Source organism: Agrobacterium sp. NPDC090283 (assembly GCF_044769685.1).
Lineage (GTDB): Bacteria > Pseudomonadota > Alphaproteobacteria > Rhizobiales > Rhizobiaceae > Agrobacterium.
Genome location: NZ_JBIVYG010000012.1, coordinates 113,722 through 171,392, shown reverse-complemented (window position 1 = coordinate 171,392; position 57,671 = coordinate 113,722). Strand labels below are relative to the sequence as shown.

Genomic DNA, 57,671 nt, shown 5'->3' with positions numbered 1-57,671 from the left:
TGGGCGACATAAAGCCAGCCGAGCGCCATGACCCGCGGAATCGTTACTTCGCCCACCGTCATCGTCGGCAACTGGCGATAGAATTTGCGCGGAAAATCGCGCCGCACTTCCTGGATCGCTTCTTCGATGACGTAATGATTGTCGAGCAGCCATTCCGCCGCCGGCGTAATCGTTGCACCGTTTTCCGCATCGACGGCCGTCGTGCGGTAAACCCTGAGGATTTCCTTCTCATTCTCGCGGTGACGCTCGAAGAAATCGAATTCCATGAAGCCGGGCAGGCTGTCGGCACCATCGCGGGATAGCGCGGCACCGGCATCATGCAGTTCCTCGATCGTCATATAGGACGCGCGGATCGAATCGTTGTGATCGATCTGCTTCGTCTCGGAATCACGGGCGGCGGCGGTCGGGGTGATATGAAATGACATCGGGCTCGTATTCTGAACTTTATGGAGACTTGTTCGACTTGACCGGCATTTCGTCCATGGCGGGAACACACACGAAAATCAGGCCACGCTATATTTATGACCTATCCTGAACCTTCGGTGAACCGGACGCGCTGTGCGGAACGGATCGTCAAGCGCAGGATATCTGCAGGAACGGCATCCTGCGGCGTAATGATTCCAGGATATGTGCGGCGCTCGGGATCGGTATGGACAGAGTATTTTCGATAAGGGGAAGAAAATGGCGTCCTGCGGCCCGGCAATGCCGTTCCGACCGGATTTCGCACCCTCCCCGACGGCGAAAATTGTTCGCGCAACGTCCGATAATCCCCCGTTGACAACCTGAAAGGCAACACGAACCGAGAGGGCCCGCGCTACATCCGAAAGAAGCTAATGCCCCAGGACGTCAATAGTTCCATGCCACCTGTCGCGGCACGATGCAAGCGCTGAATTTCGGGGCATTTCCAGGCAGGCTACGCCCCTTACGCATGGCTGCATATGCTGCTATGTCATTTACAAAAGGCGCCGGAAAAAACGGCCGAAACCGGGACTTTGAAAATGACCAGACAGACCGCAAATCTCGCATCCTTTGCCAACCATATGCCTGACGTGGTGGCCATTCGTCGCCACTTGCACCGCAATCCCGAAATCGGCCTTTCGGAGTTCAAGACTTCGGATTTTATTGCCGAACAGTTAGTAGCAATGGGTTACGAAGTCACGCGGGGGCTGGCCGGAACCGGTATCGTCGCCACGCTCAGCAATGGTGACAGCACCCGCACGCTCGGCATCCGCGCCGACATAGACGCCCTGCCGATCCATGAAGAAACCGGGGCGGATTATGCGAGCGCCAATCAGGGTGTCATGCATGCCTGCGGCCATGACGGCCACACCGCCATGCTGCTCGGCGCAGCGAAGATTATCGCTGAGCGCAAAAATTTCGACGGAACCCTGCATCTGATCTTCCAGCCGGCGGAAGAAAATTTCGGCGGCGCCCGCATCATGATCGAGGACGGGCTGTTCGAGCGCTTCGCCTGCGATGCGGTCTTTGCCCTGCATAATGATCCCGGCCTGCCCTTCGGGCAATTCGTACTGCGCGACGGGCCGATCCTTGCCGCTGTCGACGAATGCAAGATCACCGTCAACGGTTATGGCGGCCACGGCGCCGAACCGCAGGACGCAGCCGATCCCATCGTTGCCGGCGCAAGCATCATCATGGCGCTGCAAACGGTTGTCTCCCGCAACATCCATCCGCAATTGTCGGCGGTCGTCACCGTTGGCGCGTTCCATGCCGGCGCTGCCAGCAACGTCATTCCCGAGACGGCGGAAATGCTGCTGACCATCCGCTCCTTCGATCCGGGCGTGCGCGACGAACTGGAAAGGCGCATCAGGGCGATAGCCGAAGGCCAGGCCGCCAGCTACGGCATGAGCGTCACCATCGATTACGAGCGCGGTTATAACGCAACCGTCAACCACAAGACGGAAACGGATTATGTCGCCAATCTCGCCCGGCGTTTTGCCGGACCTGAAAAAGTGGCCGAGATGCAGCGCCCGTCGATGGGTGCGGAAGACTTCGCCTATATGCTGGAGAAACGGCCCGGCTGTTATTTCTTCCTCGGCACCGCGCGCACCGAAAACGACCCGCCGCTGCACCATCCGAAATTCGATTTCAACGACGATATCCTGCCGATCGGAACCGCTTTCTGGGTCGATCTGGCAGAAGATTACCTGAAGGCGTGAATGGGCATGAAAAAGGCCGGTCGGAGGAGCGACCGGCCTTTTGTTCTCAAATTACCTGATGAGAAAATCGGGAGGATCAGGGAACGAGACCGAATATGACGGCAGCGACAAAAGCCACACAGACGCCGACAAGAGCCGCATGAACCGAATCTTTCCAGTTACGCGGCGACTGGGGCTGCGAGACAAAGTCTTTTACTTTTCCTGCCTTGGAATAAGACATTGTACACTCCCTTCCTGCTCGGCCCTTCAAAACGGGCATTGCTTATTTCACTTGTAGAATAGCTTTATTCCCCACTGCTTCAGTAGAGATAAAATTCCATAAGATCGGCGCATCGGGAAAAATACGGATTGCGACTTGCCCGTCGGCAAGCATCAATCTACCCATGGCTCGGTATCAACGCGGCGGCGGGCATTTCCGTTCAAAAGCAATGGCAGGCACGGAAAAGACCATGACGGATATCGACGCCATCATCATCGGAGCCGGGGTGATCGGGCTGGCAACAGCGCGCGAACTGGCGATGCGTGGCCTCTCCGTCATCATCCTCGAAAGCGAAAAGGAATTCGGCTCGGCCACCTCCTCCCGCAACAGCGAGGTCATCCATGCCGGGCTCTATTATCCTCTGGGAAGCCTCAAGGCCCGACTTTGCGTGGAGGGCAAGGAGCGGCTCTATGCTTTCTGCCAAAGTCACGGCGTTTTACATCGCCGCTGCGGCAAACTCATCGTCGCCACGAGCGATGAAGAGGTGGCCACGCTCGCCACGCTGCGCGAAAAAGGCAAAGCAAACGGCTGCAACGACCTTGAGCTGATCGACGGACGACAGGCCCTCCTGCTCGAACCCGCGCTCACCTGCGTCGCAGCCCTGATATCGCCCTCGACCGGTATTATCGACAGCCACGCTTATATGCTGGCGCTGCTTGGAGACGCGCAGGATCATGGCGCAGCCCTTGCCCTCAACGCACCCTTCGAAAAGGCAGAAGCAACGGGCAATGGTTTTCTGGTTCATGTCGGCGGGGCCGAGCCTACCAGCCTGACATGCCGGCTGCTCGTCAACTGCGCCGGGCTTGTTGCACCGTTGCTGGCAGGAAAGATCGAAGGATTGCCAGAGGATGGTATCCCGCAGGCGCGTTTCGCCAAGGGCAGCTATTTTTCGCTGGCTGGCAGGTCGCCCTTTTCACGGCTGATCTACCCGGCGCCGCACACCCATGGCCTCGGCGTGCATCTCACGCTCGATCTTGCCGGCCAAGCCCGTTTCGGGCCGGATGTGGAGTGGGTGGACACCATCGATTACGCTGTCGATCCGCGCCGCATGGAGGGTTTTGGTGATGCGATACGGCGTTATTGGCCGGGCCTTCCCGATGATGCGCTGATCCCGGCCTATTCCGGCATCCGGCCGAAGATTTCCGGTCCCGACGAACCGGCCATGGATTTCCGCATCGACGGGCCGGAAACGCACCGCGTCGCAGGCCTCGTTAATCTCTTCGGTATAGAAAGCCCCGGCCTGACAGCCTCGCTGGCGATCGCCAACGAGGTCGCAGCACGGCTCGAGGCCTGATCTCAACCTCACTCAGCCGAAACGGGACAGCGCGCCCGCCATGATCTCCGGATCGACATTGCCGCCGGAGGCGACAGCAATCACCGTTTCACTCTCCAGTTCAGCACCGTGGAAGAGGGCGGCCGCCAGAGCCACCGCGCCACCGGGTTCGACGACGATCTTCAGCCGGTTGAAGGCGAGAACCATCGCCCGCAGCGCCTCCTCCTCGGTCACGGCAACACCTTTCCCGCAAAGCCGAGCCATGATCGGAAAGGTGATGTTGCCGGGCTGTGGCGTGACGATCGCGTCGCAGATCGAACCCAAGGTGGTGGCGTTACGCTCGATCTTACCCGAGGCAAGGGAGCGGGCCACATCGTCGAACCGTTCCGGTTCTGAAGTCCTGACCTTATAGTTCGTCGCTTTCGCTGCAAGCGCAAGGGAGATGCCGGATGTAAGGCCACCACCACCACAGGGCACAAGAACCTCGGCTGCATCGATACCCAGTGCCGCGCCCTGTTCAGCAATCTCCAACCCCACCGTGCCCTGCCCGGCAATGACCAGCGGTTCGTCGTAGGGCCTGATCAGCGTCAGCCCCCGCTCGCGCGAAATGCGATCTCCGATGGCATCGCGATCTTCGTTCGCCCGGTTATAAAGCACCACCTCGGCCCCGTAGGACCGGGTATTGTCGATTTTAATTTTCGGCGCATCGGACGGCATGATGATGACGGCGGGAACGTCGTGCAGGCGGGCGGCGAGCGCCACGCCCTGGGCATGGTTGCCGGAGGAAAACGCGATCACGCCCTTGGCGCGCACCTCCGCCGGCAAGCCGGAGACGGCCGACCAGCCGCCGCGAAACTTGAAGGAACCCGTTCTTTGCAGGCACTCGGCCTTTACGAACAGCTTTCGCCCGGCAATGTCGTCCAGAAAAGGTGACGACAGCAAGGGTGTCCGCACCGCATGGTTGCCGATGCGCTCACGCGCGGCCTCTATCATCGAAATATCTGTCATGCCCTGCCCTCGATAATGCGGATGTAACGCGGATTCGCGGGTACATTAGGAGGTCGCAATCAATTGCGAAACCGTCCGGAAAATAAAAATCCCCGGACGTGGCCGGGGATTTTTGTCACCTGTGATCAATGATTGTGCCGGGGCATCTTCTCGGCGATCCGGCGGAAATCTGCGGCCCCTTCGAGAACCGCGCCGTCGGAAAGCTGGGTCACGGATTGGCGATAGATGCGCTGCCATGGCGTCGCATCGGCGGGAACGGCGGGAATGCCGTCCGCCTTGCGGGCGGCAAGCTGCTCATCCGGCACCAGCGCATTGCATTCACCCCTATTGAAATCGATGCGGATCACATCACCCGTGCGAAGCCATGCCAGTCCGCCGCCTGCGGCACTTTCCGGCGAGGCGTTGAGGATCGACGGGCTGTCCGCCGTTCCCGATTGCCGGCCGTCGCCGATCGTCGGCAGGCTGGTGATGCCTTTTTTCAACAGCGCATCCGGCGGCTGCATGTTGACGACCTCAGCCGATCCCGGCCAGCCGAGCGGCCCCGCCCCGCGAATGACGAGAATGGTGCGCTCATCGATATCGAGGGACGGATCGTTGATGCGGGCGTGATAGTCTTCCGAACCATCAAAGACGACGCATTTGCCCTCGAAAATGCCCTCGCGGCCCGGCTCGCTCAGATAACGCTGGCGGAATTCCACCGAGATCACGCTCGTCTTCATGATGGCGAAATCGAACAGATTGCCCTTGAGAACAAGGAAACCGGCGCGTTCCTTGAGCGGCTTGTCATAGGACAGGATCACGTCGCGGTCGGTCGATTCCCGCCCTTCCAGATTTTCCGCCATGGTCTTGCCGGTTACGGTCGGACAGTTTCCATCGAGCTTGCCGGCCTGCAGAAGCTCCCACATGATGGCGGGCGTGCCGCCAGCGCGGTGATATTTCTCCCCCAGCCATTTGCCGGCCGGCTGAACGTTGGCCAGCAGCGGAATGTCGTAACCGTGGACCTGCCAGTCCTCCTCGCGAAGTTCAACGCCCGCATGTTTGGCCATCGCGGCCAGATGCGGTTGGGCGTTGGTCGAACCGCCGATTGCAGAATTGACGCGGATAGCGTTCAGGAACGCCGCGCGCGTCATGATGTCGGAAGGCTTGATGTTCTCGACAACCAGTTCGACGGCGCGGCGGCCGGTACGATAGGCCATCTGGCCACGTTCACGGTAAGCGGCCGGTATCGCACCACAACCTGTCAGCGACATGCCGAGCGCCTCCGCCATGGCGTTCATGGTCGAAGCCGTACCCATGGTGTTGCAATGCCCGACGGAAGGAGCGGATTCAAGCGCCGCCTGCAAAAACTCCTCGCGGGTGATTTCGCCGGCGCCGTATTTGCGGCGCATCCGCCAGATCACCGTGCCGGAGCCGACCAGATCGCCGTCATGATAGCCGTCGAGCATCGGTCCGCCGGAAAGGACAATGGCCGGAATATCGACCGTGCTTGCCGCCATCAGCGCCGAAGGCGTGGTCTTGTCGCAGCCGGTAGTCAGAACGACACCGTCGAGCGGATAACCGTAAAGCACTTCCACGAGGCTGAGATAGGCAAGATTACGGTCGAGCGCCGCCGTCGGGCGCTTGCAGTTTTCGAACATCGGATGGGTCGGAAACTCGATGGGAATGCCACCTGCGTCGCGGATGCCGTCACGCACCCGCTTGACCAATTCCACATGGACGCGGTTGCAGGGCGTCAGGTCGCTGCCGCTCTGGGCGATGCCGATGACCGGCTTGCCGGAACGCAGTTCTTCCGGCGTGACGCCGTAATTCATGAAGCGCTCCAGATAGAGCGCCGTCATGTCGAGATGATCAGGATTGTCGAACCAGTCCTGCGACCGCAGGCGGCGCATGGGTGTCTTCTCGTCGCTCATGAGCCCGTCTCAGCCCTGTTCCCGGTTGTTGAGTTTTTCGAGGTAAAGCAGGATGCCGCTATGGTCGATATCGGCACCACCGTCACCAACGAAGTCGTCGAACTCCCGCGTCACCTGCTGGGTCAGCGGTAGTGTCAGAGCCATATCTTTCGCCATTGCCAGCACGCCGTTCAGATCCTTGAGCTGAAACTTGGATGGGCCGCCCGGCGCAAAATTGCGTTTCACCATGCGTTCGCCATGCAGTTCCAGAATCCGGCTTTCGGCAAAACCGCCACGGATGGCGTTGCGGAAACCTTCACGGGACGCACCGCCCGCTTCCACCAGCATCATCGCCTCGGCAACCGCGCCGATCGTAATGGCGACGATCTGCTGGTTGGCGAGCTTGCAGAGCTGACCCGCACCCGAAGGGCCGACATAGGTGAGGCGGCCCATCGGCGCAAAGACATCCGCAAGACCCGAAATCAGCGCCTCGTCACCACCGGCCATGATGGCGAGCGTACCGGCCGTCGCGCCGGGCACACCGCCGGACACCGGCGCATCGACGTGATGAATGCCGAGCGCCTGAAGCCGCGAAGAATGTTCACGCGCAATCGGCGGCGCAATCGAGCTGCTGTCGATGACGACCGCACCCTTTGCCAGCACTTCGGCCACGCCGGCCTCGAACAGCACCTCGCCCACGGCCTTGCCGTCGCTCAGCATGGTGATGACGATATCGGCGCCCTTGGCGGCCTCCGCCGGCGATGCCGCGACAACCGCGCCATCGGCGACAAGCGCTTCGGCCTTGTCGGCGCTGCGGTTCCAGACTGTGACCGAAAAGCCGGCACCCAGCAGGCGCCGGGCCATCGGTCCACCCATCAGGCCCGTGCCGATAAATGCGACAGACCGCTTCTTCTCCTCCCCACTGATGCTCATTTCAGTGAACCTCCCAGTTCGTCCTCGATATGAACCTGAATGATGTCTTCAAACGAGCTTTCAGCCGTAAAGCCCAGTTCGCGCGCACGCTTGGCTTCGAAACCGGGGGCCCAACCTTCGCACATACGCATGATCATCTCGTTCGGCTCGCGGCGGATGAGGGCAACGGCCTTTTCACCAGCGACCTTGCGCAGCGCCTCGATCTGCTCTCCGACGGTGGCGCTGAGGCCCGGCATAGACAGGTTGCGGCGCGGGCCGACCTTTTCAACATCGATCGTCGCGCCATGGATGAGGAAGCCGACGGCGGAACGCGGCGAGGCATGCCAGTGGCGAATGCTTTCCGGCACTGGCAGAACCGCTTCCTGACCGACCAGCGGCTCGCGCAGAATATTGGAGAAGAAGCCCGAGGCGGCCGCATTCGGCTTGCCGGGACGAATGCAGATGGTGGGCAGCCGAATGCCGATGCCGTCAAAGAAACCGCGACGGCTGTAGTCGGATAGCAGCAATTCGCAGATCGCCTTCTGAGTGCCATAGCTGGTCAGCGGCGTGGTATGGAACTCGTCCGGGATCGGATAGGGGAGCGGCGCACCGAAGACGGCGATCGACGAGGTGAAGACCACGCGCGGCTTGTAACCGTCCTTGCCGTTGGCAATGCGGATGGCGTCGAAGAGATAACGCGTGCCATCGAGATTGATGCGGTAACCTTTGTCGAAATCGAGTTCGGCTTCGCCGGAAACGATGGCGGCAAGGTGGAAGATGACATCCGGACGGGCTTCGACCAGCTTTTCAGCCTCGCCCAGCGCGGAGAGATCGGCCGCGCGCGCATCGACAGCGCCGGAAAAACCGGCAGGCGCTTCAGGCTGGAACACGTCGATAAGCGTGAATTTCTCGACCGGCTTGCCGCCGAGCGATCCATCCTTGACGAGACGCTGCGTCAGCTTGCGGCCAACCATGCCTGCGGCGCCGATGATTGCGATATGCATGTCTTCCTCCTCTTTGTCCCGGTCATTCTCCCGAGACCGAAAAAACGTCATCGGCCAACCGACCGATAAATTAGCTTGTAAGGTTGTCTGATAACCTTATATGATCGAGTTGAAAATAGTATTTTTTCACAAATCGGCAAAAGCAAGGGCGATGAACCCTTGCGCGGGCACTTTAGGGCGGATTGGACGGAGAGGGTGAAATGACGATCGTGAGCGAACACGATATCGAGGAATTGCGGTTCTCGCTGAAGAACAAGCTGGGCGAGGCTTTGCTGCTGATTTCGCAGGAAGACATGCTGCGCTATTGCCGTGACTGGCATGGCGACGTCACCAGTTCTGCCGTGGCCGTCATCCGTCCCCGCTCGACCAAGGAAGTGTCCGACGCCGTCCGGGCCTGCGCCGAACTCGGCCTCGCCATCATCCCCCAGGGCGGCAATACCGGTCTGGTGCTTGGTGGCATTCCGGATGCGCCCAAGCACCAGGTCGTATTAAGCCTCGAGCGCATGAATGCCATCCGCACCATAGATGGCGACGATTTTTCCGCCGTCGTGGAAGCCGGCTGCATTCTCTCGGAATTCAAGGATGCGGTTGAGGACAAGGGCATGTTCTTCCCGCTGTCGCTCGGCGCGCAGGGCAGCTGCCGCATCGGCGGCAACGTCTCCACCAATGCCGGCGGCATCAACGTCCTGCGTTATGGCATGACCCGCGAACTGGTGCTGGGTCTCGAAGTGGTGCTGCCGGATGGCACCATCTGGAACGGGCTGTCGACGCTGCGCAAGGACAATCGCGGCATCGATCTGAAGCAGCTCTTCATCGGCGCGGAAGGAACGCTCGGCATCATCACCGCCGTTGCCGTCAAGCTTTACCCTAACCCCGAACATGTCGAGACGGCCCTGCTTGGCCTCAATTCGCTCGATGACGCCATCAAGCTTTACCGCCGCGCCCGCCGCGAATGCTGCGATCTCATGTCCGCCTTCGAATTCATGCCGCCGATCGCCTTCACGCTGGCGATCGAGGCTATTCCCGATCTGAAGATGCCGATTGCCGGCGATTATCCGGCCTATGTGCTGATGGAAATCTCAGGCTCCGGCCTGGTGGACACGGCTGACCTGATGGGACGCTTCCTCGAGGGCGTGATGGAAGACGGGCTGGTGCTGGATGGCGTCATCGCTTCCTCGCGCGCGCAGGCGCAATCGCTGTGGCTGTTCCGTGAAGGTATGAATGAAGGCCAGGCACTGCGCGGTGCGCATATGCGTACCGATATTTCCGTACCTTTGTCGAAACTCGCGGCCTTCGTGGCCGAAGCCGAGGCGGAACTGGCGGAAAAACTGCCGGAGTGCCTCGCGGTTTCCTACGGCCATGTCGGAGACGGCAACGTCCACCTCAACGTGCTGCCGCCAAACGGTTCGACACCGCAGGAGCGCGAAGCCTTCATCTATAAGTCCAAGACATTCGTCAACGAGGTCCTCGACCGCTATGTCGGCAGCATCAGCGCCGAGCACGGCATCGGCCGCCTGAAACGCTCCGATTTCGAAAGCCGGCTATCTGATGTGCAGCGCCGGATGATCACGGGTCTGAAAAACGCCTTCGATCCTGATTTGCGGATGAATCCCGGTTGCCAGATAAGCCTGCAACCGGATAGCTAATCGAGGAACGGCAAAGGCGGCTAAAAACGCCGCCTTTGAAAGCCCCGCTGACGGCGAAGGAGGAAGTCGCCTGTCGCGGGAAAACGAACCAATCGTTTCTGTGGAACGGGAGCAATCATGACGCTGGAGTTCAATCAGATACATCGCAACGACCATCTGCCGGGCCGTATCGCCGCGGAGATTGCGCGCGAAATCAATGATTCGAAGCTCGGACCGGGCGACAGGCTTCCGACCGAACATGTTCTGGCAAAAACCTTCGGCGTTAGCCGCTCGGTCATCCGCGAAGCGATCGCGCAATTGCGCAACGAAGGCTTTGTCGAAACCCGGCAGGGCGTCGGCGCATTCGTCACCGATCCCCGGCAAAGACTGTCCATTCGCATCGAGCGGTCCCGGCTGAACGACCCGGAAAATTTCCGCGACCTTTTCCAGCTGCGCATGCCGCTGGAAATAGAGGCGGCGGGTCTGGCCGCGCTGCATCGCAGCCCGCAGCAGCTGACGCGGCTGGCGGCAGCTTTGGAAAAGATGAAAACCGCCGACGACTGGTCGACGGAAGGCGTTGCGGCCGATCTCGACTTTCACCGCATTCTGGCGGAAGCGACGCAGAACGAATATTTTCTGATGTTCCTCGGCTTCATCGCTGAACGCATCAGCTCCGCCATCAATATTGCTTTTTCGCGTGCGGTTTTTGGTGAAATTCTCGAGGTGACGATCGCCGAACATGTGGCAATCTACGAGGCTGTCGAGAAGGCCGATGCCAGTGCCGCCAAGAACGCCATGCGCAAGCACCTGATCGGCGCCGCAAGCCGGGTCAATCTCGAACTGGATATCTTCTGAGCGGCAAATGAGCACGCGGGTAAAGCTATAGGACAGGTTTACGGCTTTCCGGGAATTGAGACGCGAAAGACGATAATTTTGTCGGCGAAGCCGCTAGACTCGTAGCAAAAGTCATACTAAGAAGAACGGGATTAGGTTGTCAGACATCCAGACAATAAGACCGCAGGAGGCGGCCTGTCGGGTGCTGAAGGGGAGGATTACATGACCGGGACAAGGTCCATCGACGCTACCGCAATTTTGCCTGAAGATTTCGAAAACGCGCTGCTCGTCGGTCGCGTCTGGTCGAAAAGCGAAGGCGGTCCCTGCCCTGTCCTGCTGAAGGACGGTGTGCTCTATGACCTCACTTCGCTTTCCCCAACCATGTCCGAACTTCTGGAAAAGACGGATCTGGTGGAACAGCTTGCCGAGACCGGCACATTCGTCGCACTCGGCACGCTGGAAGCGTTTCTGGACGGTTCAGCCGGCGAACTTCTTGCCCCCAACGACATCCAGGCCGTGAAGGCCGCCGGTGTCACCTTCGCCGACAGCATGCTGGAACGCGTGATCGAAGAGCAGGCCAAGGGCGATCCGCTTCGCGCGCAGGAAATCCGCGGGCGACTGGCCCCGGTTCTCGGTGACAACCTCAAGGGACTTGAGGCCGGCTCCGAAAAAGCCGCTGAAGTCAAGAAACTGCTCCAGGAAATGGGTCTCTGGTCGCAATATCTGGAAGTGGGCATCGGCCCGGATGCGGAGATATTCTCCAAGGCGCAGGCCATGGCCTCCATCGGCTGCGGCGCCTTGATCGGCGTTCACCCGAAATCGCAGTGGAACAACCCGGAGCCGGAAGTGGTGCTGGCCATCGCCTCCGATGGCCGCATTGTCGGCGCAACGCTCGGCAACGACGTCAACCTGCGCGATTTCGAAGGCCGTTCCGCCCTGCTGCTCAGCAAGGCGAAGGACAATAACGCATCCTGCGCGATCGGTCCCTTCATCCGCCTGTTCGACGGCAACTTCACCATTGAAGATGTGAAGAAGTCGCAGATTTCGCTTCTGGTCGAGGGCGAAGACGGTTTCACCATGACGGGCGTCAGCCCCATGGAGGCGATCAGCCGCACGCCGGAAAACCTCGCTTCGCAGCTTTTGAATCGTAACCATCAATATCCTGACGGCGCGGTCTTTTTCCTTGGCACGATGTTCGCGCCGGTGAAGGATCGCCATGGGCCAGGTCTCGGTTTCACCCATTCAAAGGGTGACCGTGTCGAAATCTCCACGCCCAAGCTCGGTAAGCTGATCAACTGGGTCACCACGACCGACGAATGCCCGGAATGGACATTCGGCACCGCGGCCCTGATGCGCAACCTGGCGAAACGAGGGCTGCTCTAGATATTTCTTCGGGAGGGGAAAATGCAAAAGACCATCAATCTCTTTTACCGGATTCTCGAAATCATTCTCGTCCTGCTGCTCGCCGGCATGTCGATCATGGTCTTCGTCAACGTCGTCATGCGTTATACGATGAATTCCGGCATCAACGTCTCGGAAGAACTGTCGCGTTATTTCTTCGTATGGCTGACCTTCATCGGCGCCGTGCTGACCTTCCGCGAGAACAGCCACATGGGCATCGAAACGCTCGTGATGTTCCTGTCCCGTCGCGCCCGCATCGTCTGCATGATCGTGTCTAACATCATCATCCTGGCCTGTTCCGCCATCTTCTTCTGGGGAACCTGGAAGCAGTCCGGCATCAATGCCAGCATGCATGCGCCCGTCACCAAGCTTTCGATGATCTGGGTCTATGGCGTCGGCATGTTCACCGGCGGTCTGATGTTCATCATCGCACTGGAGCGCCTGTACCGTTACTTGACGGGTCGCGTGACAGAGGACGAAATCGCCCAGTTCGCGGGCGAAAACCTGACGATCGAACAGCTTTCGGAGCGCTGATACCATGACACTTCTCGTTTTTGTCGGCTCTCTCCTGGGAGCCATGGCGATTGGCGTTCCCGTCGCGTTCTCGCTGATGTTCTGCGGCGTCGTGCTCATGTGGTACATGGGCATGTTCAACACGGCGATCATCGCCCAGAACATGATTTCGGGTGCGGACACCTTCACGCTGCTCGCCATCCCCTTCTTCATTCTGGCCGGCGAACTGATGAATTCCGGCGGCCTTTCCCGCCGCATCATCGACTTTGCAATCGCACTCGTCGGTCATATCCGTGGCGGCCTCGGCGTCGTGGCGATTGTCGCGGCCATCATCATGGCCAGCATTTCCGGTTCCGCCGCTGCCGATACCGCAGCCCTTGCCGCAATCCTCATCCCGATGATGGCCAAGGCCGGTTACAACATTCCGCGCTCCGGTGGCCTCATCGCCGCAGGCGGCATCATTGCCCCGGTCATCCCGCCTTCGATGGCCTTCATCGTTTTCGGTGTCGCCGCCAACGTCTCGATCACCCAGCTTTTCCTCGCCGGCATCGTTCCCGGTATTCTAATGGGCGCGTCGCTTATCATCGCCTGGCTGATCGTCGTGCGTAAGGACAACGTACAGCCCTTGCCCAAAACGTCGGGCAAGGAACGTCTGCTTGTGACTGCCCGCGCCGGCTGGGCGCTCGGCATGCCCGTCATCATTCTCGGCGGTATCAAGGCCGGCATCATGACGCCGACGGAAGCCGCCGTCGTTGCTGCCGCCTATGCCCTCTTCGTCGGCATGGTTATCTATCGCGAGCTGAAGCCCGCGGACCTGTTCCACGTTCTGCTGCGCGCCGCCAAGAGCACCTCGATCATCATGTTCCTGGTGTGTGCAGCGCTCGTCTCGGCATGGCTTATCACGGCTGCAAACATTCCAAACGAAGTGGCTGGCTACATCGAGCCGCTCATCGATCGCCCGATGCTGCTGATGGCCGCCATGATGGTTCTGGTTTTCATCGTCGGCACCGCGCTCGACCTGACGCCGACCATCTTGATCCTGACGCCTGTTCTGATGCCGATCGTCAAGCAGGCGGGCATCGATCCGGTCTATTTCGGCGTTCTCTTCATCATCAACAACGCCATCGGCCTGATTACCCCTCCGGTCGGCGTGGTTCTCAACGTCGTCAGCGGCGTCGGCCGCATCCCGCTCGGCAAGGTCACGATCGGCGTCTGGCCGTTCCTCGTTGCCGAAACCATCGTTCTGGCGCTGCTGGTGATTTTCCCGGACATCGTTCTGGTTCCGCTGCAGTACCTTCGTTAATCCGCAACCGCTTCTCGAACACAATCCAAGGGAGGATATTATGAGAAAGCTTCTTCTGACCACCACGGCAATCGCATTCGCCGTTGGCGCCGCAGCGCCGGCAATGGCCGAATTCAACAGCCGCAATATCCGCGTTTCGAACGGCATCAACCAGGACCACCCGGTCGGCAACGGCATCAAGGCCATGCAGGCCTGCCTCGACGACAAGTCGGGCGGCAAGCTGAAGCTGACGGCATTCTGGGGCGGCGCGCTTGGCGGCGACCTTCAGGCGACCCAGGCCCTGCGCTCCGGCGTTCAGGAAGCCGTCGTGACGTCCTCTTCGCCGCTCGTCGGCCTCATCCCGTCGCTCGGCGTCTTCGACCTGCCGTTCCTCTTTGCGAACGACAAGGAAGCTGACGCGGTCATGGACGGCGCTTTCGGCGACATGATGAACAAGAAGCTGGAAGAACAGGGCCTGGTAAACCTGGCTTACTGGGAAAACGGCTTCCGCAACCTGTCCAACTCCAAGCACGCCGTGAACAAGTGGGAAGATTTCTCGGGCCTCAAGGTCCGCGTGATGCAGAACAACATCTTCCTCGACACCTTCCAGAACCTCGGCGCCAATGCAACGCCGATGGCTTTCGGTGAAGTCTTCTCGGCGCTGGAAACCAACGCGATCGACGCTCAGGAAAACCCCTATGTGACGATCGACACCTCGAAGTTCTACGAGGTGCAGAAGTACATCACCGAGACGAACCACGCCTACACGCCGTTCCTCTTCCTCTTCTCCAAGCCGATCTTTGACAGCTACACGCCCGAAGAGCAGGCAGCGCTGCGTGAATGCGCAGTTGTCGGCCGCGACGAAGAGCGCAAGGTCATCCGCGAACTGAACCAGAAGTCTCTGGAGAAGATCAAGGCCGCCGGCCTCGAAGTGAACAGCCTGTCTCCTGAAGAGCAGGCCCGTATCCGTGAAAAGTCGATGGTCGTTTACGAAAAGCACAAGGCTGAAATCGGCGCTGATGTCGTTGACGCCGTTCTGGCGGACCTGAAGAAGATCCGCGGCCATTAAGCCCATCTGGTTGAAATGAAAAACACCCGGAGGTTTCCGCCTCCGGGTGTTTTTGTTTGCAGAAAACTCAAGATCGAAAAAAGGCTGCCGAAGCAGCCTTTTCCGGAAATCAGGATGCCGTGCGATTCTGCCGGTTGGCGATGAGATCTTCGACGACGGCCGGATCGGCGAGCGTCGATGTGTCCCCCAGCGCACCAAAATCATCCTCGGCGATCTTGCGCAGGATACGTCGCATGATCTTGCCGGAACGGGTCTTTGGCAGGCCCGGGGCGAACTGGATCTTGTCGGGCGTCGCAACCGGCCCGATCTCGTTACGCACGTGCTTTACCAGCTCCTCACGCAGCGCATAGTCGCCGTTCTGGCCCGCCATCAGCGTGACATAACAATAGATGCCCTGCCCCTTGATGGCGTGCGGATAACCGACGACGGCCGCTTCCGAAACGAGATGATGCGACACGAGCGCCGATTCCACTTCAGCCGTGCCGAGGCGGTGGCCGGAGACGTTCAGCACGTCATCGACGCGGCCGGTGATCCAGTAATAACCGTCCTCATCACGCCGGCAACCGTCGCCGGTGAAGTACTTGCCCTTGTAGGTGGAGAAATATGTATCGACGAAACGCTGATGATCTCCATAGACGGAGCGCGACTGGCCCGGCCAGCTGTCGATGATGCAGAGATTGCCGTCAGCGGGGCCTTCCAAAACATTGCCCTCCGCATCGACAAGCTGCGGTTGCACGCCGAAGAACGGCCTCGTTGCCGAACCCGGTTTCAGATCGGTCGCGCCGGGCAGCGGCGAGATGAGAATACCGCCGGTTTCCGTCTGCCACCAGGTGTCGACGATTGGGCTCCTGTCCTCGCCGACCACATGGTAATACCACTCCCAGGCTTCCGGATTGATCGGTTCGCCAACCGTGCCGAGAAGCCGCAGGCTTTCGCGCGAGGAGCGCTGGACGAACTGGTCGCCCGCACCCATCAGCGATCTGAGCGCCGTCGGTGCAGTGTAAAAAATATTGACCTTGTGCTTGTCGATGACTTCCCAGAAACGCCCCTGATCCGGGAAATTGGGAACGCCTTCGAACATCAGCGTCGTCGCGCAGTTCGCCAGCGGCCCATAAACGATGTAGGAATGGCCGGTGACCCAGCCGACATCGGCCGTACACCAGAAGACCTCGCCATCCTTGTAATCGAAGACATATTCATGCGTCATCGACGTATAGACGAGATAGCCGCCCGTCGTGTGCAACACGCCCTTCGGCTTGCCGGTAGAGCCCGACGTATAGAGGATGAACAGCGGGTCTTCCGCACGCATCTTCACTGGCGGGCAATCAGGCTTCACCGTGGCGATTTCCTGATGGTACCAGACGTCACGACCGGGCGCCCAGCCGGTCTTGCCGCCGGTGCGGCGCACGACGAGAACCTTGTTGACGATGACATATTGCTTGGCGGCGATATCGATCGCCTTGTCGGTATTTTCCTTGAGCGGGATCGGCTTGCCGCCGCGCACGCCCTCGTCGCAGGTAATGACGAAGGTGGACTGGCAGTCAACGATGCGGCCAGCCAGGGCTTCCGGCGAGAAGCCGCCGAAGACCACCGAATGGATGGCGCCGATCCGGGCGCAGGCGAGCATGGCATAAGCCGCCTCCGGTATCATCGGCATATAGATCGTTACACGGTCGCCCTTCTTGACGCCGTGCTTTTTCAGCACGTTCGCCAGACGGCAGACATACTCATAGAGCTGGTTATAGGTGATCTTTTTGTCGATATAGGGATTGTCACCTTCCCAGATGATCGCCGTCCGCTCGCCATGCGTCTTCAGATGCCGGTCGATACAGTTATAGGAGACGTTGGTCAGGCCGTCTTCGAACCACTTGATCGGCACCCTGCCCTTGAAGGACGTGTTCTTGACCTTGGTATAGGGCTTGAACCAGTCGATCCGCCGGCCGTGCTTGTCCCAGAACTTTTCCGGATCCTCGACGCTCTCCTGATACCATTTCTGGTAACGCTCATTGTCGATGAGCGTGCGGGCCTTCGCCGATTTGAGCACCGGGTAGATTTTGGCAGACATGAACTCCTCCTGGAACCGATATGGCTTTTGACGTGGCCCGAGACTCCCACCTCAGGCATGTGGTGAATTCATAGCAGTTCAAATCCGCACGGCAATTAGACAAAGGTCATTTGTTTCGCAAAGAATTGCAATTATGATGCAATCCGGTTATAGAGCGCCAATATCCCGGAAATCAGTGGTTGATACCACGCCCGCGACACCGGCGCGGACGGACAGAAGGACTGTATCTATGGCTCAACAATTGCTCATGCCAAAGGCTACGGCTGTATGGCTGGTTGACAACACCGCGCTGTCGTTCGATCAGATCGCCACGTTCTGCAAACTGCATCCGCTCGAAGTCAAGGCGATTGCCGATGGTGAAGCCGCGCAGGGCATCAAGGGCCTCGACCCGATCGCGACCGGACAGCTTTCCCGCGACGAGATCGCCCGCGCCGAAGGCAATCCGAACCACAAGCTGAAGCTCTCCGAGCCGAAGGTGCGCGTGCCGGAATCCAAGCGCCGTGGCCCGCGCTATACCCCGGTTTCCAAGCGTCAGGATCGTCCGAACGCCATTCTCTGGCTTGTTCGCAACCATCCGGAACTGAAGGATGCGCAGATCTCGCGCCTCGTCGGCACCACGAAATCGACGATCGAACAGATTCGCGACCGCACCCACTGGAACTCGGCCAACCTGACGCCGATGGACCCCGTAACGCTCGGCCTCTGCAGCCAGATCGACCTCGACCTCGAAGTCGAACGCGCCTCGCGCGGTCGTCCGCTGCCGACTGCCGAAGAACTCGACAACACGCTGCAGCCGGCAACCGCGACGGAAGGCCTGGACTACAACTTCCAGCGTGAGGAAGACGACCAGATCGACGCCGATGCGGTCTTCAAGAAGCTTTCGTCGCTGAAGTCCACCCAGAAGGATGAAGACGAAGACGATCAATATTGATCGTAGCCGCTCGAACCATCAAACCCGGCCATCGCGCCGGGTTTTTTGTTGAATGGCTTATCGTGCGCCAAAAATCGCCGAACCGACGCGCACGCTGGTCGCACCGAATTCGACGGCGGTTTCGAAATCGCCAGACATGCCCATGGAGAGCTTCTCAAGGCCGCATTCCTTGGCGAGCTTGGCCAGAAGGGCAAAATGCGGACCGGGATTTTCCTCCGCCGGCGGAATGCACATCAGTCCTTCGACCTGCAATTTCAGCTCATCGCGACAAAAGGCGACGAAAGCCACGGTCTCACGCGGATCGATGCCCGCCTTTTGCGGCTCAAGTCCTGTATTGACCTGCACATAAAAACGAAGGCTGCGACCCTGTTTGCCGCATTCCTCGGCAAGCGCGCGGGCGATCTTCTCCCGGTCGACACTCTGCACCACATCGAACAGCGCCACGGCATCCGCCGCCTTGTTGGACTGTAGCGGACCGATCAGATGCAGCTCGATATCGGGCGTCTTCTTTTTCAGTACCGGCCACTTGCCCTGCGCTTCCTGTACGCGATTTTCGCCGAACACGCGCTGGCCGGCATCGATCACGGGCTGGATCGCCTCCGCGTCGAAAGTCTTCGAGACGGCGACGAGGGCGATATCCGTCGCCTTGCGGCCGGATTTTTCCGCAACATCCGCAATGCGCTGCCTGACATCCTCAAGACGTGCTTCGATTTCCATCACAAGACCTTCATTTGAACCATTCGCAACGCTAACTAGACGCCGATTGCCTTGATGCCAAGCAGGTTTAGCACCATTTGAGGCACGCTGGCCAAGATTGAACGCCCGAATGCCCCGCCAAACTTGACGCCCCGGTCGTTTCATGGTGAAGGTCAGCGCAAATTTTTCCCCTCGATACCCGGAATTCTACACAATGGCCATCGAACGTTACAATCCTCGCGACGCCGAGCCGCGCTGGCAGCAGAAATGGAACGAAGACAAGGTTTTCGTCACCGACAACAGCGATCCGCGTGAGAAATATTACGTTCTGGAGATGTTTCCTTATCCCTCGGGACGCATCCATATGGGCCATGTCCGCAACTACGCCATGGGCGACGTCGTCGCGCGCTACAAGCGCGCCTGCGGTTTCAACGTCCTGCACCCGATGGGCTGGGACGCCTTCGGCATGCCTGCGGAAAACGCCGCCATGCAGAACAAGGTCCATCCCAAGGACTGGACCTACCAGAACATCGCCACCATGCGCGGCCAGCTGAAATCCATGGGCCTATCACTGGACTGGACCCGTGAATTCGCAACCTGCGATGTGGAATATTACCATCGCCAGCAGGCGCTGTTTGTCGATTTCATGGAAAAGGGCCTGGTCTACCGCAAGCAGTCCAAGGTCAACTGGGATCCGGTCGACCACACGGTTCTGGCCAATGAGCAGGTGATCGACGGCCGCGGCTGGCGCTCCGGCGCGCTGGTCGAACAGCGTGAACTGACGCAATGGTTCTTCCGCATCACCGATTTCAGCCAGGACCTGCTGGACGAGCTGGACGAACTGGATCAATGGCCGGAAAAAGTGCGCCTGATGCAGAAGAACTGGATCGGCCGCTCCGAAGGCCTGTCACTGCGCTGGCAGACGGTTGCTGAGACGGCGCCGGAAGGTTTCTCCGACATCACCGTCTATACAACGCGCCCGGACACCCTGTTCGGTGCCTCCTTCCTGGCAATCGCCGCCGACCACCCGCTGGCAAAGGAACTGTCGGCGAAGAACCCTGATATTGCCGAGTTCTGCGATGAATGCCGCCGCCATGGCACCTCGCTGGCAGCGCTCGAAACCGCGGAAAAGAAGGGCATTGATACCGGCGTCAAGGTCGTGCATCCGCTGGATTCCAGCTGGGAACTGCCGGTCTACGTCGCCAACTTCGTGCTGATGGATTACGGCACCGGCGCGATTTTCGGCTGCCCCTCCGGCGACCAGCGCGACCTGGATTTTGCCCGCAAATATGGCCTGCCGGTCGTGGCCGTTGTCGCCCCTGAAGGCCCCGATGCCGCAAACTTCACCATCGACGATACCGCCTTCACCGATGACGGCGTGATGATCAATTCCGGCTTCCTGAACGGCATGAAGACGGCTGACGCCTTTGAGGCGATGGCGCAAAAGCTTTCTGCGCAGACGCTGGGCAACACGCCGCAGGCCGAACGCAAGGTCAATTTCCGCCTGCGCGACTGGGGCATTTCCCGCCAGCGTTACTGGGGCTGCCCGATCCCGGTCATCCATTGCGAAGTCTGCGGCGTGGTGCCGGTTCCGAAAAAGGACCTGCCGGTCAAGCTGCCCGACGATGTGACTTTCGACGTGCCCGGCAACCCGCTGGACCGGCACCCGACCTGGCGCCATGTCTCCTGCCCGCAATGCGGCCATGATGCGCGCCGCGAAACCGACACGATGGATACCTTCGTCGATTCCAGCTGGTATTACACACGCTTCACCGCGCCGTGGGAAGACCAGCCGACCGACCCGAAGGTCGCCAACCACTGGCTGCCGGTCGACCAATATATCGGCGGCATCGAGCACGCGATCCTGCACCTGCTCTATTCGCGCTTCTTCACCCGCGCCATGCGCGAAACCGGCCATGTCGGCGTCAAGGAACCCTTCAAGGGCCTGTTCACGCAGGGCATGGTCGTGCACGAGACCTATAGCCATGGCGAGGGCATGAGCCGCGAATGGATTTCGCCCGCCGACCTGCGCATCGAGGAAACGGAAGGCGCCCGCAAGGCATTCCTGCTGTCATCAGGCGCGGAAGTGAAAATCGGCTCGATCGAGAAGATGTCGAAGTCGAAGAAGAACGTCGTCGACCCGGATGATATCATCGCATCCTATGGGGCCGATACCGCACGCTTCTTCGTCCTGTCGGATTCTCCGCCCGATCGCGACGTCATCTGGTCCGAAGCCGGGGTGGAAGGCGCAAACCGGTTCGTCCAGCGCGTCTGGCGCATCATCGGCGAAGCGGCGGAAGAGCTGAGAACGGTCCAGCCGAAGCCGGCAACCGAAGGCGAAGGTCTGGCAGCCTCCAAGGCGGCCCATAAGACGCTGAAGGCCGTTCAGGAAGATCTGGACAAGCTCGCCTTCAACAAAGCCATCGCCCGCATCTACGAACTGGTCAACGCGCTCGCTGCTCCGCTCGCCGATGTTGCCGCCGGCGGCAAGGCGAACGACGTGAAAGCGGCCGCACGCGACGCCGTTGAAATTCTCATCCGCATCATCGCCCCCATGACGCCGCATCTTGCGGAAGAATGCTGGTCGGCATTGGGCAATGAAGGACTCGTCGCCCAGACGCCATGGCCGACCTTTGTGACTTCGCTGGTCGAGGAAAACGATGTGGTCATGCCCGTGCAGGTCAATGGCAAGAAGCGCGGTGAATTGACAATCGCGCGCGATGCGGATCAAGATGCGGTCCGCACGGCTGCCCTTGCGCTTGATGCCGTCAAATCGATTCTTGCCGGTGGCGAGCCCAAGAAAGTCATCGTGGTTCCGCAGAGGATTGTGAACATTGTTGTCTGACGTTTTTTCAAGATGGAGCCGCATCGCGGCAGCGATTTCCGTCGTGACGATGGCTGGTCTTCTGGCAGGCTGCCAGGTGCGCCCGCTTTACGGCGAGGCTTCCGGAACCAAAGAGAGGCTGGCAGCCGTCAGCGTCTCCGAGACCGGCGGCAGAGTCGGGCAGGAAGTCCGCAATCAGCTGATCTTCCTGATGTCCGGCGGCGCTGGCGAACCGGCCACGGCGCAATATAACGTCAAGGTTTCCGTAAGCTCGAGCGCCACGTCAACGGAAGTGCAGAATTACGACCTGACGACCCGCGCCAACAACAATTACGATGGCCCTTACCCAGGTCGTGTCGTGATGAGCGGTCAATATGTGCTGACACGCGTTTCCGACGGTCAAATCCTGCGTTCCGCACGCCGCAGCGTGACGGCGCAGGTGGACCTGCCGCAGCAGGAATTCGCCAAGATCAGGGCAACCCGCGACGCCGAGAACCGGGCGGCCCGGGAACTGGCTGAAATCATCCGCACCGATATCGCCGCCACCCTCGGCCGCTGAGAGCGGCGGCCGTGACGGAGATAAAGTCCCATGAATTTGAGCGCTTCGCCGAAAATCCGGCGGAGCGCTTTCGCGTTTTCGTACTTTATGGCCCGGATCGCGGCCTCGTGTCGGAACGCGCAGGCGTCATCGCCAAAAAGACCGGCATCGATCCCGATGACGCTTTCGCATCGCTGAAACTGACCGCATCCGATCTGCAGGGCGATCCGGGCCGTCTGCTCGATGAGGTGAATGCCATCGGCCTCTTCGGTGGCGAAAAACTTGTCTGGGTTAAAGGTGCCGCGGCGGAAAAGGCGCTGGTGGATGCGCTCCAGATTCTTGCCGAGACACCGCCGGAGGCGAGCTTTCTCATCATCGAAGCGGGCGACATCAAGAAGGGTACGGGACTGCGCAAGATCGCAGAACCGGCACGCTCCATCGCCGCAATTCCCTGTTATGCCGACGATGCGCGCTCCCTGAACGCATTGATCGATCAGGAGCTCTCCGCCGATAATCTGCGCATTGCACCGGCCGCGCGGCAGAGACTGATTGAATCTCTCGGCGGCGACCGTATCGCCTCACGCAACGAAATCCGCAAGCTGGCGCTCTATTGCCGCGGGGCCGAGGTGATCGAAGAAGACGACGTAGTGGCGATCATCGGCGATGCCAGCACGGTTTCCGCGGACGACGCCGTTGATGCCATTCTGAAAGGCGACAGAAACGCCTTTTTCCATGCGACGCAGAAGATCGTCTCTTCGAAGACCCCGATCTTCCTTGTGCTCCAGGGATGCCTCAAGCAATTCCAGCTGCTCGACCAGATGCGCGCCGAAATGGATGAGAAAAAGCTGCAGGCCGGTCAGGTCATGCAGACACTTGGACGCCACATCCATTTCCGCCGAAAACCCATCATCGAAAGAGCGCTGCGAACATGGCAGCCAGCGGCGATCGCCCGCGAGATGAACCGTCTGCAGGCCGCCATCCTGCAAAGCCGTCAGCGGCAAAGCCTGGAGGAAAGCGTGGCCCTTCTGACATTGCTGTCCACCACGCTGCAATCCGGCCGTGGCGGATGAGACTTAGCAAAAAGCCCTCGCGCTGCTGCTGCGAGGGCTTTTTAATCAAGGTTTCGCCATCAGACTTTAAAAATCAGTCGCCCTGTCCGGGCTCGGCAGAAAAATAGAGCTCGAGCTTGCCTTCGACGCCGTCCATTTCCTTGGCTTCCGGCATCGGGTCGCGCTTGATCGTGATATTCGGCCAGATTGCCGCATATTCGGCATTAAGCTTCAGCCATTTGTCGAGACCCGGCTCCGTATCGGGCTTGATGGCTTCGGCGGGACATTCCGGTTCGCACACACCGCAATCGATGCATTCATCGGGATTGATCGCGAGGAAATTTTCACCCTCGTAAAAGCAGTCGACGGGGCAGACCTCAACGCAATCGGTATATTTGCAGCGGATGCAATTGTCGGTCACGACATATGTCATGATGAACTCCAGAATATGCAGGCCGGGTCTGTGGGCTTCGGAACACAAGCCGTCGCCCGGAATTCAGACAGGGCAATTTCGCAAGTGACGTAATGCCTTTGCCTGCAGATAGCAAGGATAAACAATTCTGAAAAACGGGTGTGACCTGGAGGTTTATTCTAATCTTTGCTTCCGTCGCTATCAGACAGAAACCTGTCGAGCGCCCTGCGCTCTTTTTTGGTCGGTCGCCCGCTGCCCGGCTCGCGCAACGCCTGCTCCAGAGGCGTCAGCCTGTCGGAAGGTTCCCGTGGCGGTGTCTCATCGTCATAGAGAAGTCTGGCTTCCTCATAGGGTCCACGCCGTGTTCCCCCTGACTTGACAACAAGCACCTTGTCCATCCGCTCGAAGCCGATCTCCAGCCTGTCGCCCGCCTTTACCACATGGCTGGACTGGCGAATGGCAATGCCGTTGACCTTGACGTGGCCCGACTGAATGTAGCTTTGGGCAAGTGAACGGGATTTGGCCATACGGGCAAAGAACAGCCACTTGTCCAAACGCTGACGCGTGCTTTCCAGTGGCTGTTCGCTGCTTCCCATAGGCTTACTTCTTCAGCTGCTCCTTGAGAGCAGCGAGCTTTGCGAAAGGTGAATCCGGATCGAGCGGCTTTTCCTTACGCGGCGGCTTGGCTTCGAAGCGCTGCTGACCCTGCGGCTTTCCGCCACGGTCATTGCGTTCCGGCCGGTCCTTGCGCTCCCCGCGATCATGACGATCATTGTTGCGGTTGTTGCCACGGTCGGGACGGCCGCCATCGCGCTTGCGCTCGCCGTCGCCACTGCGATTGGCAGCTTCGCGGTTTGCACCGTCACGATTGTCGCGACGACCTTCACCACGACGCTCGCCCTGTTCGCGCGCGCCTTCACCGCGGCCCTGGCCGCGATTGCCGGGACGACGGTTTTCGCCACGCTGATTTTCGTTGCGACCACCCGGACGCCACAGAAGAACGGGCTTGGGCTCGGCGGCCTCCGCGCTTTCCGGCGCAGCCTCGGCAACGATAGCCTCTTCGCTGGCAGCTTCGGCAACGGGTGCCTCGACAGCTTCGCCTTCCGCAACAGCCGCCGTTTCGGACACCTGCTCTTCGGAAACCGGCTCGTGCTCCTCGGTCTCGATGTTTTCCTCTTCAGCCGTCGCCGCTTCTGCGGCAGCCGGAGCAGAGGCACCGGCATGGCTGGCGAGGAAGGCCTGCGCCTCTTCCGCCGTCACCTGATCGGCGCGATAACCAAGGCCCTTCAGAATTTCTTCCATGTCGTCGAGCGTTGCGCCGAGAATGGAAAGCATGGCGGTCGTGGTCGTGAAACGGCGACCGTCATAAGCACCTTCCGGGCGCGGCTGTTGACCGGGTTTCCACTGCAGCAGCGGGCGGATGAGATCGGCCAGACGCTCCAGAATATCGATACGCACGGCACGCTTCCCAAGGAAGCGGAAACCGGCGAGCTTGTAGAACATGCGCTCGAAGCTGGCATCGGTGACGACCGACGTACGGCCGGCGGCCAGCACCGGGATGAGATCGCCATAACCCGGCTTGCCAAGGCCATCATTCTTCAAGGCCCAGAGCAGCGTGACAAGCTCCGCCGGGGCGGGCTTGAGAAGCGCGGGCAGGAAAACATGATAGGCGCCGAAACGCACGCCATAACGGCGCATGGAGGCACGCGCGTCCTGATCGAGCGACTTCACGTCTTCGGCGACGTCGCGGCGGAACAATACACCAAGATTTTCGACGAGCTGGAACGCCAGGCCCTTCGCCAGACCCTGAAGGTCCTCGGCGCGGGAAATATCGTCCAGCGGCTTCAGCACGGTCGCAATCTGGTGATTGACGAAACGCTCGACGCGCGCCAGCGCATGATCGCGGGCATTGCCGCTCAGCTGCTCATCGGCGAGCAGGATCACCCGCGGCTTCATGATGTTGTCGCCGGCCGAAAGGCGAGCCACCGGCTCGCCCAACCAGCGAACCAGACCATCGGAGCTCAAAGCGAGATCGCCATTTCCACTGGCGTGCAGACGCGCGGCGCGCGCCTCGTATTCGAGCGCAAGCGCCTTCTGCGCCGCAGCCTGCACGGCCTTCTGATCCGGCCCTTCCATTCCCGGCACCGGTGTGAACCGGAACCCGGCCAACTGGCCGACGTGATGACCTTCTACGAAGACATCACCATTTACACTGATTTCAGCTTCAAGCATCGCATTCTCTCTCAGGCGCCTCATGAGCACAGATGTCCTGCGATCAACAAAGCGTTTCGTCAACCTTTCATGTAGCGCATCGGACAATCGATCCTCGATTTCCCGCGTCTTTTCTTGCCAGTGTGTCGGATCGGCAAGCCATCCTGGGCGGTTCGATACATAAGTCCATGTTCTGATCTGCGCAATCCTCGCAGACAAGGTATCGATCTCTCCATCCGTACGGTCGGCGCGGCGCACCTGCTCGGCCATGAAATCCTCGTTCACCGCCCCGCGCTTGACGAGATCGAAATAGAGCGTGGAAATCAGATCGGCGTGCTGTGCGGGGGCGATGCGGCGATAATCGGGCAGCGCGCAGGCCTCCCAGAGTTTTTCCACCCGCGCATCCGTCGTCGTCACATCGATGATCTCGGGGTAGCGCGACAGATATTCAAGCGCCTGCTGGTCGATGGCTGGCAGAGCCCTCGAAAGCCCCTGGATCGTCGGCGCGGCATCAAGGCTCGTGCGCAGATTGGCAATGGAGGAAAAATCGAAGTTTTTCGTCCGCCATTGCAGAACCTTCACCGCATCGAACTGATGGGTTTCGATCCGCTCCACCAGCTCGTCGTCGAACGGATCGACACGCCCCGTGACACCGAATGTACCATCGCGAAGATGACGGCCGGCGCGGCCGGCGATCTGGCCGATCTCGCCCGGATTGAGGTTGCGGAACTGGTAACCGTCGAATTTGCGGTCCTGCGCGAAGGCGACGTGATCGACATCGAGGTTGAGACCCATGCCGATGGCATCCGTCGCGACAAGATATTCCACATCACCCGACTGGTAGAGGCCCACCTGCGCATTGCGCGTGCGCGGCGAAAGCGCGCCCAGCACCACGGCCGCGCCACCGCGCTGGCGGCGCACAAGCTCGGCGATGGCATAAACCTCATCGGCGGAAAAGGCGACGATTGCCGTGCGCTGCGGCAGACGGGTGATCTTCTTCTGACCGGCATAAAAAAGCTGCGACAGGCGCGGCCGCTCCACCACGGTTATTCCCGGCAGCAGCTTTTCGAGGATCGGACGCATCGTGCCGGCACCCAGAAGCAGCGTCTCTTCCCGTCCGCGCAGATGCAGCACCCGGTCGGTGAAGATATGCCCGCGTTCGAGATCGCCGGCCAGCTGCACCTCGTCGATGGCAACGAAAGCGGCGGTCGTCTCGCGCGGCATGGCTTCCACCGTGCAGACGGAATATTTGGCTTTGGGAGGCGCGATCTTTTCTTCGCCTGTTATCAGCGCCACATTCGGCGCACCCACCTTCTCGACCAGACGGGTATAGACCTCCCGCGCCAGAAGACGCAGCGGCAGGCCGATGACACCGCTGCCATGCGCGACCATCCGCTCGATCGCGTAATGGGTCTTGCCGGTATTGGTGGGGCCGAGAACGGCCGTGACACCGCGGCCGCTCAGGATCATGGGGCGAAAATTCAACGTAGTATCCGCGAATCGACTTCATCTGCTTGTCGTGCGCCCGGCATCACCGATGCGGGCCGCACGCACCACACATGGCAACGCCCGCCAACAAAGGCAATAGGCCTCATCCGTAAAGTAGCCAAGGAGGAATCCGCCAATGATTTTTCTGTACAGATTCAGTGACTTGAAGGTCCAAAAAGAATCCGGCAAAAATGCAATCGATTCGGCTGCGGAACAGTCTGCGAACGAATCGAATACGAATCGCTGACTCGGCAGGATTCAGCTTTTGTTCTCCGCAATATCTGGGTGGCGAGGGCGCAGCCCATACCAGATTATGAATCCGGATAAGTCCTTGGCCGGATTCGGCTTTACGGTAAAGCCGCCGGGCAGAAATACCGGAATCGACTGTCAAGCGGCAATCCCGGAAAAACTTATTCAAAACATCCACGAAGGATCGGATCAGAGCGCCTCGCCGGCGAGCAGACGCGGCGCATTCGCATCCGTCGTGCCGGCGGCCTGGCCGATGAAATAGGATTTGAGACCCGGCAAACGATCCACCACGCCCAGACCGAAATCGCGCATGATGCGGATAGGGCCGACATCGTTGGAGAAAAGCCGGTTCAGCACATCCGTCGTCACGCCCATGCGCAGCGTGTCGAAACGACGCCAGGATTGATACCGCTCCAGAACGTTGAGGGATCCGATATCGAGGCCGAGACGGTCGGCCTCGACCACGGTTTCGGCAAGCGCCGCCACATCCTTGAAACCGAGATTGAGGCCCTGTCCGGAAATCGGGTGGATGCCGTGCGCGGCATCACCCGCAAGCGCAAACCGTGGCGCAACGAAGGAGCGCGCCAAAGTCAGACCGAGCGGAAAAGCACGGCGGGGACCAACGGGACGGACGGGACCGAGCTTGTGGCCGAAGCGGCGCTCCAGCTCTTCCTCGAACACCAGATCGTCGGAAGCGACCAGCCTGTCGGCGTCGGCCGTGCGTTCGGTCCAGACGAGCGAGGAACGGTTACCCTTCAGCGGCAAAATGGCGAAAGGGCCGGAGGGCAGGAAATGTTCTTCAGCACAGCCCTCATGCGGCCGCTCATGTTCGACCGTGGTGACGATGCCGGACTGGTCGTAATCCCAGCGCACGGTCTTGATACCGGCCATGTCCCTCAGCACCGAACGAACCCCGTCACAGGCAATCAGCAACCGGGTTTCGAGCGACGATCCGTCGGAAAGGTTTATGGCTGTCGATTGCGGCCCTGCGGTAAAGCCTGAAACGCTGAGACCATGGCGCATTTCGACACCGAGGCGCTCGCATAGGCCTCGCAAGGCACCCACCAGAGCGACGTTCGGAACCATGTGGGCAAAAGGCCTGCCCGCTTCCACCGCGCCATCGAAGGTCAAAAACACAGGGCGGACCGGATCGGCGGTCTTCGAATCGGTAACGATCATCTTGTGGATCGGCTGAGCCTCGGGCTCGATCTCGTTCCATATGCCGAAGACATCGAGCATGCGCGTGGCCGCGGCAATGATGGCGGAGGCGCGCATATCCTTCTTCCAGACGTCCTCGGGAGCGGCCTCGACCACCTGCACATCAAGGTGCGGGGCCGCCTGCTTGATTGCAACAGCAGCGGAAAGACCGACATATCCGCCGCCTGCAACTACCACGTCCAGCATCACGCTTCTCCTCAAATCTTGTGCACGCATCATCGGCGCACTATAGACCATGTGACGTCTTCCTACAGCCGGAGCAGGCCGAAAAAATGTCGCATCCCTCGCAAACGTCAGACCCGATGGCCAATCTCATCGCCACGCTCGATCTCGAGAAGCTGGAAGAGAACCTCTTCCGGGGCGAAAGCCCGCAGATCGGCTGGCAGCGGGTTTTCGGCGGCCAGGTCATCGCGCAGGCCCTGATCGCCGCGCAAAGGACCGTGGATGACGACCGCTTCGTGCACTCGCTGCATGCCTATTTCATGCGCCCCGGCGATCCGCTGGTGCCCATCGTCTATCAGGTGGAACGCATCCGTGATGGTGCGAGCTTCTGCACACGCCGGGTGGTCACCATCCAGCATGGCAAAGCCATTTTTTCCATGTCGGCCTCGTTTCAGATTTTCGAGGATGGTTTCGACCATCAGATCAAGATGCCGGATGTGACACCGCCCGAGAAGCTAATGAGCGAGGAACAGATGCAGGCAGCCTTCCTTGCCAAAGCGCCCGCTTCCATCCGCAAATACTGGAGCAACAAGCGACCGATCGAGATCAGGCCGGTTTCGCTGACCCATTATATCTCTAAGGAAAAGCTGGAGCCGCAGCAGGATATCTGGGTCCGCGCCGTTGGCGACGTGCCTGCTGATCCGCGCCTTCAATCGGCCATTCTCGCCTATCTTTCCGACATGACCCTGCTCGACACGTCGCTTTATGCCCATGGCACGACGATCTTCGATCCGTCCATTCAGGTGGCGAGCCTCGATCACGCCATGTGGTTCCACCGGCCATGCCGGCTGGACGACTGGCTGCTCTACACCCAGGACAGCCCCAGCGCGTCCGGCGCACGCGGTTTGACCCGTGGCAATATTTTCACCAGACAGGGTGAACTGGTCGCCTCCGTGGCGCAGGAGGGTTTGATCCGCAAAAGGGCAAATGATTAAATAACGTGCTTTTTCAGAAAATCGCACATTTAATAGACGCAAATTTTGGCGACAAATGCCCCTTTTTCAGACGCCTTTCATATAAGTTTTATATTTCAATACGTTAGAGACACACTCAAAACTGGCACGTCCTTTGAATGTATGTCCTCAGTCGCTGTTACTGATCTGCCAGCGGCAGGAGAGTCGGCTCCGTGCCGAGGACAAAACAAAGGATGGGAAACCAGATGAAAATTGTGATGGCCATTATCAAGCCGTTCAAGCTGGATGAAGTGCGCGAAGCGCTCACCGGCGTCGGCATCCAGGGCCTGACCGTGACCGAGGTAAAGGGTTACGGACGCCAGAAGGGGCATACCGAGATTTATCGCGGCACGGAATATGCGGTGAGCTTCCTTCCCAAGCTGAAGATCGAGATCGCAGTTCCATCCGACGTCGTCGACAAGGCTGTCGAAGCGATCGCGTCTGCGGCAAAGACCGGGCAGATCGGCGACGGCAAGATCTTCGTCTACTCTATCGAACAGGCCGTGCGCATCCGTACCGGCGAAACCAACACAGAAGCGCTTTGAAGCACGGCTGACAGGGGAGTTTTCCAACCATGCAACTCAACAAGTTTTCAACGCTCGGCAAGCTGGGCGCCGCAGCGGCGGCCCTGATGGCGCCGGCCATCGCCTTTGCCCAGGATGCCGCGCCGGCAGCAGCCGCGGCGCCCGTTCCGGAAAAAGCCGACACCGCATTCATGTATGTCGCGACGATCCTCGTGCTTTTCATGATCATTCCGGGTCTGGCCCTGTTTTACGGCGGCCTCGTCCGCACCAAGAACATGCTCTCCGTTCTCATGCAGTGCACGGTCGTCGGCGCGGTCATGATGCTCGTCTGGGTCATCTACGGTTACTCCTTCGCCTTCGGCGGCGGCACCGGCCCCTATTTCGGCGGCTTCGGCAAGCTGTTCCTGTCGGGCGTTTCGCTTGACAGCACCTCCGCCACCTTCTCTGAAGGCGTCGTGATCTACGAATACACCTTCATCGCCTTCCAGATGACCTTTGCGGCCATCACACCGGCTCTGATCATCGGTGCTTTTGCGGAACGCGTGAAGTTCTCCGCCGTCATCCTCTTCACCATTCTCTGGGCCACCTTCGTTTATTTCCCGGTCGCACACATGGTCTGGGATGCGAACGGCCTGATCTTCGGCATGGGTGCGCTCGACTTCGCCGGCGGCACCGTCGTTCACATCAATGCCGGTATTGCAGGTCTGATCGGCGCGATCATGGTCGGCAAGCGCACCGGCTTCGGCAAGGACATGATGGCTCCTCACTCCATGACGCTGACGCTCGTCGGTGCCGCCATGCTGTGGTTCGGCTGGTTCGGCTTCAACGCCGGCTCCAACCTTGAGGCATCGGGTGGTGCGGTTCTCGCCACCATGAACACCTTCCTCGCAACCGCAGCAGCCATCGTTTCCTGGTCGCTGGTTGAAAGCTTCACCCGCGGCAAGGCCTCCATGCTGGGCGCCGCTTCGGGCATGATCGCCGGCCTCGTCGCCGTCACGCCTGCCGCCGGCTCCGTCGGTCCGATGGGTGCCATCGTTCTCGGCCTCATCGTTTCGCCGATCTGCTACTTCTTCGTCTCCGTGGTGAAGAACAAGTTCGGTTATGACGACACCGCCGACGTCTTCGGCGTCCACGGTATTGGCGGCATCATCGGCGCTCTCGGCACCGGCATCTTCACCTCGCCGCTGCTTGGCGGCACGGGCAAGGAAGACTTCTCCATCGCCTCGCAGCTCTGGACCCAGTTCGTTGCCGTCGCCATCACCATCGTCTGGTGCGCCATCGTCTCGGCAATCCTCTACAAGATCGTCGACGTCATCGTTGGTCTTCGGGTTCCGGTCGAAGCCGAACGCGAAGGTCTCGACCTCGCAACCCACGGCGAAGCCGCCTACCACTCCTGATATCGCGGACAAGGGGTTCTCCATCCCCTGTCCCAAAAGAAGGCCCGCTCCGGCGGGCCTTTTTCTTTGCTGAAAATCCGAAGCGCTTCAAAAAACCGCATGGTTAACACGACATTAACCAGCAAGCGGTTAGTTTTCCCTGTCAATCCGGGATCAGGTCACCCTGCCGGATCTTGCCGAAACCACAAAACAACGGGTTCAGGGACATGGGCAGAATGCATTCTCCGACATTCGATGGTCGTCACACGCGCTTCGTGTTGACGGCGTTTTTCGTGCGTCAGATCATGGCTCTCGCCGGTTTTGCTCTTTTAGCCACGATTGCGCTCGGCATCGCCGCGCTTGCCACATGGAACGTGGCGGATCCGAGCCTCTCTTATGCCACGGGAAACCAGCCCACCAATCTTCTGGGTTACAGCGGCGCGATCTTTGCCGATATCGTGATGCAGTTCCTCGGGCTTTCCGCAATCATCTCGCTTCTCCCCGTCATCGCCTGGGCGATCGCGCTGATCGCGGGTCGCAAACTCCACCGCATACCTGCCCGCCTCGTCGCATGGGTTGCGGGCGCCATCGTCTGCGCTGCCTCGCTCGGCTGTTTTCCGGCCCCCGTCACCTGGCCGCTGCCGAATGGCATCGGCGGCGTCATCGGTGACATGATCCTGCGCTTTCCCGCCCTTTTCATCGGCGCTTACCCCACCGGCACCATTGCCACGGTACTGGGTATCATATTTGCGGCGCCCGCCGCTTGGCTGATGCTGTTTGCCGCCGGTATTGTGGGCGGTCTGGATGACGAGTTAGAACGCGAAGAAGCCGCTCCCGTCGCCACCAGCAAGGCCCGCGCAACCCGTGAGGCAGAAGAGGATGATGAAGACGACGGCGAGGGTTTCTTCGCCAATATGCTCGCCTTCGGCGCGCTGACGCATTACTGGTACATCACCCAGGCGCGTTTCCGCCGCCTGTTCGGCCTGAAGTCGAAATCCCTGCACGACGAATTCGAACATCCTTACGACTTCAACGAATATGAATTCGGCACGCTGAACGAACCCTCGCGCCTCAAGACCGCAATCAATCGCCTCGACCAGCGCGCAGAGCCGTCTTTCGAAGAACGCGCCGCATCGCGTCGCCAAATGTCGCCTCCCTCCATTGCGCTCGATCATGACGAGGACATGGATGACGAACCACCCTTCGACGCGGATGGACAGCGGCTGCCGAACGGCATTCTCTCCGACGACGAGTCCGACCAGAAATTCACCGCCAGACAGGCGCCTGGACGCGGGCAGCCCAGAATAACCGCCCCTTCGGCACGCCCGAAGCCGAGCGAGCGCGTGGCAAGGGAGGCGCAGGCCTCTTTCATCGCCGCAGACGGTTTCCAGCTCCCCACCGTCCATCTTCTGGCCGAACCGAAGAATGTCGTTCGCGACAATATGCTGAGCGAGGAAGTGCTGGAACAGAATGCCCGACTTCTGGAAGGCGTTCTCGAGGATTTCGGCGTCAAGGGCGAAATCATCCACGTCCGCCCCGGTCCGGTGGTGACACTTTACGAACTGGAACCGGCACCCGGCATCAAATCCTCGCGCGTCATCGGCCTTGCGGATGACATCGCCCGCTCCATGAGCGCAATTGCCGCCCGTGTCGCCGTCGTTCCCGGCCGAAATGCCATCGGCATCGAACTGCCGAACCAGACGCGCGAAACCGTGTTCCTGCGGGAACTGATCGGCAGCCGCGATTTCGAAAACAGCAAGGCCAAGCTCGCCATGGCGCTCGGCAAGACCATTGGCGGCGAACCCGTCATCGCCGATCTCGCCAAGATGCCGCATCTGCTGGTCGCCGGCACCACCGGTTCGGGCAAGTCGGTCGCCATCAACACCATGATCCTGTCGCTGCTTTACCGCATGTCGCCGGAACAGTGCCGCCTGATCATGATCGACCCGAAAATGCTCGAACTGTCGATCTATGACGGCATTCCGCATCTGCTCTCTCCCGTCGTCACCGATCCGAAAAAGGCCGTCGTGGCCCTGAAATGGACGGTGCGCGAGATGGAAGAGCGCTACAAGAAGATGTCGAAGATCGGCGTGCGCAACATCGACGGCTTCAACAGCCGCGTGCAGCAGGCGCTCGACAAGGGCGAAATCCTCACCCGAACCGTACAGACCGGCTTCGACCGCCAGACCGGCGAGGCGATCTACGAAACGGAAGAGTTCGACCTGAAGCCCCTGCCCTATATCGTCGTCATCATCGACGAAATGGCCGACCTGATGATGGTCGCGGGCAAGGACATCGAAGGCGCGGTGCAGCGTCTGGCGCAGATGGCGCGCGCCGCCGGCATCCACGTCATCATGGCGACGCAGCGCCCCTCCGTCGACGTCATCACCGGCACGATCAAGGCAAACTTCCCGACCCGCATCTCCTTCCAGGTAACGTCGAAGATCGACAGCCGCACGATCCTTGGAGAACAGGGCGCCGAACAGCTGCTCGGCATGGGCGACATGCTCTATATGGCAGGCGGCGGACGCATCCAGCGCGTGCACGGCCCCTTCGTTTCCGACAATGAAGTCGAAGAGATCGTCGCTTATCTGAAAACACAAGGCGCACCGGAATATCTGGAAGCCATCACCGAGGAAGATGACGAGGAAGGCGCTGGCGGCAGCCCGGCCGGCGGCGGCAATTTCTCCGACTCCGAAGACCCCTACGACCAGGCCGTCGCCGTCGTGCTTCGCGATGGTAAAGCCTCCACCTCCTATGTGCAGCGGCGCCTCGGCATCGGCTACAACCGCGCCGCCTCGCTGATCGAGCGCATGGAGCAGGAGGGCATCATCGGCCCCGCCAATCATGCCGGAAAACGCGAAATACTCGTACCGACGGAAGCAGACATCATCGAGCGATAACATCCGCAACCAAGCGCGGCGGAGAAGCGTTATTACACGCTTTCAACGTCATGAAGCCGCCGCCTTTTATGCGGACAATCGCTGCGATGAAGGAGAACAGAATGAACGACCTCACCACCGGCGAAACGGCCATCGCAAACGCACAGCAAAACGGCGTGACGCGACGGGGCGTGCTGACGGCATTTTCCATGGCTGCAGTGATCGCCGGCCTGTCGCCGCTCGACGCATTTGCCCAGGCAGCCGGCAATACTGCCACTGCGCAGAAAATCGCCAATCATTTTTCCTCGGTCAAAACCATGATGGGCGAATTCGTGCAGTTCGGCCCGCGTGGTGAGCAGACCGGCGGCAAGTTCTACATCGAACGGCCCGGCAAACTCCGTTTCAACTATGAAGATCCCTCACCCATGCGCGTCATCGCCGACGGCAAGAACGTCGTCATCGGCAACATGAAGCTGAAGACATGGGATCTCTATCCGCTGTCCAAGACGCCGCTCAGCCTGCTTCTCTCCGACAAGATCGATCTCGGCAACCAGAAGGTCCGCGATGTGAAGGAAGAATCGGACCTGACCACCATCGTACTTGGTGACAGGAGCGTCTTCGGCGATTCCACCATTACCCTGATGTTCGACCCGAAGACCTTCGATCTGAGACAATGGACCACGACCGACGCCCAGAACAAGGACACGACGGTCATGATCTTCAATGTGCAGACCGGCGTGAACCTTGATGAACGCGTCTTCAACATCAATTACGAGGAAGTCCGCAAAGGCGGCTGAGGCTTCAGGCCCCGAGGAAATTCTTCGAAAGGCGACCCCATGGTCGCCTTTTTCATTTTCCCGCTAAAATACATTCCCGTTTTCGTCACGATGTTATAAGCCTGCGCCCCGGAAACTTGTCACGGCCCATGCGGTTCGCGGCAATAAAAGCGGAGCACATGCATGTCGTTTTCGATAACCACCTGGAACATTAACTCGGTCAGACTCAGAATGCCGATCGTTGAGCAGTTTCTGGTGCGTTACAAGCCCGACATTCTCTGCCTGCAGGAAACGAAATGCCCGAATGGCGAGTTTCCGATGAAGCCCCTGAAGGCGCTCGGTTATGAGCACGTCATCATTCACGGCCAGAAGGGCTATCACGGCGTCGCCATCGCCTCGAAGATTCCACTGGCCGAAGATCATCGACAGGACTATTGCGGTGTCGGGGATGCGCGGCACATTTCCGCGATTTTCCAGGTTGGATCGCGCCGCGTGCGGCTGCATAATTTCTACGTTCCGGCCGGTGGCGACGAGCCGGATCGGTCGATCAATCCGAAATTCGGCCACAAGCTCGATTTCATCGAGGAAATGAAGGCGCTGCGCGCCGATGGCGTGCCCGGCACCTCATCCATTCTCGTCGGCGATCTCAACATCGCGCCGCTCGAGAACGATGTCTGGTCGCACAAGCAACTTCTGAAGATCGTCAGCCATACGCCTGTCGAAACCGAAGGCATGCTTGACATCATGAAGAAGGGCAACTGGCTCGATCTGATGCGCCTGAACGTGCCGGAGACGGAAAAAATCTATACCTGGTGGAGCTACCGCGCCAAGGATTGGGAAGCCGCAGACCGCGGCCGCCGTCTCGACCATATCTGGTCGTCGCAGGATCTCGGTTCCTCGCTCGAAAAAATCGACATATTGCGCGAGGCCCGCGGCTGGAACCGTCCATCGGACCATGTTCCCGTCACTGCCCATTTCCGGTTCTGAACAGGACGAAGACTGGCGTCAGACGAAGCGGTTGTGCAAACGGGCTGCCCCCGCAGCCAGCGAAGCGATATTATCGCGAATACGCGCCGACACGATATCGGCAACCTCCGGAAACTCCTCCACCAGCCGGTGGAAGAGGATGCGCGTTATCCGGATGACTTCGGAATCCTCCGCCGCGACGGCAGTGAACTTCCGTTCGCAGAGCGTGAAAAGCGCGAGTTCAGAGAGCAACGCGCCTTTGCCCGGCGTCGCCTGCAGCACGGGCTTTCCATCCCGCCCGGCTGCGAAAAGCTCGAAATGGCCCGAGGTCACTGCAAAGGCGCATTCGGCCGGTGAATGTTCCCGGAACAATGTTTGCCCGGCCGAGACACGGCGGCGTTCCGCACCGAAGGCGATGAGCCGCAGCTGGTCATCGCTGAACCCCGCGAATAACGGCACTTGCCCCAGCAGCATGATATCGTCCGTCAAGGCCATGTCGATCGTTACTCCGGAAAACCGCCTGCATCACTATAGCGGTTTTCCAATATCGGCCCTCAAAATACAAGATGTTAGAACGCCGCGCGTCTTCTCGGACGCGCGGCGTGAACTTTCAAACCTGACATGATGACCAACGCAAAGGCGCCCTTTGTCAGGGAACGATCTTGTAGCCGCCGTTTTCGGTCACCAGAATTTCGGCATTGGAGGGGTCGCGTTCGATCTTCTGGCGCAGGCGATAGACATGCGTTTCCAGCGTGTGTGTGGTCACCCCGGAATTGTAACCCCAGACCTCTTCGAGCAGGACATCGCGGGTCACCACGGTGCTGCCGGCGCGATAGAGATAGCGGATGATCGCCGCTTCCTTTTCCGTCAGCCGGATTTTCTTCCCGTCTTCGGTTGTCAGAAGCTTCTGGCTGGGCTTGAACTGATAGGGCCCAACGGTGAAAACCGCGTCCTCGCTCTGCTCATACTGACGCAATTGAGCCCGGATACGCGCCAGAAGCACGGCGAAGCGAAACGGCTTCGTCACATAGTCGTTGGCGCCCGCCTCGAGCCCGAGGATCGTATCGGAATCGGTGTCGTGCCCGGTGAGCATGATGATCGGTGCCTTGAAGCCGCCCTTGCGCAACAGCTTCACCGCTTCGCGGCCGTCCATGTCGGGAAGGCCGACATCCATGATCAGAAGATCGACCTGGGCGGTCTTGGCGGTCTGCATCGCCTGTGCGGCATTTGCACCGCTCAGGAGCGAGAATTCCTCATAGGGAGACAATTGCTCGGTCAGCGTCTCCCGAAGATCGTCGTCATCGTCCACCAGAAGGATAGTGCGAGCCGTCATTCGGATTCTCAGCCTTTCTTACTTTAATCGTCAGCCAATTCAGCGGTTTGCCGATAAAAGGTCAACCCATTGCCATCATATGATGAAGTGCTATGACTTCACGTTAAATAACCTGCAAAGCAAAATCTCGTGAAAAACATGAGCAAACGCCCCCCAGAACAACGTAAACGCGTGTCGACGCTCATGGTTCGGCCGGCTCCCCTGAAAATCAGCCGGGCCATCGTGCAATTCGGGCATCTCACCTTTCCCGCCGCCATCGGACGTAACGGCCGCACCCCCATGAAACGTGAGGGAGACGGGAAATCACCGATCTCCATCACCCGACTGCTGCACGGATTTTATCGCGGCGATCGCATTTCCGCTACTGCGACGGCATTGCCCATGCAACGGACGCAAAAATCGATGCTGTGGTGCGACGAGCCTCGCAACTCCAATTACAACAGGCTGGTCAAGGCGCCCTTTACGCCAAGCCATGAAGAAATGATGCGCAAGGACAGCCTCTACGATGTGTGTCTGGTGCTGGACTGGAACATCACCTCACGAAGCCGCAACCGCGGCTCCGCGATCTTCATGCACATGATCCGACCGGGATACGAGCCGACCGCAGGCTGCGTTGCCCTCCACCCCCGCGACATCAGGCGCATTTTGCCCCATCTGCGCAAGGGCACGAAAATCCGAATCCTGTGATGGGGATATCCAGCCAATCGGGCAACAAAAAACCCGCCATCAAGGCGGGTTTTTTTAGAGGGAAAAAGCCGGTTATTAAGCGGCTTCGTCCTGAGAATCGTCCTCTTCGACGGTCTTGCCGCGCTTGGGGCCCTTGGCAAGGTTGACTTCCACCAGGCGAACAGCCTCGGTTTCGGACATCTTGTTGACGGCGGCGATTTCGCGCGCCATGCGGTCGAGAGCGGCTTCGTAAAGCTGACGCTCGGAATAGGACTGCTCCGGCTGATTTTCCGCACGGTAGAGATCGCGCACAACTTCCGCAATCGCGATGAGATCGCCGGAATTGATCTTCGCATCATATTCCTGCGCGCGGCGCGACCACATGGTCCGCTTCACACGCGCCTTGCCCTGCACCACTTTCAGCGCCCGCTCGACAAAATCGCCTTCGGAAAGCTTGCGCATGCCGATGCTGACGGCTTTGGCGACGGGAACTTTAAGACGCATCTTGTCTTTTTCGAAATCAATGACAAAAAGCTCAAGCTTCATGCCGGCGACTTCTTGTTCCTCGATGGCAGAAATGGTACCGACACCATGAGCGGGATACACAATCGCTTCACCGGTCTTGAAACCGTGATGTGCTGGAGATTTCTTCTGCTGGGTCGTCATTCGTTCTAAAAACTCCCTGTTACATACCCGGGGATGCCGGGGTTGGGTCGGTCAGGCCCTGATGAGACGGGGGAACCGTCAGGTGACTCCGCACTGGTCCAGCCGTGCACGCAAAAACACACCTTCCCGTCTTGCGGGGTTCGATAACGTAAACGCTCGATATGTCACGGAAACCGCGTGCAAAAGAGGTGTTGCTTTCGTGGTGTTTTTGGGCACACAAATGCCACGCTGTGGATCAGTGTCGTTGGTGTACCACAAAAATAGGCGCAAATCAATAATTTGCTTCGACCGTGGCCGCAACATCACATGGCAGCCAAAGAACCGCCTAAAAATTAGCCGCAGAAATACTGTCAAAATGCTTCGTGACAGGCCCTCATGGCAAAAGAAGCAAAAAAATTTCGTTTCCAAACTGAAGAAACACGAAAGCCTCTTAAACTCTTCGTAATTCCACGCCAATATCCGATTCGACTGAAAAGGCAAAATCCGCAAATTGGCGATGCTTTTTTATATTAAAGTGTGATTTTTGGAGGAATCCACGTCAAATGGGCTACAGAAATAATCCAAAACGCGAAAAACAGATCGAAAAAGCGCGCCAGCAGGCAATTGCCGAAAATGTCCAATTTCTTGATCCAGGTATTCTTTATGGAAGGGCAAGCGCCGACGATATAGAATATTATTCCGCAGAGATGCTGGCTGCGAGCGCCGCTCACAGTTTTGAGGCGCTTTCGCGCTGGACCGGAGACGCTCCGTACATCGGCATCTCCCAGGTGGAGGGCGTTTCGCCGCGGGACATTCCGGTAACGGTCCTGACCATTATCGGCCGCAATATGCCCTTCCTTTACGATTCCGTCATGGGCGAGGTCACCAGCAGCTATCGCGGTCTTTACCTCGCCGTGCACCCGATCCTGGTGCGCGACGAAAGCGCGCAGGCGGGCTATCGTCTTGCGGAACCGGAGGATGATCCCGCTGAAAATATCAGCCTCATCCAGCTGCATATCGCGCCGCTCACGCAGCCAGCCGCCGCAACGCTTGAAGAAAGGCTGCGCTTCGTGCTGACGCAGGTCCAGTTTGCCTATCGCGACTGGCGGCCCATGCTGGCGAAACTCGACGAGGCGCTGGACGAATTGTCCAAACGCGGCTCGTCACGGCGCAAGACGGAGCGTGCGGAAGCCGTCGAATTCCTCAACTGGCTTCGCAACGACAATTTCACTTTCCTCGGCATGCGTGACTACACCTATTCCGGCAAGGGAAAGAACGCCAAGATCGAGCGCGGTGACGGCGTCGGCCTCGGCAGCCTCAGCGATCCGGATGTGCGCGTGCTGCGCCTCGGCAAGAACGCCGTGACGACGACGCCGGAAATCCTTGCCTTCCTCGACGGCCCGGATTTCCTCATCGTCACCAAGGCCAACGTGAAATCCATCGTGCACCGCCGCGCCTATATGGATTATATCGGCATCAAGCGCTTCGATGAGGACGGCAATGTCATCGGCGAACTGCGCATCGTCGGCCTCTTCACCGCCACCGCCTATACGCGCTCGGTCAAGCAGATACCCTTGCTGCGCGCCAAGGTGGCGGAAGTCGAACGACATTTCGGCTTCGACCCGAACAGCCACTCCGGCCGCATCCTGCAGAACACGCTGGAAGCCTATCCGCGCGACGATCTCTTCCAGATCGAGACCGATCTTCTGATCCGCTTCGTCGAGCAGATCATGGAACTCAGCGACCGGCCGCGCGTGCGCGTTCTTGCCCGTATCGACCGTTTCGACCGCTTCGTTTCAGCCATCATTTTCGTTCCGCGCGAGGAATATAATTCTTATGTGCGCGAGAAGATCGGCGATTATCTGAGCAGGGTCTATGACGGGCATATTTCCGCCTATTACCCCGCTTTCCCCGAAGGCGCCGTCGCCCGCGTCCACTTCATCGTCGGCCGCACGGAAGGCAAGACGCCGCGTATCGCCCAGGACAAGCTCGAAGACGCCGTCAGCGACATCGCGGCGCGCTGGATCGATCATTTCATCACCCTCTCCGAACCGGGTGCGCCGGTGCTGGAGGTCGATCAGGCCTATCAGGAAGCCTTTACCCCGGAAGAGGCGATCGGCGACATGCCGGATATTCTGGGCGCCGCGAAGGGCGAACCGGTCCGTATCGAGTTTTATCAGCAGGAAGGCCAGTCGGCGGAAACGCTTTCGCTGAAAATCTTCCACCGCGACGGTCACCTGCCGCTTTCGCGGCGCGTGCCGCTGCTCGAAAATCTCGGTTTCAACGTCATCAGCGAGCGCACCTTCGATATCGGCGTCGTTTCGGACGGCGAAAAGCGCGATATCGTGCTGCATGACATGGAACTGTCCGTCACCAAGGGAACGACGCTCGATCTGCCGCACTATGGACCGAAACTCGAAGAAGCATTCCTCGCCGCCTTCTCCGGCAAGGTGGACAATGACAACTTCAACCGCCTGATCCTCGCCTGCGGCCTTACCGTGCGCGAAGTCTCCGTGCTGCGCGCCTATGCCCGTTATCTCCGCCAGACCGGCATCGTCTATTCGCAGGAGCATATTTCCGAAACACTCTATAAATATCCGGCCATCTCCCGGAATATTTTCGCGCTGTTCAAGGCCGGCTTCGATCCGTCTGTCGATGAAAAGAAGCGGCTGAAGAAACTCGCCGAAATACACAAAACAATCGAAGCGGCCCTGAGCGGCGTTCCCAATCTCGATGAGGACCGTACCCTCAGACGTTACGTCAATGCCATCGACGCGACGTTGCGCACCAATTACTTCCAGAAAAACGCCGATGGCACACCGCGTGACATTCTTGCCTTCAAGTTCGATCCCAAACATCTGGATGGCCTGCCCGATCCACGGCCCTTCCGCGAAATCTTCGTTTATGGAACAGAGGTCGAAGGTGTGCATCTGCGATTCGGCAAGGTCGCGCGCGGCGGCCTGCGCTGGTCGGATCGCGGTCAGGACTACCGCACGGAAGTGCTCGGTCTCGTCAAGGCGCAGCAGGTCAAGAATGCGGTGATCGTTCCGGTGGGCGCCAAGGGGGGCTTCTTCCCGAAGAGCCTGCCCGCCGGCGGCTCCCGCGACGAGGTCTTCAATGCCGGCCGCGAGGCCTACAAGACCTATATCCGCACCCTGCTTTCGATCACCGACAATATCGTCGACGACGCCATCGTGCCGCCGGCCGATACGTTGAGGCTCGACGGTGACGATCCCTATTTCGTCGTCGCCGCCGACAAGGGAACGGCGACCTTCTCCGACACGGCGAATGGTCTTGCCCATGAGGCCGGCTTCTGGCTGGACGATGCCTTCGCATCGGGCGGCTCGGCCGGTTACGACCACAAGAAGATGGGCATCACCGCGCGTGGCGCCTGGGAAACGGTGAAACGCCATTTCCGGGAAATGGACACCGACATCCAGACGACCCCCTTCACTGTGGCGGGTGTGGGCGACATGTCCGGCGATGTCTTCGGCAACGGCATGCTGCTGTCGGAAAAGATCAGGCTGATTGCAGCCTTCGATCACCGCGATATCTTCATCGACCCGAGCCCCGATACCGACAGGTCCTTTACTGAGCGCAAGCGGCTTTTCGAATTGCCGCGCTCCAGCTGGCAGGATTATGACCGCTCGGCTCTCTCCGCCGGCGCAATGATCATTTCCCGCTCGGAAAAATCGGTAACGCTGACCCCGGAAGCCGTGGCCGCCATCGGCATCGACAAATCAGTCGCCACGCCCTTCGAGATCATGACCGCGATCCTGAAAGCGCCGACCGATCTCCTCTGGTTCGGCGGCATCGGCACCTACATCAAGGCGGCGGTGGAAACCAATGCCGAGGTGGGCGACAGGGCCAATGACCCCATCCGCGTCAATGCTACCGAGCTGCGCGCCAAGGTCATCGGCGAAGGCGCCAATCTCGGCATCACCCAGAAGGGTCGCATCGCCTACTCGCTTTCGGGCGGGCGCTGCAACTCAGACGCCATCGACAATTCGGCCGGTGTGAACTCCTCCGACGTCGAGGTCAACATCAAGATCGCGCTCGCCTCCGCCGTCAACAGCGGTCGCCTGACGATGCCGAAACGCAACCAGCTTCTTGCCTCCATGACGCCGGAAGTGGCGCAGCTGGTATTGCGCAATAACTACCTGCAATCGCTGGCGATCTCGCTGACGGAGCGGCTCGGCCTTTCGAACCGCGAAGAACTCGGCCGCCTGATGAATGCACTGGAGACGGCCGGACAGCTGAACCGCAAGGTCGAAACCCTGCCGAACAATGCCGAACTGAGCGAAAGATATGCCTCAGGCAAGCCGCTGACCCGGCCGGAAATCGGCGTGCTCCTCTCCTATGCCAAGCTCACCCTGTTCGACGCATTGGTGGCAAGCCCGCTTCCGGACGAGCCTTATCTGCAGCATCTTCTGGTCGATTATTTCCCGGCCAAGATGCAGAAGAACTATGCGGACGACATCAAGTCGCATCGCCTGCATCGCGAAATCGTCGCGACCGCGCTCGCCAATGCCGTCGTCAATCGCGGCGGTCCGGGCTTCGTGCAGAAACTTGCCGATGCGAGCGGCCTTCTGGCGGCCGACGTCGTCAAGGCGGCGGTGATCGTCGAGGATGGTTTCGGTCTCAAACGCCTGTGGAGCGAAGTCGACGCGCTTGACGGCAAGGTCGGGGGTGAAGTCCAGAACGGGCTTTATGCCACGATCACCCGCATCTTCTCGGATGCGAGCAGGCTTTACCTGCAAACCGGGAGCGCGGGCGCAGCCGCAGGTGACATGGCGACCGAAATCGAGCGCCTGAAAACCGCGATCAAGACGCTGTCGCCGGCAGCGGCGAAGTATCGCCGCGAACTCGGCGTCACGGAAATCGACGGTGTTCCTTCCGGTCTTCTGGAGGAACTCGATACGCTTTCCCTGCTCGTCTATGTGCCGGAGATCATGCGCATCGCCGAAAGCGCCGGCACCACGCTTGCGCGCGCCGCCGAAAGCTATGCCACCGTCTCGTCGACCTTCCGCGTCGCGCGTCTGCTGGATGCAAGCCAGCGGATCACCCCGGCGGATCATTACGAGAGCTTGGCTCTCCTGCGCAGCCAGGACCAGATCTCCTCGTCGCGACGCCGGATCGTCATCTCCGCGCTGACCGAATATGCGAGAGAAAAGGATCCGGTTCAGGCCTGGTATGCAGCGGACCGCGTGCGCGTCAACCGCATCGTCTCCGAACTCGGCGCACTCAGCGACAGCGGCGATACCAACCTTGCCCGTCTGACGGTTGCGGCCGGGCTGCTTGGCGATATCGTTCAGGCACGCTGATCGGCAGCCTTAAAGCACGCCATCCGGGTCTCCCGGATGGCGCCAGACAAGACGGATGCACCCGCATCGCGCATTTTATTTCCCGATTTTCCGATAGGACGATGAATGACTGTCCCTTCCCCAAATGCGGAAACAGTGGTTGCCAAACGCGGCATCTGGGGCTGGGTGATGTTCGACTGGGCAGCGCAGCCGTTTTTCACGGTCGTCACGACCTTCGTTTTCGGGCCCTATTTCGTCGCCCGTCTCACCGCTGATCCCATTTCGGCGCAGGCGACATGGAGCAACATGGCGACAGTGTCGTCGATCATCATCGCCCTCTTCTCCCCCATTCTCGGCTCCATCGCCGACCAGTCCGGCGCGCGCAAGCCGTGGATCGCCTTTTTTGCCGTCATCAAGATCGTAAGTCTCTTTTTCCTCTGGTTTGCCGCACCCGGTTCGCCGCTCATCCTTCCAATCGTCTGCATGATCCTCGCCTCCATCGCGGCGGAATTTTCCATCGTCTTCAACGATTCCATGATGCCGCAGCTGACCAATCCGCAAAATGTCGGACGCATTTCCAATCTCGCCTGGGGGCTCGGTTATCTCGGCGGCATGGTGGTGCTGATTGCCGTGGTGACACTTCTGGCCGCCAATCCACAGACCGGGGTGACCATCGCCGGTATCAAGCCGCTTTTCGGCCTCGATCCTGCAACCGGCGAGGATGCCAGAATAACCGGCCCACTCGCAGCGCTCTGGTATCTCATCTTCATTCTGCCGATGTTTCTTCTCACTCCCGATGCTGAAAAGGGCTTGCCCTTCACAGCCGCGATTCGCTCGGGACTGGGAGAGCTGAAGATAACGCTGCGTGAGCTGCGCTACCGCCCCATGCTGTTGCGGTTTCTGATTGCGCGCATGCTCTATCAGGATGGCGTCAATGGCGTTCTCATTCTGGGCGGTGCCTTCGCCGCCGGCATGTTCGGCTGGGCGACGATGGAAATCGGCCTCTTCGGCATCCTGCTCAATGTCGTCGCCATCGCAGGCTGCTTTGCCGCCGGGCGCGTCGACCAGAAACTCGGGTCGCGCATCACCATCCTCATCAGTCTGGTGCTTCTGCTGGTCGCCACGCTTGGCATCGTCTCCACGGAGAAAGGCTCCACCCTGTTCGGCTGGGTGCAATTATCGACGGTGGATAATGGCGGTATTTTCGCGACCGGCGCGGAGAAAGCCTATCTGCTGTATGGCGTGCTGATCGGCCTTGCCTTCGGCCCGGTTCAGGCTTCGTCGCGCTCTTATCTTGCCCGCAATATCACCGTGGCGGAGGCAGGCCGTTATTTCGGCATTTATGCGCTCTCCGGACGCGCCACCAGCTTCATGGCGACCCTGTCTTTTTCGATAGCAACCACTATAAGCGGCTCTGCCCATATCGGCATGGCGACACTCATTGTGTTTCTGGGATCCGGGTTGCTGCTGTTGCTGCGCGTGCCGGAAAGATTGGCACGCTGAAGCAGAAGCCGATGCGGTTCATCAAAACCCGGCATCGGCCCGACAGGATCAAAGCTGGTCGAGCTTTTGCTGCAATGCGCGCAACTGCGCCTTCAGCTCATCGATTTCAGATGCATTCGGCTTACGGGTTTCCTTGGGCGCCTGCGGCATTGCGAAAGGCGTGAAACCCTGCATCGCCTGCCGGAAGAGCTCCGTATTGCGGCGGATCTGCTCTTCCATCATCTGCAATGGCGCCTGAAAATTGCGGGCCAGCGAGCCATCGCCGAAAGCCTTGGCCATATGCTCCTGCATCTGGCTCTGCTGGTCGGAGAAGGTCTTCATCGAATGTTCGAGAAATGTCGGCACGACCATCTGCATCTGGTCACCGTAATAGGAGATCAATTGCCGCAGAAACGCCGTCGGCAGCAGCGTATTGCCGGTTTTGGCCTCCTGTTCGACGATGATCTGCGTCAGGACGGCATGGGTGATGTCCTCGGACGACTTGGCATCCTGAACCTTGAAGTCCTCACCGCGCTTGACCATCTGCGCGAGATCATCGAGCGTCACATAGGTGCTGGTGCCGGTATTGTAGAGCCGCCGGTTGGCGTATTTTTTAATGATTGTTTCGCCGTCGTGTTTCGCCATGCCCGCCTCCTCGCGATGATGGTATTTTCTTGTTTTTTGGTGTTCTTGCTCTTCCCGGCGCAAAGTGTATGCGCAAAACAAGCCCTCTGACAAATGTTTTGTGCATCGCAACAGTTTGTTTTTTGCGCAGCAATTTTCCGCAAGATTTCAGCGTGATTTAGCAACATCTTTTAAAGCAACTTTCGGCATTTGACTTGTATTGAAAGCTTTGCCAGTCTCCGCCCGCAAGTGAGGAGAAAACTGATGACCCTGCCTTCAATCGTGATTGCCAGCGCCGCGCGTACAGCCGTCGGCTCTTTCAATGGCCACTTCGCCAATACGCCAGCCCACGAACTCGGTGCGACCGTCATCAGTGCCGTGCTGGAGCGCGCCGGTGTGGCGGCGAGCGAAATCGATGAAGTCATTCTCGGTCAGGTCCTGACGGCAGGCGAGGGGCAGAACCCGGCGCGGCAAGCTGCCATGAAAGCCGGCATTCCACAGGAAGCAACCGCCTTCGGCCTCAATCAACTCTGCGGCTCCGGCCTGCGCGCCGTGGCCCTTGGCATGCAGCAGATCGTCACCGGCGACGCGAACATTGTCATTGCCGGCGGCCAGGAATCCATGTCCATGGCACCCCACTGCGCCCATTTGCGTGGCGGCGTGAAAATGGGCGATTTCAAGATGATCGACACCATGCTGAAAGACGGCCTCACCGACGCCTTTTATGGCTATCACATGGGCATCACCGCTGAAAACATCGCCCGCCAATGGCAGCTTTCCCGCGATGAGCAGGACCAGTTTGCCGTCGCATCGCAGAACAAGGCTGAAGCCGCGCAAAGCGCCGGCCGTTTCGCCGACGAGATCGTGGCCTTCACGGTAAAAGGCCGCAAGGCCGATATCGTCATCGACACCGATGAACATATCCGCGCCGGCGCCTCGCTGGAAACCATGGCCAAGCTGCGCCCCGCCTTCGACAAGGAAGGCACAGTCACGGCCGGCAACGCCTCCGGGCTGAATGACGGTGCCGCCGCCACACTTTTGATGTCGGAACAGGAAGCAGGAAAGCGCGGTATCAGGCCGCTCGCCCGTATCGCCTCCTGGGCGACGGCGGGCGTCGATCCGCAGATCATGGGCACCGGTCCCATTCCCGCCTCCCGCAAGGCGCTGGCCAAGGCCGGCTGGTCGATCGGCGATATCGGGCTTGTGGAAGCCAATGAAGCCTTCGCAGCCCAGTCCTGCGCGGTTGTGCGCGAACTTGGCCTCGATCCTGATATCGTCAACGTCAATGGCGGGGCGATTGCCATCGGCCATCCGATCGGCGCCTCCGGCGCGCGCGTCCTCAACACCCTCATTTTCGAGATGCGCCGCCGCAACGTGTCGAAGGGTCTCGCAACGCTCTGCATCGGCGGCGGCATGGGTGTCGCCATGTGCATCGAAGCACTCTGAACCGCTACGCAACTTGCCAAAAAGCAATTCCGGTTCGGTGCGCAATAGGGTAGAAGCGGCCTCCCATTGGCCGCATTTCTGTGGCCGGTGAGCACGACAAACAAGTTCTGCAAGACAGAGAAGCATCCTCGCATGTGCAGGCGCTTCGATCACAGGTCATGGAGGCCGATATGAGCCGGGTTGCTTTGATTTCCGGCGGGACGAGCGGCATAGGCGCCGCAATCGCCCGCGCCCTCCAGGCGGCCGGCTACCGGGTGGCCGTCAATTACGCCTTCACGACAGACAGGGCGGAAGCATTCCGGAAAGAAACCGGCATCCCGGCTTTTCAATGGGACGTGCGCGACTATGACGCCTGCGTCAATGGCATAGCCCAAGTGGAAGAGACCTTCGGTCCCGTCGAGGTGCTCGTCAACAATGCCGGCATCACCCGCGACGCGATGTTCCACAAGATGTCGCCGCAGCAATGGCGCGAGGTGATCGACACCAACCTCACCGGCGTGTTCAACATGACGCATCCCGTCTGGCCGGGCATGCGTGATCGCGGTTTCGGCCGCATCGTCAATATCTCCTCCATCAATGGCCAGAAGGGACAGGCAGGGCAGGCCAATTATTCCGCCTCTAAAGCCGGCGATATCGGCTTCACCAAAGCGCTCGCCCAGGAAGGCGCCAGCCGCAACATCACCGTCAACGCCATCTGCCCGGGCTATATCGGCACGGAGATGGTAAGAGCGATCCCGGAGAAGGTCTTGGCCGAACGGATCGTGCCGCAGATTCCCGTCGGACGATTGGGTGAACCGGAAGAAATCGCGCGCTGCGTTCTGTTTCTGGTTTCCGATGAGGCCGGTTTCATCACCGGCTCGACCATGACGGCCAATGGTGGCCAATATTTCGCCTGACGCCGCCCATCCCTGCCCTCTTGGTCGCCTGAGCTCAGTAAACTTTTCGTGATGTCGCCTTCGATATTTTTGCTGCGCACAAAAACTTGAAGATAAAACACTGGAAAAGCAGGAAGCCTAAACCAATGAAAACACGATAGTTTTTGTATAGTTTAGAATGAGTCTAGAAAATCCAGAGCGCCTTGCCGAGAGGTTTTTCTTGACATTTGCTGTCCTGTTTTGGTTTAAGAACGAAAACAACGTGTTGCGTCATACAGGCAGTCCATCATGCTGGTTTGCAGCTGCAATTACATCACCGATCACGATATCCGGGACGTCATTAACGAGCTCCTCGACGAGGACTGTTGGCAGCTCATTGTTCCGGCAAAAGTGTATCACGCCATGGAAAAACGCGGCCGCTGCTGCGGCTGTTTCCCCACCGTTGTCGACCTGATCATCAAAACCACCGAAGAATATCATGCCCGTCGCCACTCGACTGAGGCCGATGTTTTTGATTTTATGTCCCGCTTGAAGCAATTCCATGAAGACAACAGGAGAGCGGACATTGAAAGGCGACAAAAAAGTCATCGAGCGGCTTAACGAGGCCCTTTTTCTCGAACTCGGTGCGGTAAACCAGTACTGGCTTCACTATCGTTTGCTGGAAGACTGGGGCTACACGAAGCTCGCCAAAAAGGAACGTGCTGAATCCATCGAGGAAATGCAGCACGCCGACAAGCTGGTCGCACGCATCATCTTCCTTGAAGGCCATCCCAACCTTCAGACCGTCGCGCCGCTGCGCATCGGCCAGAACGTCAAGGAAGTCCTGGAATCCGACCTAGCCGGCGAATATGACGCCCGCACCTCCTACAAGAAATCGCGTGATATCTGTTATGAGGCCGGAGACTACGTCTCCATGAAGCTTTTCGAAGAACTGCTGATCGACGAGGAAGGCCATATCGACTTTCTCGAAACCCAGCTCGAACTGCTCGGCAAGATCGGTGTGGAAAAATACGGCCAGCTCAACGCCGATTCCGCCAACGAAGCGGAATAAGCACTGGCGACAGGACAGAAAAGGCGGCCAAGGCCGCCTTTTTTATTTGCCGGAAAGGTGCTGGAACTCCGCCACGACCTGTTCGTATACCGCGCGCTTGAACGGCACGATGAGTTCCGGCAGGCTTTCCATCGGCTTCCAGTCCCAGGCGTCGAATTCGGCCGTATGCCCGGTCGGCGGCGGATCGATCTGAATCTCGCTTTCGTCGCCTTCGAAGCGGAACGCGAACCAGCGCTGCGCCTGTCCGCGATATTTGCCCCTCAGGCCGATACCGATCAGTTCAGGTGGAAGGTCATAGTGAATCCAGTCGCTCGCCTCCGCAAGCAGGCTCACCGTTTTCATGCCCGTTTCTTCGTAGAGTTCGCGAATGGCGGCCGTCAAAGGCCGCTCGCCGTCATCGATGCCGCCCTGTGGCATCTGCCACAAATGCGGTGAGCCATCATATTCGGAATTGCCTTCCTTGATACGCCGGCCGGCCCAGACAAGGCCCTCGGCGTTCAGCACCATAATTCCCGCACAGGGACGGTAAGGCAAATCTTCTGCTTTGATTGTCATGGGAAACCCGCACTGTCTGAGCGCCAGAAATGGCCGCAGGGAAGGTTTACTGCCCTGCCTGCCCGGAAACAAGCGCAGAAACACCGACAATCTCGATGCCGCGCCCACCAGCCTCGCGCGACCATTTCGAGATCGCCGCAACGCTTTCATCGAAAGCCGACGCAACGCCGATTGCCTGGCCGTTACGCCGCGCAATTCGCTCCAGTTCGTCCAGCTTGCGTAAAATCGCAGCTTCGGTGACTTCGCCGTCGAGCAGAATATCGGCGAAACCCTGTGGGGCGGAAATCGCCTTGGCGATACCACCGCTCAGCGACTGCGCAGAGGAACCATCATCCAGAAACAGCAGGCCACGCTTGCCAATATCCCGCATTACCGGCTCCAGCGCCGCCTGCTCGGCAAGGAAACGCCCACCGAGATAATTCATGATGCCGGTATAATTGGTGATTTTCGCCATGGAACGATGCAGACGATCAATGTTGACCTTGGCGGGATCGCCCGCCAGCAGGGTGTCCGGGCCGGGATTGGTACCCGGATAACCAAAAGGCTCAAGCGGTATCTGCAGAAGGATTTCATGTCCTTGCCGGCGCGCCTCCTGCATCCAGCGTTGCAGGCTGTTGCCGCTGGCGGCAAAACCGAGCGTCACCTCCGGCGGCAGTTCCCGGATCGCTTTTTGCGACCCTGTCTGGCTGAGACCCAGCCCGCCGACCACAATCGCCACCCGGGTACCGCGTGCGCCGGACCAGGGCCGCGCATATTGCTCCATCGGCCGCAAGCCGTCCGCACCGATGACCGGCAACCCGCCGAATGCGGTTTCTTCCAGCAGTTCCTCATTGGGTCGCGTCGCCATGCGCGGATCCTGACCATAGGTCTGGCCGCTCATCAGCACCGGCCCGTCACCCTCGCGGGGACGGGGAGAATAAACCGATACGACATTGCCGTCTGGCATCGTCTCGCGATTGATATTGGCGCCCGAGCGCCCGCTTTGTGGCTGGAGACCGGCGGCATTGCCGGGAGCCGTCACATCCGCCGGTGCGATTTCAGGTGTTTTTTCGGCAAGCTGAGGCTGTGTATCCGGCCCGGTCACCGTCTTCTGCAAATTGCCGGGCGAAAGCGCCGTATAGACGGACAAGCCGCCGATTGAAAAAACCGCAAGTACCGACAGAACCATAATGACGGAAAAGCGCCGGTTGATACCGACGCTTTTTTTCTGACGACCCAGAAGCGGTTTTCGCAGGTCCGAAGGCAATGAACGATCCGTCCAAACGGTTGGGCAAGAGATGGAATGCGCCGGCTGACCGGCGCATTATCTTACTGCTTGTTGACCACAGCCTTTTCCGGGTTCGGCGGGAAAGACGGATCCGTCTTGCTGCCGCGCAACAGGTCCAGAGCATAGTTGAGCTGGATGTCGTCCTTGGCTTCCGGCGGAACATAGGCCGACGAACCCGAACCTTCGTCGGTTTCGCTCTGGCCCTTGATGTGGCCGGAAAGACCGGATTCACCTTCGGTTGTCACCTTGCCCTGCAACTCAGGCGGCAACGGCTGTTCCACCTTGATGTCAGGCTCGATGCCCGTACCCTGGATCGACTTACCCGACGGCGTGTAATAGAGCGCCGTGGTCAGGCGCAGTGCGCCCGCTTCACCTAGCGGAATGATCGTCTGGACCGAACCCTTGCCGAAGGAGCGCGTGCCGACCACGGTCGCACGGCGCAAATCCTGCAGGGCGCCGGCAACGATTTCCGAAGCCGAAGCCGAACCGCCATTGACGAGCACGATGACCGGCTTGCCATCGGTCAGATCGCCTGCCGTCGCGTTGAAGCGGCGGGTCTCGTCGGGGTTACGGCCACGGGTCGAAACGACCTCACCACGCTCAAGGAAGGCGTCGGAGACATTGATCGCCTGATCGAGCAGACCGCCCGGGTTGAGGCGAAGGTCGAGCACATAACCCTTCAGCTTGTCGGCCGGCACATCCGCCTTGATCTTCTTGATCGCCTTTTCGAGATCGTCATAGGTCTTCTCGGTAAAGGAGATGACGCGCAGATAACCGACATTGTCACCTTCGACGCGGGACTTGACGGCGCGCACGGCAATGACATCACGCATGACGGTGAATTCGAGCGGCTTGTCGGCGCCCTGACGGATGATCGTCAGCTTGATCGGCGTCTTCACCGCGCCGCGCATCTTTTCGACCGCCTGTTCCAGCTTCAGGCCACGAACCGGCGTACCGTCGATTTCCGAAATGAAGTCGCCGGCGAGAATGCCCGCGCGGGAAGCCGGTGTATCGTCGATCGGCGTGATGACCTTGACGAGCTCGTTCTCCATGGTCACTTCGATGCCGAGACCGCCAAATTCACCCTTGGTCTGGGTGCGCATGTCATTGGCATCCTTGGCATTCATGAAGCTCGAATGCGGATCGAGCGAGCTCAGCATGCCGTTGATGGCGTTTTCCACCAGCTTCTCGTCATCCGGCGGCGTCACATATTGTGCGCGCACGCGCTCGAACACGTCGCCAAAGATCGACAGTTCCTTATAGGTCGAAGGCCCGGCCGCCTGTGCCGGCATGCTCGCCGAATAAATCACGCTCATCGCCGTGGCGCCCATAAGCCCACCGATAAGGAGAAGCGAAACCTTACGAATCATTGTGCGCCCTTCCGGTATTTTTTGCGGTCCACCACGGTTGGGAATCAACCGGTACACCATCTTTCCTGAACTCAATGTAGAGCGTTGGCCTGTCGGTTTCCAGCGCCAATGCTGCTGCACTCGCTACTCTTTTTGCACCCATGGAGGCGATGGGCTCTCCGGAGAACACGAACATGCCCTGCCGCGTCCTCACATTGTCCATGCCCGTCATCACCACATGATATCCATCACCCGTATTGAGGATGATCATCCGGCCATAACTGCGAAAATCTCCGGCAAACACCACGAAGCCGTCTGCAGGCGCCGTCACGATGGCTTCCGGTCCGCTCGCGACGACAATTCCCTTGGAAAAGTGGCCCGTTCCGTCCGCATCGCCGAAGCGCCGCAGCACCTCGCCGGCAACCGGCACCTCCAGCTTTCCCTTCAAACTCGCGAAGGGATATGCGGGCGCAATACGGTTTTTATCGGGCATTCCAGCCTCGGCCGCGGCGCGCTCCTTTTCACGTTCCGCCTCCGAAAGACGGGCCAGACGCTGCTCTTCCGCCCGCGCCTTTTCCATCGCCTCCCGCACCGAGGTAATCTCGCCTTCAAGCGAACTGACCAGCCCCTCAAGGCTCGTCGCCTTGCTCGCAAGCTCTTCAGATCGCTTGCGTTCCGCCTCCAGCTCCGCCGCCGTCTGGGTGTTCTTGCGGTCATTTTCGGCAATCAGCAGGTCGAGGCGTTTTTCCTCTTCCAGACTTGCCGTCATCATACCCGTAAGATCGTCCTTTTCGCGAGCGATTGCCTGCCTCAGATCGGTCAATTCTTTGAGAGCGGCGACCAGCTTGTCGGTTTCACCGCGAATGCCGGGCACGACGGCGCCGAGAAGAATGGCGCTTCGCACGGACGCAAGCGCATCCTCCGGCGAGACGAGAAGGGCGGGGGGCGGATTTCGGCCCATGCGCTGCAACGCCGCCAGAACTTCCGCCAGCACCCCGCGTCTTTCCCGCAGCGACGCCTTGACGCCATCCTCGCGCACCGAAAGCTTGGCGAGGCGATCCTCACCATCGCTGATCTTGGTTTCCAGCGCCTTGCGCCGGGCAGCGGATGCGATCAGCTCCTCCCGGATGCGGGCGCTGTCCTGATTGAGGGAGGCGATGCTCTCCTCAAGCGTCCTTGTCTTGTCTTCCGAAAGACCGATGCTGTCGACCAGTTCCTCCAGATCCTGCCGGTTCTGGTCGCGGCGCTTCTCCAGCGTCTGCAGCGCATCCGGAGAGGAATCATCGCCTGCGGCCGGAACGGCACCCGCATCGTCCCGCGAATAGGTCGGACCGATCCCCAGGACGAAAGCAGCAATAACCGCGCCCGCAAGGGCAGCGTGCCGTTTTCGTTGAGGCCTGTTGTCCATGTGAACTTTCTTTGATGCCGAAGCAGGAGCGTCGATATTAGGGATTTTGCCGCGATCTTCCAAGAGGCCTGAGAAAGGCCGCCCGCTGCCAGCGGTGTCGCGGAGCTTCATGTTAAAATTGAGACATTTCTCCGAATCGAAGCCCGTTCAAACGCGATGATAGGGATGGCCGGAAAGGATTGTGACGGCACGGTAGAGCTGTTCGGCAATCAGGATACGAACGATCTGATGCGGCCATGTCAGCTTGCCGAGATTGAGAACGGCCGTCGCCTTGTCATAGAGCGTGGGGTCGAGCCCGTCGGCTCCGCCTATGGCAATTATGAGATCGCGCTTGCCGCTATCACGCAGATCGCCAAAAAATGAAGCGAAGGCAGGACTATCGAGCGCTTTTCCGCGCTCGTCCAGCAGGACGAGGGCAGCTCCGTCAGCCAGATGTTTTTCCAGCATCGCGGCTTCTTCGCGCTTGCGGGTCTCCGCATTGGAAGCGCGGCTTTCGGCAACCTCGATCACCCGTGAAAACTCCAGCCCGATCGCCGGGCCGGTCTTTGCCAGGCGCTCGATATAACGGGCCGCAAGATCCTTTTCAGGGCCGGATTTCAGCCGTCCCACCGCAAAAATTGAAATCCGCATCGCAAACCTGCATTCGTCGTGACCCAACAGGGTCACGCTCTTAACAGCATAGCCTGCGGATTCCTATGCGGCCGGTCTGATTTCCGGCCAGAGGCACCGTTTCCGAAGTCATATATGATCTTCGGCAAAAGCGATGCACTCGCTCAAAGGCTCACCGCATCAATGCAGCGTCTCTTCCGGCATATCCGGCGTCGCCCACATTTTTTCAATGTTATAGAAGGCGCGGATTTCCGGACGGAACACATGAACGATGATATCGCCGGCATCGATAACCACCCAGTCTCCGGCCTCAAGACCTTCAACGCGGGCGTTTCCGAACCCTTCATCCTTCATATCTTTCAGGAGATGCTCGCAAATCGCCGAGACATGCCTGTTCGACCGCCCGGAGACCACGACCATGTAGTCCGCAAGCGCCGATTTTCCGGCAATGTTGAGAGAGACGATATCTTCAGCCTTGGAGTCCTCGAGGCTCGCGAGGACGGTTTCGAGGGCATGGCCGGCGGCATCGGCGCCACTGTCCTGACCCTTCGGGATAGCAACGAACGCTCTTCCCTTGGCGTGTACTGTTGTCAGAGGTTTTCCTTTCCAAGAATGACAAAACAGGCACTGCGCGACGCGATTCTCTGCGTCACACAATAAAGGTGGCATCAAAACATTAACTTTTCAAGATATGGAGCCTTTGACACCCTGCCCATACATCATTTGTGATCGAAGGCGTCATTTGCGACCGTTTCGCAGTGCCGTGGAGCTGAGTGTCGAACGCGGCCCATGAATGAAAACCCAGGCGGGAGCGCGTTTTTTCCACAAAACGCCCGCATCGTCCTCATCTATCCGCGCCTGGCTGAAAGCCTGCGCCATGGTGGAGGAGAGGTAGGACAAAGTCGAGCCGGGTCGATCGATCACCGCGATTGGGAAAGTCTCAGCGATGCTGCGCCATTTCTGCCAACGGTGAAAACTCTTCAGATTGTCGGCGCCCATGATCCAGACGAAGCGAACATGCGGATTCTTCGCCTTCACCTTGGCAAGCGTATTGGCCGTATAGCTCATGCCCAGCGATTTTTCGAAGGCTGTGACCTTGATGCGGGGATCATGAACAAGCTTTTCGCAAGCAGCAATGCGGTCTTCGAGGGACGCCAGTTCCGAACGGCTTTTCAGCGGATTGCCCGGAGTGACGATCCACCAGAGCTGATCGAGACCCAGCCTGCGCAGCGCAATTTCCGCCACCAGCGCATGGCCGGCATGCGGCGGATTGAAGGAGCCGCCGAAAAGCCCGACGACCATGCCGCGCTCCACATGCGGCATGGTGAGATAACGTCTGTCGAGGCGCTTATCGGCCGGCAAATATCACGTCCGTGTCTGGCCGGTGCCATGCACACGGTATTTGAACGAGGTGAGTTGCTCGACGCCGACGGGACCGCGTGCATGCATCTTGCCGGTGGCGATGCCGATTTCAGCACCCATGCCGAATTCGCCGCCATCCGCGAACTGCGTCGAGGCATTGTGCAGCAGAATGGCCGAATCGAGTTCGTTGAAGAACCGTTCGACCACATCAGGGTCCTCGGCAATCACCGCCTCTGTGTGGTTGGACGAATAGGTGCCGATATGATCGATCGCACCGGAAATGCCATCCACAACGGCGACCGAAATGATCGCATCGAGATATTCGGTGCGCCAGTCCTCCTCCGTTGCCGACACCAGATCCGCCACCACATCGCGAACCGCCTGCGAACCGCGCACTTCGCAGCCGGCTTCGATCAAGGCCTTGACGAGCGGCGTGAGATGCGTGGAAACGGCAGCGGCATCCACCAGCAATGTCTCGGCCGCCCCGCAAATGCCGGTGCGGCGCATCTTGGCATTGACGACGATACGTTTTGCCATGTCGAGATCGGCAGATTTGTCGACATAGATATGGCAGATGCCCTCGAGATGCGCGAAGACCGGCACGCGGGCTTCCGACTGCACCCGCGCCACCAGGCTTTTGCCACCGCGCGGCACGATAACGTCCACCGTGCCGTTCAAACCGCTGAGAAGCGCACCGACGGCGGCACGATCGGTCACCGGCACGAGCTGAATGGCATGCTCAGGGAGCCCGGCAATCTTCAGGCCCGCCACGAGGCAGGCATGGATAGCACGCGATGAATGTTGCGAATCCGAGCCGCCGCGCAGGATCACGGCATTGCCCGCCTTGAGGCACAGCGCACCGGCATCCGCCGTCACATTCGGGCGGCTTTCGTAGATCACACCGATAACGCCGAGCGGTGTACGTACGCGCTCGATCTTCAGCCCATTCGGGCGATCCCAGGCCGCAATGACTTCACCGACCGGATCGGGCAACGCGGCAACCGAGCGGATGCCTTCGGCAATGCCGGCGATGCGCGCATCGTTGAGCGTCAGCCTGTCCACAAACGAAG

The 57,671-nt window shown here is 59.5% G+C and carries 49 protein-coding genes (2 of these 49 only partly in view); 25 read left to right on the top strand and 24 right to left on the bottom strand.

The window, feature by feature from the left end; genetic code table 11:
• Window positions 1-425, bottom strand: partial view of a GH36-type glycosyl hydrolase domain-containing protein gene (locus ACIQUH_RS18150; protein WP_400817503.1) — the 5' portion only. The gene continues 8,071 nt to the left of window position 1, outside the view; the window shows 425 of its 8,496 coding nt (coding positions 1-425); it begins with the start codon at window positions 423-425; its stop codon lies beyond the left edge, outside the window.
• A gap of 573 nt (window positions 426-998) precedes the next feature.
• Here ACIQUH_RS18150 and ACIQUH_RS18145 point away from each other — a divergent pair.
• Window positions 999-2,177 (top strand): M20 aminoacylase family protein, encoded by a 1,179-nt coding sequence (locus tag ACIQUH_RS18145; RefSeq protein ID WP_400817501.1) that lies wholly within the window; start codon window positions 999-1,001, stop codon window positions 2,175-2,177.
• Window positions 2,178-2,253: 76 nt separating this feature from the next.
• On the opposite strand, the gene ACIQUH_RS18140 is transcribed toward ACIQUH_RS18145, so the two are convergent.
• Window positions 2,254-2,397, bottom strand: coding sequence for a hypothetical protein (locus ACIQUH_RS18140; protein WP_003505150.1), 144 nt, complete (start codon window positions 2,395-2,397; stop codon window positions 2,254-2,256).
• Between the two features lie 229 nt (window positions 2,398-2,626).
• Between ACIQUH_RS18140 and ACIQUH_RS18135 the strand changes: the two genes are divergently transcribed.
• Window positions 2,627-3,730 carry an NAD(P)/FAD-dependent oxidoreductase gene (locus ACIQUH_RS18135; RefSeq protein ID WP_400817499.1) on the top strand — a complete coding sequence of 368 codons (1,104 nt, stop codon included), beginning with the start codon at window positions 2,627-2,629 and terminating at the stop codon, window positions 3,728-3,730.
• A 12-nt stretch (window positions 3,731-3,742) separates the two neighbouring features.
• Here ACIQUH_RS18135 and ACIQUH_RS18130 read toward each other — a convergent pair whose 3' ends face one another.
• The 4 genes from ACIQUH_RS18130 to denD form a co-directional block, all read right to left on the bottom strand.
• The gene (locus tag ACIQUH_RS18130) at window positions 3,743-4,717 is read right to left on the bottom strand and encodes a threonine/serine dehydratase (protein ID WP_400817497.1); all 975 of its coding nucleotides are present in this window, start codon (window positions 4,715-4,717) and stop codon (window positions 3,743-3,745) included.
• Window positions 4,718-4,842: 125 nt separating this feature from the next.
• On the bottom strand, window positions 4,843-6,627 hold the full coding sequence (locus ACIQUH_RS18125) for an IlvD/Edd family dehydratase (protein ID WP_400817495.1): 1,785 nt from the start codon (window positions 6,625-6,627) through the stop codon (window positions 4,843-4,845).
• A gap of 9 nt (window positions 6,628-6,636) precedes the next feature.
• The gene (locus ACIQUH_RS18120) at window positions 6,637-7,539 is read right to left on the bottom strand and encodes an NAD(P)-dependent oxidoreductase (RefSeq protein WP_400817493.1); all 903 of its coding nucleotides are present in this window, start codon (window positions 7,537-7,539) and stop codon (window positions 6,637-6,639) included.
• Complete coding sequence (gene denD, locus ACIQUH_RS18115; RefSeq protein WP_400817491.1) at window positions 7,536-8,522, bottom strand: D-erythronate dehydrogenase; 987 nt, start codon at window positions 8,520-8,522, stop codon at window positions 7,536-7,538. The genes ACIQUH_RS18120 and denD overlap by 4 nt, the downstream gene beginning before the upstream one ends.
• 200 nt (window positions 8,523-8,722) lie before the next feature.
• Between denD and ACIQUH_RS18110 the strand changes: the two genes are divergently transcribed.
• From ACIQUH_RS18110 to ACIQUH_RS18085, 6 genes are all read left to right on the top strand, one after another.
• A complete protein-coding gene (locus tag ACIQUH_RS18110) occupies window positions 8,723-10,168 on the top strand; it encodes an FAD-binding oxidoreductase (RefSeq protein WP_400817489.1) in 1,446 nt (481 codons plus the stop codon).
• Window positions 10,169-10,285: 117 nt separating this feature from the next.
• Window positions 10,286-11,002, top strand: a complete 717-nt coding sequence (locus tag ACIQUH_RS18105; protein ID WP_400817487.1) for a FadR/GntR family transcriptional regulator — start codon at window positions 10,286-10,288, stop codon at window positions 11,000-11,002.
• 201 nt (window positions 11,003-11,203) lie between these two features.
• Window positions 11,204-12,364 carry a fumarylacetoacetate hydrolase family protein gene (locus ACIQUH_RS18100; RefSeq protein WP_400817485.1) on the top strand — a complete coding sequence of 387 codons (1,161 nt, stop codon included), beginning with the start codon at window positions 11,204-11,206 and terminating at the stop codon, window positions 12,362-12,364.
• 21 nt (window positions 12,365-12,385) lie between these two features.
• Complete coding sequence (locus ACIQUH_RS18095; protein WP_149742027.1) at window positions 12,386-12,916, top strand: TRAP transporter small permease; 531 nt, start codon at window positions 12,386-12,388, stop codon at window positions 12,914-12,916.
• Between the two features lie 4 nt (window positions 12,917-12,920).
• Window positions 12,921-14,198, top strand: a complete 1,278-nt coding sequence (locus ACIQUH_RS18090) for a TRAP transporter large permease (protein WP_149742026.1) — start codon at window positions 12,921-12,923, stop codon at window positions 14,196-14,198.
• Between the two features lie 40 nt (window positions 14,199-14,238).
• Window positions 14,239-15,246 (top strand): TRAP transporter substrate-binding protein, encoded by a 1,008-nt coding sequence (locus ACIQUH_RS18085; protein ID WP_400817482.1) that lies wholly within the window; start codon window positions 14,239-14,241, stop codon window positions 15,244-15,246.
• 109 nt (window positions 15,247-15,355) lie between these two features.
• Here ACIQUH_RS18085 and acs read toward each other — a convergent pair whose 3' ends face one another.
• The gene (gene acs / locus ACIQUH_RS18080) at window positions 15,356-17,311 is read right to left on the bottom strand and encodes an acetate--CoA ligase (protein WP_400817480.1); all 1,956 of its coding nucleotides are present in this window, start codon (window positions 17,309-17,311) and stop codon (window positions 15,356-15,358) included.
• Window positions 17,312-17,540: 229 nt separating this feature from the next.
• Between acs and ACIQUH_RS18075 the strand changes: the two genes are divergently transcribed.
• Entirely contained in the window at window positions 17,541-18,242 is a 702-nt protein-coding gene (locus ACIQUH_RS18075; protein ID WP_063951485.1) for a DUF1013 domain-containing protein, read from the top strand.
• A gap of 57 nt (window positions 18,243-18,299) precedes the next feature.
• Here the strand turns inward: ACIQUH_RS18075 and ACIQUH_RS18070 are convergent, their stop codons facing one another.
• The gene (locus ACIQUH_RS18070) at window positions 18,300-18,959 is read right to left on the bottom strand and encodes a YggS family pyridoxal phosphate-dependent enzyme (RefSeq protein ID WP_400817478.1); all 660 of its coding nucleotides are present in this window, start codon (window positions 18,957-18,959) and stop codon (window positions 18,300-18,302) included.
• 193 nt (window positions 18,960-19,152) lie between these two features.
• Here ACIQUH_RS18070 and leuS point away from each other — a divergent pair, with 193 nt between their 5' ends.
• Genes leuS through holA form a run of 3 tightly spaced genes read left to right on the top strand, consistent with a single transcriptional unit; the run spans window position 19,153 to window position 23,370 of the window.
• Window positions 19,153-21,783: a leucine--tRNA ligase gene (gene leuS, locus ACIQUH_RS18065; RefSeq protein ID WP_400817476.1), complete on the top strand. Its 2,631-nt coding sequence runs from the start codon at window positions 19,153-19,155 to the stop codon at window positions 21,781-21,783.
• Window positions 21,776-22,321 (top strand): LPS assembly lipoprotein LptE, encoded by a 546-nt coding sequence (lptE, locus tag ACIQUH_RS18060; protein ID WP_400817531.1) that lies wholly within the window; start codon window positions 21,776-21,778, stop codon window positions 22,319-22,321. Before leuS ends, lptE begins: the two co-directional genes overlap by 8 nt.
• An 11-nt stretch (window positions 22,322-22,332) precedes the next feature.
• Window positions 22,333-23,370, top strand: coding sequence for a DNA polymerase III subunit delta (gene holA / locus ACIQUH_RS18055; RefSeq protein ID WP_400817474.1), 1,038 nt, complete (start codon window positions 22,333-22,335; stop codon window positions 23,368-23,370).
• A gap of 73 nt (window positions 23,371-23,443) precedes the next feature.
• Here the strand turns inward: holA and fdxA are convergent, their stop codons facing one another.
• The 4 genes from fdxA to ACIQUH_RS18035 form a co-directional block, all read right to left on the bottom strand.
• Window positions 23,444-23,782, bottom strand: a complete 339-nt coding sequence (fdxA, locus tag ACIQUH_RS18050; RefSeq protein WP_003520294.1) for a ferredoxin FdxA — start codon at window positions 23,780-23,782, stop codon at window positions 23,444-23,446.
• A 158-nt stretch (window positions 23,783-23,940) separates the two neighbouring features.
• The gene (locus tag ACIQUH_RS18045; protein WP_400817472.1) at window positions 23,941-24,357 is read right to left on the bottom strand and encodes an RNA-binding S4 domain-containing protein; all 417 of its coding nucleotides are present in this window, start codon (window positions 24,355-24,357) and stop codon (window positions 23,941-23,943) included.
• A 4-nt stretch (window positions 24,358-24,361) separates the two neighbouring features.
• The gene (locus ACIQUH_RS18040; protein ID WP_400817529.1) at window positions 24,362-27,442 is read right to left on the bottom strand and encodes a helicase-related protein; all 3,081 of its coding nucleotides are present in this window, start codon (window positions 27,440-27,442) and stop codon (window positions 24,362-24,364) included.
• A gap of 456 nt (window positions 27,443-27,898) precedes the next feature.
• Window positions 27,899-29,224 (bottom strand): ubiquinone biosynthesis hydroxylase, encoded by a 1,326-nt coding sequence (locus ACIQUH_RS18035; protein WP_400817527.1) that lies wholly within the window; start codon window positions 29,222-29,224, stop codon window positions 27,899-27,901.
• Here ACIQUH_RS18035 and tesB point away from each other — a divergent pair.
• The 6 genes from tesB (at window position 29,200) to ACIQUH_RS18005 (ending at window position 36,647) form a co-directional block, all read left to right on the top strand.
• The gene (tesB, locus tag ACIQUH_RS18030; protein ID WP_400817469.1) at window positions 29,200-30,084 is read left to right on the top strand and encodes an acyl-CoA thioesterase II; all 885 of its coding nucleotides are present in this window, start codon (window positions 29,200-29,202) and stop codon (window positions 30,082-30,084) included. The genes ACIQUH_RS18035 and tesB overlap by 25 nt on opposite strands.
• A 212-nt stretch (window positions 30,085-30,296) precedes the next feature.
• Window positions 30,297-30,647 (top strand): P-II family nitrogen regulator, encoded by a 351-nt coding sequence (locus ACIQUH_RS18025; RefSeq protein ID WP_004444057.1) that lies wholly within the window; start codon window positions 30,297-30,299, stop codon window positions 30,645-30,647.
• A gap of 29 nt (window positions 30,648-30,676) precedes the next feature.
• Complete coding sequence (locus ACIQUH_RS18020; RefSeq protein ID WP_059759790.1) at window positions 30,677-32,023, top strand: ammonium transporter; 1,347 nt, start codon at window positions 30,677-30,679, stop codon at window positions 32,021-32,023.
• A 215-nt stretch (window positions 32,024-32,238) separates the two neighbouring features.
• Window positions 32,239-34,905, top strand: coding sequence for a DNA translocase FtsK (locus tag ACIQUH_RS18015; protein WP_400817466.1), 2,667 nt, complete (start codon window positions 32,239-32,241; stop codon window positions 34,903-34,905).
• A 50-nt stretch (window positions 34,906-34,955) separates the two neighbouring features.
• On the top strand, window positions 34,956-35,681 hold the full coding sequence (locus tag ACIQUH_RS18010) for an outer membrane lipoprotein carrier protein LolA (RefSeq protein ID WP_400817464.1): 726 nt from the start codon (window positions 34,956-34,958) through the stop codon (window positions 35,679-35,681).
• Between the two features lie 162 nt (window positions 35,682-35,843).
• Window positions 35,844-36,647 carry an exodeoxyribonuclease III gene (locus ACIQUH_RS18005; protein WP_400817461.1) on the top strand — a complete coding sequence of 268 codons (804 nt, stop codon included), beginning with the start codon at window positions 35,844-35,846 and terminating at the stop codon, window positions 36,645-36,647.
• Between the two features lie 18 nt (window positions 36,648-36,665).
• Here ACIQUH_RS18005 and ACIQUH_RS18000 read toward each other — a convergent pair whose 3' ends face one another.
• Both ACIQUH_RS18000 and ACIQUH_RS17995 read right to left on the bottom strand, forming a co-directional pair.
• Window positions 36,666-37,121, bottom strand: a complete 456-nt coding sequence (locus ACIQUH_RS18000) for a cyclic nucleotide-binding domain-containing protein (protein WP_400817459.1) — start codon at window positions 37,119-37,121, stop codon at window positions 36,666-36,668.
• Window positions 37,122-37,275: 154 nt separating this feature from the next.
• On the bottom strand, window positions 37,276-37,959 hold the full coding sequence (locus ACIQUH_RS17995) for a response regulator transcription factor (RefSeq protein ID WP_003505216.1): 684 nt from the start codon (window positions 37,957-37,959) through the stop codon (window positions 37,276-37,278).
• Between the two features lie 183 nt (window positions 37,960-38,142).
• Between ACIQUH_RS17995 and ACIQUH_RS17990 the strand changes: the two genes are divergently transcribed.
• Window positions 38,143-38,646: a L,D-transpeptidase gene (locus tag ACIQUH_RS17990; RefSeq protein WP_400817525.1), complete on the top strand. Its 504-nt coding sequence runs from the start codon at window positions 38,143-38,145 to the stop codon at window positions 38,644-38,646.
• Window positions 38,647-38,721: 75 nt separating this feature from the next.
• Here ACIQUH_RS17990 and ACIQUH_RS17985 read toward each other — a convergent pair whose 3' ends face one another.
• Complete coding sequence (locus ACIQUH_RS17985; RefSeq protein WP_003505223.1) at window positions 38,722-39,291, bottom strand: CarD family transcriptional regulator; 570 nt, start codon at window positions 39,289-39,291, stop codon at window positions 38,722-38,724.
• Window positions 39,292-39,833: 542 nt separating this feature from the next.
• Between ACIQUH_RS17985 and ACIQUH_RS17980 the strand changes: the two genes are divergently transcribed.
• Together ACIQUH_RS17980 and ACIQUH_RS17975 are read left to right on the top strand one after the other, a co-directional pair.
• Window positions 39,834-44,594 carry an NAD-glutamate dehydrogenase gene (locus tag ACIQUH_RS17980; protein WP_400817456.1) on the top strand — a complete coding sequence of 1,587 codons (4,761 nt, stop codon included), beginning with the start codon at window positions 39,834-39,836 and terminating at the stop codon, window positions 44,592-44,594.
• Window positions 44,595-44,699: 105 nt separating this feature from the next.
• Window positions 44,700-46,076 (top strand): MFS transporter, encoded by a 1,377-nt coding sequence (locus ACIQUH_RS17975; protein WP_400817454.1) that lies wholly within the window; start codon window positions 44,700-44,702, stop codon window positions 46,074-46,076.
• Between the two features lie 48 nt (window positions 46,077-46,124).
• Here ACIQUH_RS17975 and phaR read toward each other — a convergent pair whose 3' ends face one another.
• Window positions 46,125-46,700, bottom strand: a complete 576-nt coding sequence (phaR, locus tag ACIQUH_RS17970; protein WP_003520279.1) for a polyhydroxyalkanoate synthesis repressor PhaR — start codon at window positions 46,698-46,700, stop codon at window positions 46,125-46,127.
• A 243-nt stretch (window positions 46,701-46,943) separates the two neighbouring features.
• On the opposite strand from phaR, the gene ACIQUH_RS17965 reads away from it, so the two are divergent.
• From ACIQUH_RS17965 to bfr, 4 genes are all read left to right on the top strand, one after another.
• Window positions 46,944-48,125 (top strand): acetyl-CoA C-acetyltransferase, encoded by a 1,182-nt coding sequence (locus ACIQUH_RS17965; protein WP_400817452.1) that lies wholly within the window; start codon window positions 46,944-46,946, stop codon window positions 48,123-48,125.
• A gap of 170 nt (window positions 48,126-48,295) precedes the next feature.
• A complete protein-coding gene (phbB, locus tag ACIQUH_RS17960) occupies window positions 48,296-49,021 on the top strand; it encodes an acetoacetyl-CoA reductase (protein WP_400817449.1) in 726 nt (241 codons plus the stop codon).
• 267 nt (window positions 49,022-49,288) lie between these two features.
• The gene (locus ACIQUH_RS17955; protein WP_279656547.1) at window positions 49,289-49,600 is read left to right on the top strand and encodes a bacterioferritin-associated ferredoxin; all 312 of its coding nucleotides are present in this window, start codon (window positions 49,289-49,291) and stop codon (window positions 49,598-49,600) included.
• Complete coding sequence (gene bfr, locus ACIQUH_RS17950) at window positions 49,566-50,051, top strand: bacterioferritin (RefSeq protein WP_400817447.1); 486 nt, start codon at window positions 49,566-49,568, stop codon at window positions 50,049-50,051. Before ACIQUH_RS17955 ends, bfr begins: the two co-directional genes overlap by 35 nt.
• Before the next feature lie 42 nt (window positions 50,052-50,093).
• Here bfr and ACIQUH_RS17945 read toward each other — a convergent pair whose 3' ends face one another.
• The 8 genes from ACIQUH_RS17945 to ACIQUH_RS17910 all read right to left on the bottom strand — a co-directional run.
• Entirely contained in the window at window positions 50,094-50,606 is a 513-nt protein-coding gene (locus ACIQUH_RS17945; RefSeq protein WP_020811992.1) for an RNA pyrophosphohydrolase, read from the bottom strand.
• A gap of 46 nt (window positions 50,607-50,652) precedes the next feature.
• Window positions 50,653-51,852: a divergent polysaccharide deacetylase family protein gene (locus ACIQUH_RS17940; protein WP_400817444.1), complete on the bottom strand. Its 1,200-nt coding sequence runs from the start codon at window positions 51,850-51,852 to the stop codon at window positions 50,653-50,655.
• Window positions 51,853-51,914: 62 nt separating this feature from the next.
• A complete protein-coding gene (locus tag ACIQUH_RS17935; protein WP_400817441.1) occupies window positions 51,915-53,243 on the bottom strand; it encodes a S41 family peptidase in 1,329 nt (442 codons plus the stop codon).
• Window positions 53,233-54,630 carry a murein hydrolase activator EnvC family protein gene (locus ACIQUH_RS17930; RefSeq protein WP_400817439.1) on the bottom strand — a complete coding sequence of 466 codons (1,398 nt, stop codon included), beginning with the start codon at window positions 54,628-54,630 and terminating at the stop codon, window positions 53,233-53,235. The genes ACIQUH_RS17935 and ACIQUH_RS17930 overlap by 11 nt, the downstream gene beginning before the upstream one ends.
• A gap of 147 nt (window positions 54,631-54,777) precedes the next feature.
• A complete protein-coding gene (gene rlmH / locus ACIQUH_RS17925) occupies window positions 54,778-55,260 on the bottom strand; it encodes a 23S rRNA (pseudouridine(1915)-N(3))-methyltransferase RlmH (protein WP_400817437.1) in 483 nt (160 codons plus the stop codon).
• 159 nt (window positions 55,261-55,419) lie between these two features.
• The gene (gene rsfS, locus ACIQUH_RS17920; protein ID WP_400817523.1) at window positions 55,420-55,908 is read right to left on the bottom strand and encodes a ribosome silencing factor; all 489 of its coding nucleotides are present in this window, start codon (window positions 55,906-55,908) and stop codon (window positions 55,420-55,422) included.
• Window positions 55,909-55,977: 69 nt separating this feature from the next.
• A complete protein-coding gene (locus tag ACIQUH_RS17915; RefSeq protein ID WP_400817521.1) occupies window positions 55,978-56,562 on the bottom strand; it encodes a nicotinate-nucleotide adenylyltransferase in 585 nt (194 codons plus the stop codon).
• A 42-nt stretch (window positions 56,563-56,604) separates the two neighbouring features.
• Window positions 56,605-57,671, bottom strand: partial view of a glutamate-5-semialdehyde dehydrogenase gene (locus tag ACIQUH_RS17910; RefSeq protein WP_400817435.1) — the 3' portion only. Its footprint extends 220 nt past the window's final position; 1,067 of the gene's 1,287 nt are visible here — the last part of the coding sequence; its start codon lies beyond the right edge, outside the window; it ends in the stop codon at window positions 56,605-56,607.

What these genes read in the sequence shown, in the direction of transcription:
- ACIQUH_RS18145 (WP_400817501.1), top strand. Translation starts at nt 999, where the DNA reads ATGACCAGACAGACCGCAAATCTCGCATCCTTTGCCAACCATATGCCT.
- ACIQUH_RS18140 (WP_003505150.1), bottom strand. Translation starts at nt 2,397, where the DNA reads ATGTCTTATTCCAAGGCAGGAAAAGTAAAAGACTTTGTCTCGCAGCCC.
- ACIQUH_RS18135 (WP_400817499.1), top strand. Translation starts at nt 2,627, where the DNA reads ATGACGGATATCGACGCCATCATCATCGGAGCCGGGGTGATCGGGCTG.
- ACIQUH_RS18130 (WP_400817497.1), bottom strand. Translation starts at nt 4,717, where the DNA reads ATGACAGATATTTCGATGATAGAGGCCGCGCGTGAGCGCATCGGCAAC.
- ACIQUH_RS18125 (WP_400817495.1), bottom strand. Translation starts at nt 6,627, where the DNA reads ATGAGCGACGAGAAGACACCCATGCGCCGCCTGCGGTCGCAGGACTGG.
- ACIQUH_RS18120 (WP_400817493.1), bottom strand. Translation starts at nt 7,539, where the DNA reads ATGAGCATCAGTGGGGAGGAGAAGAAGCGGTCTGTCGCATTTATCGGC.
- denD (WP_400817491.1), bottom strand. Translation starts at nt 8,522, where the DNA reads ATGCATATCGCAATCATCGGCGCCGCAGGCATGGTTGGCCGCAAGCTG.
- ACIQUH_RS18110 (WP_400817489.1), top strand. Translation starts at nt 8,723, where the DNA reads ATGACGATCGTGAGCGAACACGATATCGAGGAATTGCGGTTCTCGCTG.
- ACIQUH_RS18105 (WP_400817487.1), top strand. Translation starts at nt 10,286, where the DNA reads ATGACGCTGGAGTTCAATCAGATACATCGCAACGACCATCTGCCGGGC.
- ACIQUH_RS18100 (WP_400817485.1), top strand. Translation starts at nt 11,204, where the DNA reads ATGACCGGGACAAGGTCCATCGACGCTACCGCAATTTTGCCTGAAGAT.
- ACIQUH_RS18095 (WP_149742027.1), top strand. Translation starts at nt 12,386, where the DNA reads ATGCAAAAGACCATCAATCTCTTTTACCGGATTCTCGAAATCATTCTC.
- ACIQUH_RS18090 (WP_149742026.1), top strand. Translation starts at nt 12,921, where the DNA reads ATGACACTTCTCGTTTTTGTCGGCTCTCTCCTGGGAGCCATGGCGATT.
- ACIQUH_RS18085 (WP_400817482.1), top strand. Translation starts at nt 14,239, where the DNA reads ATGAGAAAGCTTCTTCTGACCACCACGGCAATCGCATTCGCCGTTGGC.
- acs (WP_400817480.1), bottom strand. Translation starts at nt 17,311, where the DNA reads ATGTCTGCCAAAATCTACCCGGTGCTCAAATCGGCGAAGGCCCGCACG.
- ACIQUH_RS18075 (WP_063951485.1), top strand. Translation starts at nt 17,541, where the DNA reads ATGGCTCAACAATTGCTCATGCCAAAGGCTACGGCTGTATGGCTGGTT.
- ACIQUH_RS18070 (WP_400817478.1), bottom strand. Translation starts at nt 18,959, where the DNA reads ATGGAAATCGAAGCACGTCTTGAGGATGTCAGGCAGCGCATTGCGGAT.
- leuS (WP_400817476.1), top strand. Translation starts at nt 19,153, where the DNA reads ATGGCCATCGAACGTTACAATCCTCGCGACGCCGAGCCGCGCTGGCAG.
- fdxA (WP_003520294.1), bottom strand. Translation starts at nt 23,782, where the DNA reads ATGACATATGTCGTGACCGACAATTGCATCCGCTGCAAATATACCGAT.
- ACIQUH_RS18045 (WP_400817472.1), bottom strand. Translation starts at nt 24,357, where the DNA reads ATGGGAAGCAGCGAACAGCCACTGGAAAGCACGCGTCAGCGTTTGGAC.
- ACIQUH_RS18040 (WP_400817529.1), bottom strand. Translation starts at nt 27,442, where the DNA reads ATGATCCTGAGCGGCCGCGGTGTCACGGCCGTTCTCGGCCCCACCAAT.
- tesB (WP_400817469.1), top strand. Translation starts at nt 29,200, where the DNA reads ATGTCGCATCCCTCGCAAACGTCAGACCCGATGGCCAATCTCATCGCC.
- ACIQUH_RS18025 (WP_004444057.1), top strand. Translation starts at nt 30,297, where the DNA reads ATGGGAAACCAGATGAAAATTGTGATGGCCATTATCAAGCCGTTCAAG.
- ACIQUH_RS18020 (WP_059759790.1), top strand. Translation starts at nt 30,677, where the DNA reads ATGCAACTCAACAAGTTTTCAACGCTCGGCAAGCTGGGCGCCGCAGCG.
- ACIQUH_RS18015 (WP_400817466.1), top strand. Translation starts at nt 32,239, where the DNA reads ATGCATTCTCCGACATTCGATGGTCGTCACACGCGCTTCGTGTTGACG.
- ACIQUH_RS18010 (WP_400817464.1), top strand. Translation starts at nt 34,956, where the DNA reads ATGAAGCCGCCGCCTTTTATGCGGACAATCGCTGCGATGAAGGAGAAC.
- ACIQUH_RS18005 (WP_400817461.1), top strand. Translation starts at nt 35,844, where the DNA reads ATGTCGTTTTCGATAACCACCTGGAACATTAACTCGGTCAGACTCAGA.
- ACIQUH_RS18000 (WP_400817459.1), bottom strand. Translation starts at nt 37,121, where the DNA reads ATGGCCTTGACGGACGATATCATGCTGCTGGGGCAAGTGCCGTTATTC.
- ACIQUH_RS17995 (WP_003505216.1), bottom strand. Translation starts at nt 37,959, where the DNA reads ATGACGGCTCGCACTATCCTTCTGGTGGACGATGACGACGATCTTCGG.
- ACIQUH_RS17990 (WP_400817525.1), top strand. Translation starts at nt 38,143, where the DNA reads ATGGTTCGGCCGGCTCCCCTGAAAATCAGCCGGGCCATCGTGCAATTC.
- ACIQUH_RS17985 (WP_003505223.1), bottom strand. Translation starts at nt 39,291, where the DNA reads ATGACGACCCAGCAGAAGAAATCTCCAGCACATCACGGTTTCAAGACC.
- ACIQUH_RS17980 (WP_400817456.1), top strand. Translation starts at nt 39,834, where the DNA reads ATGGGCTACAGAAATAATCCAAAACGCGAAAAACAGATCGAAAAAGCG.
- ACIQUH_RS17975 (WP_400817454.1), top strand. Translation starts at nt 44,700, where the DNA reads ATGACTGTCCCTTCCCCAAATGCGGAAACAGTGGTTGCCAAACGCGGC.
- phaR (WP_003520279.1), bottom strand. Translation starts at nt 46,700, where the DNA reads ATGGCGAAACACGACGGCGAAACAATCATTAAAAAATACGCCAACCGG.
- ACIQUH_RS17965 (WP_400817452.1), top strand. Translation starts at nt 46,944, where the DNA reads ATGACCCTGCCTTCAATCGTGATTGCCAGCGCCGCGCGTACAGCCGTC.
- phbB (WP_400817449.1), top strand. Translation starts at nt 48,296, where the DNA reads ATGAGCCGGGTTGCTTTGATTTCCGGCGGGACGAGCGGCATAGGCGCC.
- ACIQUH_RS17955 (WP_279656547.1), top strand. Translation starts at nt 49,289, where the DNA reads ATGCTGGTTTGCAGCTGCAATTACATCACCGATCACGATATCCGGGAC.
- ACIQUH_RS17945 (WP_020811992.1), bottom strand. Translation starts at nt 50,606, where the DNA reads ATGACAATCAAAGCAGAAGATTTGCCTTACCGTCCCTGTGCGGGAATT.
- ACIQUH_RS17935 (WP_400817441.1), bottom strand. Translation starts at nt 53,243, where the DNA reads ATGATTCGTAAGGTTTCGCTTCTCCTTATCGGTGGGCTTATGGGCGCC.
- ACIQUH_RS17930 (WP_400817439.1), bottom strand. Translation starts at nt 54,630, where the DNA reads ATGGACAACAGGCCTCAACGAAAACGGCACGCTGCCCTTGCGGGCGCG.
- rlmH (WP_400817437.1), bottom strand. Translation starts at nt 55,260, where the DNA reads ATGCGGATTTCAATTTTTGCGGTGGGACGGCTGAAATCCGGCCCTGAA.
- rsfS (WP_400817523.1), bottom strand. Translation starts at nt 55,908, where the DNA reads ATGCCACCTTTATTGTGTGACGCAGAGAATCGCGTCGCGCAGTGCCTG.
- ACIQUH_RS17915 (WP_400817521.1), bottom strand. Translation starts at nt 56,562, where the DNA reads ATGCCGCATGTGGAGCGCGGCATGGTCGTCGGGCTTTTCGGCGGCTCC.